General features: G+C 64.1%; 53 protein-coding genes and 1 riboswitch. Of the genes, 35 read left to right on the top strand and 18 right to left on the bottom strand.

The genetic code is table 11. The features are described from left to right. Window positions 1-254 precede the first annotated feature (254 nt). On the bottom strand, window positions 255-461 hold the full coding sequence (locus tag AAHK20_RS29440) for a hypothetical protein (protein ID WP_137336719.1): 207 nt from the start codon (window positions 459-461) through the stop codon (window positions 255-257). Between the two features lie 399 nt (window positions 462-860). Here AAHK20_RS29440 and AAHK20_RS29435 point away from each other — a divergent pair, with 399 nt between their 5' ends. From AAHK20_RS29435 to AAHK20_RS29405, 7 genes are all read left to right on the top strand, one after another. Continuing rightward, window positions 861-1412 (top strand): cupin domain-containing protein, encoded by a 552-nt coding sequence (locus AAHK20_RS29435; protein WP_449185086.1) that lies wholly within the window; start codon window positions 861-863, stop codon window positions 1410-1412. A gap of 133 nt (window positions 1413-1545) precedes the next feature. Then, on the top strand, window positions 1546-3039 hold the full coding sequence (locus AAHK20_RS29430) for an aldehyde dehydrogenase (RefSeq protein ID WP_449185023.1): 1494 nt from the start codon (window positions 1546-1548) through the stop codon (window positions 3037-3039). Between the two features lie 130 nt (window positions 3040-3169). Next, window positions 3170-4132 (top strand): agmatinase, encoded by a 963-nt coding sequence (gene speB, locus AAHK20_RS29425; protein ID WP_449185022.1) that lies wholly within the window; start codon window positions 3170-3172, stop codon window positions 4130-4132. A gap of 19 nt (window positions 4133-4151) precedes the next feature. Next, on the top strand, window positions 4152-5057 hold the full coding sequence (locus AAHK20_RS29420; protein WP_449185021.1) for a LysR family transcriptional regulator: 906 nt from the start codon (window positions 4152-4154) through the stop codon (window positions 5055-5057). 137 nt (window positions 5058-5194) lie between these two features. Next, window positions 5195-5872 carry an HAD-IA family hydrolase gene (locus tag AAHK20_RS29415; protein ID WP_449185020.1) on the top strand — a complete coding sequence of 226 codons (678 nt, stop codon included), beginning with the start codon at window positions 5195-5197 and terminating at the stop codon, window positions 5870-5872. Window positions 5873-5876: 4 nt separating this feature from the next. Beyond that, window positions 5877-7028: a DSD1 family PLP-dependent enzyme gene (locus AAHK20_RS29410; RefSeq protein ID WP_449185019.1), complete on the top strand. Its 1152-nt coding sequence runs from the start codon at window positions 5877-5879 to the stop codon at window positions 7026-7028. Further along, window positions 7018-7422 (top strand): RidA family protein, encoded by a 405-nt coding sequence (locus tag AAHK20_RS29405; protein WP_449185018.1) that lies wholly within the window; start codon window positions 7018-7020, stop codon window positions 7420-7422. The genes AAHK20_RS29410 and AAHK20_RS29405 overlap by 11 nt, the downstream gene beginning before the upstream one ends. 9 nt (window positions 7423-7431) lie before the next feature. On the opposite strand, the gene AAHK20_RS29400 is transcribed toward AAHK20_RS29405, so the two are convergent. The 4 genes from AAHK20_RS29400 to AAHK20_RS29385 form a co-directional block, all read right to left on the bottom strand. Further along, window positions 7432-8388: a sulfonate ABC transporter substrate-binding protein gene (locus AAHK20_RS29400; RefSeq protein WP_449185085.1), complete on the bottom strand. Its 957-nt coding sequence runs from the start codon at window positions 8386-8388 to the stop codon at window positions 7432-7434. Window positions 8389-8593: 205 nt separating this feature from the next. Beyond that, window positions 8594-9454, bottom strand: coding sequence for a MerR family transcriptional regulator (locus AAHK20_RS29395; RefSeq protein ID WP_449185017.1), 861 nt, complete (start codon window positions 9452-9454; stop codon window positions 8594-8596). Between the two features lie 75 nt (window positions 9455-9529). Next, window positions 9530-9793, bottom strand: coding sequence for a hypothetical protein (locus AAHK20_RS29390; protein WP_449185016.1), 264 nt, complete (start codon window positions 9791-9793; stop codon window positions 9530-9532). Window positions 9794-9844: 51 nt separating this feature from the next. Then, the gene (locus tag AAHK20_RS29385) at window positions 9845-11362 is read right to left on the bottom strand and encodes an MDR family MFS transporter (protein WP_449185015.1); all 1518 of its coding nucleotides are present in this window, start codon (window positions 11360-11362) and stop codon (window positions 9845-9847) included. A gap of 83 nt (window positions 11363-11445) precedes the next feature. Between AAHK20_RS29385 and AAHK20_RS29380 the strand changes: the two genes are divergently transcribed. The 6 genes from AAHK20_RS29380 (at window position 11446) to lra1 (ending at window position 17591) form a co-directional block, all read left to right on the top strand. Further along, window positions 11446-12189 (top strand): TetR/AcrR family transcriptional regulator, encoded by a 744-nt coding sequence (locus AAHK20_RS29380; protein WP_449185014.1) that lies wholly within the window; start codon window positions 11446-11448, stop codon window positions 12187-12189. A 431-nt stretch (window positions 12190-12620) separates the two neighbouring features. After that, window positions 12621-13031 carry a response regulator gene (locus AAHK20_RS29375; RefSeq protein WP_449185013.1) on the top strand — a complete coding sequence of 137 codons (411 nt, stop codon included), beginning with the start codon at window positions 12621-12623 and terminating at the stop codon, window positions 13029-13031. 372 nt (window positions 13032-13403) lie between these two features. Next, window positions 13404-14156, top strand: a complete 753-nt coding sequence (locus AAHK20_RS29370) for an SDR family NAD(P)-dependent oxidoreductase (RefSeq protein ID WP_449185012.1) — start codon at window positions 13404-13406, stop codon at window positions 14154-14156. A 66-nt stretch (window positions 14157-14222) separates the two neighbouring features. Continuing rightward, window positions 14223-15590 (top strand): MFS transporter, encoded by a 1368-nt coding sequence (locus tag AAHK20_RS29365; protein ID WP_449185011.1) that lies wholly within the window; start codon window positions 14223-14225, stop codon window positions 15588-15590. A 4-nt stretch (window positions 15591-15594) separates the two neighbouring features. Further along, on the top strand, window positions 15595-16773 hold the full coding sequence (gene rhmD, locus AAHK20_RS29360) for an L-rhamnonate dehydratase (protein ID WP_449185010.1): 1179 nt from the start codon (window positions 15595-15597) through the stop codon (window positions 16771-16773). Window positions 16774-16808: 35 nt separating this feature from the next. Next, window positions 16809-17591, top strand: coding sequence for an L-rhamnose 1-dehydrogenase Lra1 (gene lra1, locus AAHK20_RS29355; RefSeq protein ID WP_449185009.1), 783 nt, complete (start codon window positions 16809-16811; stop codon window positions 17589-17591). A 29-nt stretch (window positions 17592-17620) separates the two neighbouring features. Here the strand turns inward: lra1 and AAHK20_RS29350 are convergent, their stop codons facing one another. Next, window positions 17621-18574: a LysR family transcriptional regulator gene (locus tag AAHK20_RS29350; protein ID WP_449185008.1), complete on the bottom strand. Its 954-nt coding sequence runs from the start codon at window positions 18572-18574 to the stop codon at window positions 17621-17623. Between the two features lie 259 nt (window positions 18575-18833). Here AAHK20_RS29350 and rhaM point away from each other — a divergent pair, with 259 nt between their 5' ends. From rhaM to AAHK20_RS29315, 7 genes are all read left to right on the top strand, one after another. Continuing rightward, complete coding sequence (gene rhaM, locus AAHK20_RS29345; RefSeq protein WP_449185084.1) at window positions 18834-19148, top strand: L-rhamnose mutarotase; 315 nt, start codon at window positions 18834-18836, stop codon at window positions 19146-19148. A 54-nt stretch (window positions 19149-19202) separates the two neighbouring features. Next, on the top strand, window positions 19203-20096 hold the full coding sequence (locus AAHK20_RS29340; RefSeq protein ID WP_449185007.1) for an amidohydrolase family protein: 894 nt from the start codon (window positions 19203-19205) through the stop codon (window positions 20094-20096). A 23-nt stretch (window positions 20097-20119) separates the two neighbouring features. After that, the gene (locus AAHK20_RS29335) at window positions 20120-21649 is read left to right on the top strand and encodes a sugar ABC transporter ATP-binding protein (protein WP_449185006.1); all 1530 of its coding nucleotides are present in this window, start codon (window positions 20120-20122) and stop codon (window positions 21647-21649) included. Next, window positions 21646-22704: an ABC transporter permease gene (locus AAHK20_RS29330; RefSeq protein ID WP_449185005.1), complete on the top strand. Its 1059-nt coding sequence runs from the start codon at window positions 21646-21648 to the stop codon at window positions 22702-22704. Before AAHK20_RS29335 ends, AAHK20_RS29330 begins: the two co-directional genes overlap by 4 nt. Continuing rightward, window positions 22697-23713 carry an ABC transporter permease gene (locus AAHK20_RS29325; protein WP_449185004.1) on the top strand — a complete coding sequence of 339 codons (1017 nt, stop codon included), beginning with the start codon at window positions 22697-22699 and terminating at the stop codon, window positions 23711-23713. The genes AAHK20_RS29330 and AAHK20_RS29325 overlap by 8 nt, the downstream gene beginning before the upstream one ends. 98 nt (window positions 23714-23811) lie before the next feature. Then, entirely contained in the window at window positions 23812-24840 is a 1029-nt protein-coding gene (rhaS, locus tag AAHK20_RS29320; protein ID WP_449185003.1) for a rhamnose ABC transporter substrate-binding protein, read from the top strand. A gap of 166 nt (window positions 24841-25006) precedes the next feature. Further along, window positions 25007-25588, top strand: a complete 582-nt coding sequence (locus AAHK20_RS29315) for an H-NS histone family protein (RefSeq protein ID WP_449185002.1) — start codon at window positions 25007-25009, stop codon at window positions 25586-25588. Window positions 25589-25740: 152 nt separating this feature from the next. On the opposite strand, the gene AAHK20_RS29310 is transcribed toward AAHK20_RS29315, so the two are convergent. Then, complete coding sequence (locus AAHK20_RS29310) at window positions 25741-25896, bottom strand: hypothetical protein (RefSeq protein ID WP_449185001.1); 156 nt, start codon at window positions 25894-25896, stop codon at window positions 25741-25743. Window positions 25897-26173: 277 nt separating this feature from the next. Here AAHK20_RS29310 and AAHK20_RS29305 point away from each other — a divergent pair, with 277 nt between their 5' ends. After that, a complete protein-coding gene (locus AAHK20_RS29305; RefSeq protein WP_449185000.1) occupies window positions 26174-27799 on the top strand; it encodes a PAS domain-containing hybrid sensor histidine kinase/response regulator in 1626 nt (541 codons plus the stop codon). Between the two features lie 60 nt (window positions 27800-27859). On the opposite strand, the gene AAHK20_RS29300 is transcribed toward AAHK20_RS29305, so the two are convergent. Further along, window positions 27860-28486 (bottom strand): glutathione S-transferase family protein, encoded by a 627-nt coding sequence (locus tag AAHK20_RS29300; RefSeq protein ID WP_449184999.1) that lies wholly within the window; start codon window positions 28484-28486, stop codon window positions 27860-27862. 159 nt (window positions 28487-28645) lie between these two features. On the opposite strand from AAHK20_RS29300, the gene AAHK20_RS29295 reads away from it, so the two are divergent. Then, window positions 28646-30310 (top strand): ATP-binding domain-containing protein, encoded by a 1665-nt coding sequence (locus AAHK20_RS29295; protein ID WP_449184998.1) that lies wholly within the window; start codon window positions 28646-28648, stop codon window positions 30308-30310. A 47-nt stretch (window positions 30311-30357) separates the two neighbouring features. On the opposite strand, the gene AAHK20_RS29290 is transcribed toward AAHK20_RS29295, so the two are convergent. From AAHK20_RS29290 to AAHK20_RS29280, 3 genes are all read right to left on the bottom strand, one after another. Beyond that, a complete protein-coding gene (locus tag AAHK20_RS29290; protein ID WP_449184997.1) occupies window positions 30358-31905 on the bottom strand; it encodes a methyl-accepting chemotaxis protein in 1548 nt (515 codons plus the stop codon). Between the two features lie 187 nt (window positions 31906-32092). Then, window positions 32093-33040 carry a phosphoribosyltransferase gene (locus AAHK20_RS29285; protein ID WP_449184996.1) on the bottom strand — a complete coding sequence of 316 codons (948 nt, stop codon included), beginning with the start codon at window positions 33038-33040 and terminating at the stop codon, window positions 32093-32095. Between the two features lie 152 nt (window positions 33041-33192). Then, on the bottom strand, window positions 33193-33852 hold the full coding sequence (locus AAHK20_RS29280) for a pyridoxamine 5'-phosphate oxidase family protein (RefSeq protein WP_449184995.1): 660 nt from the start codon (window positions 33850-33852) through the stop codon (window positions 33193-33195). Between the two features lie 102 nt (window positions 33853-33954). Between AAHK20_RS29280 and pdxR the strand changes: the two genes are divergently transcribed. The 3 genes from pdxR (at window position 33955) to AAHK20_RS29265 (ending at window position 37561) form a co-directional block, all read left to right on the top strand. Continuing rightward, entirely contained in the window at window positions 33955-35424 is a 1470-nt protein-coding gene (pdxR, locus tag AAHK20_RS29275; protein ID WP_449184994.1) for a MocR-like pyridoxine biosynthesis transcription factor PdxR, read from the top strand. 520 nt (window positions 35425-35944) lie between these two features. Beyond that, a complete protein-coding gene (locus AAHK20_RS29270) occupies window positions 35945-36214 on the top strand; it encodes a YodC family protein (protein WP_449184993.1) in 270 nt (89 codons plus the stop codon). 132 nt (window positions 36215-36346) lie between these two features. Continuing rightward, window positions 36347-37561 (top strand): cytochrome P450, encoded by a 1215-nt coding sequence (locus tag AAHK20_RS29265; RefSeq protein ID WP_449184992.1) that lies wholly within the window; start codon window positions 36347-36349, stop codon window positions 37559-37561. 168 nt (window positions 37562-37729) lie between these two features. On the opposite strand, the gene AAHK20_RS29260 is transcribed toward AAHK20_RS29265, so the two are convergent. Next, complete coding sequence (locus AAHK20_RS29260) at window positions 37730-38362, bottom strand: LysE family translocator (protein ID WP_449184991.1); 633 nt, start codon at window positions 38360-38362, stop codon at window positions 37730-37732. Between the two features lie 33 nt (window positions 38363-38395). Beyond that, window positions 38396-38479: riboswitch (ZMP/ZTP riboswitch) on the bottom strand. A 123-nt stretch (window positions 38480-38602) separates the two neighbouring features. Beyond that, window positions 38603-38935, bottom strand: coding sequence for a superinfection immunity protein (locus tag AAHK20_RS29255; RefSeq protein ID WP_449184990.1), 333 nt, complete (start codon window positions 38933-38935; stop codon window positions 38603-38605). Window positions 38936-39109: 174 nt separating this feature from the next. On the opposite strand from AAHK20_RS29255, the gene AAHK20_RS29250 reads away from it, so the two are divergent. From AAHK20_RS29250 to AAHK20_RS29240, 3 genes are all read left to right on the top strand, one after another. After that, window positions 39110-40573, top strand: coding sequence for a M20 family metallopeptidase (locus tag AAHK20_RS29250; RefSeq protein ID WP_449184989.1), 1464 nt, complete (start codon window positions 39110-39112; stop codon window positions 40571-40573). Between the two features lie 92 nt (window positions 40574-40665). Continuing rightward, window positions 40666-41778, top strand: a complete 1113-nt coding sequence (locus AAHK20_RS29245) for a malate/lactate/ureidoglycolate dehydrogenase (RefSeq protein WP_449184988.1) — start codon at window positions 40666-40668, stop codon at window positions 41776-41778. Between the two features lie 134 nt (window positions 41779-41912). After that, window positions 41913-42782, top strand: a complete 870-nt coding sequence (locus AAHK20_RS29240; RefSeq protein WP_449184987.1) for a crotonase/enoyl-CoA hydratase family protein — start codon at window positions 41913-41915, stop codon at window positions 42780-42782. 44 nt (window positions 42783-42826) lie between these two features. On the opposite strand, the gene pdeR is transcribed toward AAHK20_RS29240, so the two are convergent. Then, the gene (gene pdeR / locus AAHK20_RS29235; protein ID WP_449184986.1) at window positions 42827-44848 is read right to left on the bottom strand and encodes a cyclic di-GMP phosphodiesterase; all 2022 of its coding nucleotides are present in this window, start codon (window positions 44846-44848) and stop codon (window positions 42827-42829) included. Between the two features lie 417 nt (window positions 44849-45265). On the opposite strand from pdeR, the gene AAHK20_RS29230 reads away from it, so the two are divergent. From AAHK20_RS29230 to AAHK20_RS29215, 4 genes are all read left to right on the top strand, one after another. Then, the gene (locus tag AAHK20_RS29230) at window positions 45266-45844 is read left to right on the top strand and encodes an NnrU family protein (RefSeq protein WP_449184985.1); all 579 of its coding nucleotides are present in this window, start codon (window positions 45266-45268) and stop codon (window positions 45842-45844) included. Window positions 45845-46081: 237 nt separating this feature from the next. Next, window positions 46082-48274, top strand: coding sequence for an NHL repeat-containing protein (locus AAHK20_RS29225; protein WP_449184984.1), 2193 nt, complete (start codon window positions 46082-46084; stop codon window positions 48272-48274). A 50-nt stretch (window positions 48275-48324) separates the two neighbouring features. After that, the gene (locus tag AAHK20_RS29220; protein ID WP_449184983.1) at window positions 48325-48768 is read left to right on the top strand and encodes a GNAT family N-acetyltransferase; all 444 of its coding nucleotides are present in this window, start codon (window positions 48325-48327) and stop codon (window positions 48766-48768) included. 25 nt (window positions 48769-48793) lie between these two features. Further along, complete coding sequence (locus AAHK20_RS29215; RefSeq protein ID WP_449184982.1) at window positions 48794-49015, top strand: DUF1653 domain-containing protein; 222 nt, start codon at window positions 48794-48796, stop codon at window positions 49013-49015. A 39-nt stretch (window positions 49016-49054) separates the two neighbouring features. On the opposite strand, the gene AAHK20_RS29210 is transcribed toward AAHK20_RS29215, so the two are convergent. Continuing rightward, the gene (locus tag AAHK20_RS29210; RefSeq protein WP_449184981.1) at window positions 49055-50269 is read right to left on the bottom strand and encodes a winged helix-turn-helix domain-containing protein; all 1215 of its coding nucleotides are present in this window, start codon (window positions 50267-50269) and stop codon (window positions 49055-49057) included. A gap of 96 nt (window positions 50270-50365) precedes the next feature. Here AAHK20_RS29210 and AAHK20_RS29205 point away from each other — a divergent pair, with 96 nt between their 5' ends. Next, window positions 50366-51013: an SOS response-associated peptidase gene (locus AAHK20_RS29205; RefSeq protein WP_449184980.1), complete on the top strand. Its 648-nt coding sequence runs from the start codon at window positions 50366-50368 to the stop codon at window positions 51011-51013. Between the two features lie 53 nt (window positions 51014-51066). Here the strand turns inward: AAHK20_RS29205 and AAHK20_RS29200 are convergent, their stop codons facing one another. Together AAHK20_RS29200 and AAHK20_RS29195 are read right to left on the bottom strand one after the other, a co-directional pair. Beyond that, window positions 51067-51546 carry an OsmC family protein gene (locus AAHK20_RS29200; RefSeq protein WP_449184979.1) on the bottom strand — a complete coding sequence of 160 codons (480 nt, stop codon included), beginning with the start codon at window positions 51544-51546 and terminating at the stop codon, window positions 51067-51069. A gap of 120 nt (window positions 51547-51666) precedes the next feature. Then, on the bottom strand, window positions 51667-52941 hold the full coding sequence (locus AAHK20_RS29195) for an MFS transporter (protein WP_449184978.1): 1275 nt from the start codon (window positions 52939-52941) through the stop codon (window positions 51667-51669). Between the two features lie 106 nt (window positions 52942-53047). Between AAHK20_RS29195 and AAHK20_RS29190 the strand changes: the two genes are divergently transcribed. Next, on the top strand, window positions 53048-53968 hold the full coding sequence (locus AAHK20_RS29190; RefSeq protein WP_449184977.1) for a LysR substrate-binding domain-containing protein: 921 nt from the start codon (window positions 53048-53050) through the stop codon (window positions 53966-53968). 63 nt (window positions 53969-54031) lie between these two features. Here the strand turns inward: AAHK20_RS29190 and AAHK20_RS29185 are convergent, their stop codons facing one another. After that, on the bottom strand, window positions 54032-54817 hold the full coding sequence (locus AAHK20_RS29185; RefSeq protein ID WP_449184976.1) for a hypothetical protein: 786 nt from the start codon (window positions 54815-54817) through the stop codon (window positions 54032-54034). A 417-nt stretch (window positions 54818-55234) separates the two neighbouring features. Here AAHK20_RS29185 and AAHK20_RS29180 point away from each other — a divergent pair. Then, window positions 55235-56390: hypothetical protein (locus AAHK20_RS29180; RefSeq protein ID WP_449184975.1), on the top strand; the 1156-nt coding region annotated here is incomplete at its 3' end.

Raw genomic sequence — 56390 nt, 5'->3', positions numbered from 1 at the left:
GCGTGCCGCGGCTTTCTGCGGACGAGCAGACGCCGCCTGACGTTGCGCGATGGCGCACGCCGGACCCAAGCGAAATGGATGGAGCGGTTCGATTTCCCGGATGCGAGGCGCAACGGGTCCCATCGTTCGATCGACGCAATGCCAAGACGAAAGCCAGGGCACAGCGACGGACGAGCGAAGGCGAGCGCAAACCGTGCGAATCAACGCACGTTCACGCAATCCGATAAATCGAACCGCGGAAAAGGAGAGAGGCGCTACGGGAGCAGGGAAGCGACCTCGTCGCAGTGCACCGCAATGAAGGCGCGTGCTGCGACTGAATTGTGACGTCGGACGGAGCGACGGGAGAGGATCGTGAAGACGGACAGGAAACGGCGAAACGCAAGGCTGCCGCTGCTGCCGTCGGCGATGGCGCCGTCAGCACGGGGGCAACCCCGCATCTGACTTCGATCCCACCTAACCAAAGGGCCTCGGACTCTCACGATTACACTCGACTGGCTGCGTTGAAAGTATTGAACGCCTCGTTTGAGAAAACGCCTGGGCGTTTAAAGAAACGGGGCATCGGTTTATCGTTTGCACCTTTATGAGCCATTTATGCTGCATTGCGTGACAAAGGTGTGACGACGACCTGGGAATCAGGATATACGAGCCAAAAACGGCGTCAATTCCTTTTATGAAATTTTTGCTCGGGGCTTTCCCTGAGCGGATGCCAAACATATGGACAAGCGAATGTTGGGGGACGTGGCCGCGATTTCTTCAATTTTTCAGGGTTTCCCCGAGCGGCGCGCGCGTTAAAGTGATTAGAATATTCAACACCTGTAGTCGCTATTCACTCCAAACCAACCCCGATTCGAGAGCGCATGGTGTCCATCGAAGTGGCTACCCGTCTTCAGTACATTCGTAAGAAGCATGGCTTGTCGCAGCGCGAATTGGCCAAGCGCGCTGGTGTGACGAATGGGACGATCTCGCTCATTGAGCAAAATCGCGTGAGCCCTTCGGTGGGTTCGCTCAAGAAATTGCTCGAATGCATACCGATGAGTCTCGCGGAGTTCTTCACCTTCGATATCGAGGAGAACCGCGCGGTCATAGCACGCCGCGCGGACATGCCGAATCTCGGCAACGAGTCGATCGAGTTCTACCTGGCCGGCGCCGGCGTGAAAGACCGCAACATGTGCATCTTGCGCGAGGTCTATCAACCGCTCTCGGATACGGGCCCCGAGATGCTGCAGCATGAAGGACACGAGGGCGGCGTCGTCGTCAGCGGTCAGATCGAGTTGACCGTCGACGGCACGACGTGGCTGCTCGACCCCGGCGACAGCTATTTCTTCGAAAGCCGCTTGCCGCATCGCTTTCGCAATCCGAGCGCGGAGCAAGTCTGCGAGATCGTGTCGGCGAATTCGCCGGCAACGTTCTAACGACTGCGCTCAAGCGCAAGCGAACCCAATCTCGACACAGTACCGGCGCACGACGCGCATCGCGTTCCAGCCGGTGCAGCCATCACGAGTCACGGCGCACCGCGCATCGAACGCATAACAGTGAGGCATCCTGATGGAAAAGAAGAACCTGAGTTATTGGAATGACTTGGCCGCCAAGCTCTCGATCGAAGGGCGGGCGTTTATCGACGGCGAATACTGTGCGGCCGCATCGGGCCGCACGTTCGATTGCGTGAGCCCGATCGACGGCAAGGTGCTTGCGAAAGTCGCGGACAGCGGCGCGGAGGATGTGGATCGCGCCGTCGCCGTTGCGCGGCGCGCTTTTGACGCGCGCGTATGGGCAGGGCTCAACCCGCGCGCGCGCAAGAAGATCCTGCTGCGCTGGGCCGCTCTGATGCGCGAGCAACTCGACGAGCTCTCGCTGCTCGAAACGCTCGACGCCGGCAAGCCGATCGGCGACACGACGAGTGTCGACGTGCCCGGCGCCGCGTATTGCGTCGAGTGGTTTGCCGAAGCGATCGATAAAGTCGGCGGCGAAGTGGTGCCGAGCGATCATCATCTGGTGGGCCTTGTCACGCGTGAGCCGATTGGCGTGGTCGCGGCCGTCGTGCCTTGGAATTTTCCGATCCTGATGGCCTCGTGGAAATTCGGTCCGGCGCTCGCGGCGGGCAACAGCGTGGTGCTCAAGCCGTCGGAGAAGTCGCCGTTGACCGCGATCCGCGTCGCGCAACTCGCGCACGAAGCCGGTATTCCGGCCGGTGTATTCAACGTGCTGCCGGGCGGCGGCGAACCGGGCAAGCTGCTCGCGTTGCATCAAGACGTGGATTGCCTCGCGTTCACGGGATCGACCAATGTCGGCAAGCTGATCATGCAGTACGCCGGGCAGTCGAACCTGAAGCGCGTGTGGCTCGAACTCGGCGGCAAGTCGCCGAACATCGTGCTGCCCGATTGCCCGGATTTCGATCGCGCGGCCAATGCCGCTGCGGGCGCGATCTTCTACAACATGGGCGAAATGTGTACGGCGGGTTCGCGACTGCTCGTGCATCGTGATATCAAGGATGCGTTCCTCGATAAAGTCATCGCTGCCGCGCGCAGCTATACTCCCGGCAACCCGCTCGATCCGCAGACCACGATGGGTGCGATCGTCGACAAGATCCAGCTCGAGCGCGTGCTCGGCTATATCGAAGCGGGACGCGCCGAAGCGAAGCTCATGCTGGGCGGCTCGCGTGTGAAGGCGGAAAGCGGCGGCTTCTATATCGAGCCGACGATTTTCGATGTGGCGACGCCGGATGCGAAGATCGCCCGCGAGGAGATCTTCGGGCCGGTGCTGTCGGTCATCACGTTCGACAGTATCGAAGAAGCGGTGAAGATCGCCAACGACAGCGAATACGGCCTCGGCGCCGCGGTCTGGACCGCGAACCTGACCCACGCGCACGAAATCGCGCGCAGCTTGCGGGCAGGCACGGTATGGGTCAACTGCTACGACGAAGGGGGAGACATGAACTTCCCGTTCGGCGGTTATAAACAATCGGGCAACGGCCGCGACAAGTCGTTGCACGCACTGGAGAAGTACACCGAGCTGAAGTCCACGCTCGTGCGGCTGCGCTAAAGGATTCGCAAGCCAGCGTGGCGGCGCCATTGCGCGCGCCGTCGCGTTCCCAATGAATCCGACGCCGGAATCGCGCGCTTAACCAGGAACCCTTGCGCGCGTTATTCGGCACGTTCCATCAGGTCGTCTCATGACTGAACTCCTCTATGGCGATGGCGCCATTCGCCGTCCGTCCCTCTACGGGTCTTCCATCGAAAACACTTACGCGGGCGTGCTGTCGTTCATGCGACGCAAATACACGCGCGAACTCGACGGCGTCGATGTCGTCGTGTCCGGTGTGCCGCTCGATCTCGCCACGACGTTTCGCTCGGGCGCGCGGCTCGGGCCATCCGCAGTGCGCGCGGCGAGCGTGCAGCTTGCGGAGCTGCATCCCTACCCGTGGGGCTTCAACCCGTTCGATGATCTCGCCGTGACCGACTACGGCGATTGCTGGTTCGACGCGCACAACCCGCTGTCGATCAAGCCCGCGATCATCGAGCACGCGCGCACGATCCTGCGCTCGACCGCGAAGATGCTGACCTTCGGCGGCGATCACTACATCACGTATCCGCTGCTTGTCGCGCATGCGGAGAAGTATGGCAAGCCGCTCTCGCTGATTCACTTCGACGCGCACTGCGATACGTGGGCCGACGACAGCCCCGATTCGCTCAATCACGGCACGATGTTCTACAAGGCCGTGAAGGAAGGGCTGATCGATCCGAAGACGTCGGTGCAAGTGGGCATTCGCACCTGGAACGAGGACTTTCTCGGCATCAATATCCTCGACGCCGCATGGGTGCACGAGCACGGCACACGTGCCGCGCTCGAGCGGATTACGTCGATCGTCGGGAGCCGGCCAACCTACTTGACCTTCGATATCGATTGCCTCGATCCGGCGTTTGCGCCGGGAACGGGCACGCCGGTGCCCGGCGGGTTGAGCTCCGCCCAGGCGCTCGCGATCGTGCGCGGCTTAGGAGGAGTGAACCTGATCGGCGCCGATGTCGTGGAGGTGTCGCCTGCGTATGACCAAAGCGAAGTGACGGCGCTCGCCGCCGCGCATATCGCTTGCGATCTGCTGTGCCTGTGGCGCCAGAAGAAGGTCGGGGCGCGCTGACGACGAGAAAGACAGCAACATGACCGACTCCACTGATATCCGTTTCCTGCTGGCCATACGCGATTCCGGCAGCCTCGTTGCGGCAGCGAGGAAGCTCGGACTATCGCCTTCCGCGGTCACCCAGCGTCTTCAACAGATTGAGAAGAAGCTCGACACGCGGCTAGTCGATCGCACGGCCCGCCGCCTGCGGTTCACGGAAGAGGGCATGTTGCTGTGCCGGCGCGGCGCGGAACTCGTCGAGCAGTTCGACATGCTGTTCGAGGATGTGCAGGCTCGCCGGTCGGGGCTCGTCGGCACCTTGAATATCGCCGCGCCGTTAGGTTTCGGGCGGCGCTACCTCGCTCCCGTCGTCGCCGACTTTCAACAGGACCATCCCGGCGTCGACATCGTGCTGACGCTGTCCGACCAGCCGCTGACCGAAGCGGCCGATCGCTACGACATCGTCGTGCATATCGGCGAGTTGCCCGCGTCGAATCTGGTCGGTTATGCGATTGCGCCGAACGCGCGCTTCGTTTGCGCGGCGCCGTCGTTGCTGAAGCGCTTCCCGAACCCGGAGACCCCCGACGATTTGGCCAAGCTCCCGTGCATCGTGCTGCGCGAAAACAATGAAGACGTGTCGCTCTGGCAGTTTCGCAAAGGCCGCGCGGCGCGCAGCGTCAGGGTTGCCTCGAAGCTGATCTGCAACGATGGCGAAGTGATTCGCCGCTGGGCCTGCGAAGGGCGCGGCGTGATTCTCCGTTCCGAATGGGACGTCGCTGACGATATCGCGAAGGGAAGTCTCGTGCGGCTGCTGCCCGCATGGAAGGCATCGGATGCCGATGTAATCGCGCTCACTCACCATCGTGTGAGCTTGCCGGAGCGCACCAGGCAATTCATGCGGTATTTGCAGGACCGGTTCAAGCCGAATCCGCCGTGGCGAGCCTGAGCGGCGGATTGTCGAAGCGGTTGGCGAACATTCAGTTTGTTCGAATGATTGAGTGAGCGGGACTGAATCGCCAACGCCGAATCGAAATCTATACTTGACGCCATGAACGAACGACAACCCCGGGAGTGTCCTGGCTCATGAGCGATTCCTCTGCAACGTCCGCTTACCCGAAAGCGGTGCTCTTCGATTTGCTGACTGCGCTGCTCGATTCATGGACGCTGTGGAATCGAGCGGCCGGCTCGGAGCAAGCGGGCAGGGCATGGCGTGCGGAGTATTTGCGTCTGACCTATGGCTGCGGTGCTTATGTCGAATACGAGCAGTTGGTGAGGCAAGCGGCGGCGCGGGTGGGCTTGCCCGAATCCGCACCGCTCGCGCTCGAGGCGAACTGGTTGCAATTGGCGCCGTGGAGCGGCGCGGTCGAGGCGTTGCAGCAGCTTCGCCCGCACTGCAAGCTAGCGGTCGTGACCAACTGCTCGATACGGCTTGGGCGCCAGGCAGCCGAAATCCTCCCCGTCGAATGGGACGTGGTGATCACAGCGGAAGAAGCGGGTGTCTACAAGCCGGACCCGCGTCCGTATCGCCTCGCGCTGGACAAGCTCGGTGTGAGCGCCACAGACGCTGCGTTCGTGGCCGGCTCCAGTTACGACATGTTCGGCACGGCTCAAGTCGGCTTGCGGACTTACTGGCACAACCGAGTCGGGCTTGAATTGAAGGAGGGTGCGCAAGCACCTGAAATCGAAGCGCCGACGCTCGGCGAATTGGTGTCCTGGTGCAGCCGTTTTGGCGCATCGTCCCGCAGCAACCAGACGGATTGAAATCATGAAACTCGACGAACTCGATACGCCAGCCGCACTGGTCGACATCTCGCGGATGGAACGAAACATTGCGCGCATGCAGGCGCGCATGGACGCGCTCGGCGTGAAATTCCGCCCTCATGTGAAAACCACCAAGTGCCTGGACGTGATCCGTGCGCAATTGGCGGCGGGCGTGCAAGGCATCACCGTTTCGACACTGAAAGAAGCTGAAGCGTTTTTTGCGGCCGGCGTGAAGGACATTCTTTACGCGGTCAGTATTGCGCCGTCGAAGCTGCCGAGGGCAATGGCGTTAAGACGGCAAGGCTGCGATCTCAAGCTGGTGGTCGACAACGTGCCTGCGGCAGCGGAGATTGCAAAGTTCGCGAGTGAACAGCGCGAACCTCTGGAAGTCTGGATCGAAGTCGATACGGATGGTCATCGCTCAGGCATTACGCCGGAGCAGGACGCGTTGCTTGAAGTCGGACGCGTTTTGCAAGAGGGCGGCATCAAAGTGGGCGGCGTGATGACACACGCCGGGTCGAGTTACGAGCTTCACACGCCGGAAGCCCTCCGTGAACTTGCCGAGCAGGAACGAGCGGGCTGCGTTCGCGCGGCGCAAAGGTTGCGTGACGCGGGGATTGCTTGCGAAGCGGTCAGCGTCGGTTCGACGCCGACGGCATTGTCGGCCGCGAAGCTCGACGGCGTGACCGAAGTGCGGGCGGGCGTCTATGTGTTCTTCGATCTCGTGATGCACAACGTCGGCGTTTGTTCGATCGACGACATCGCGTTGAGCGTGGTCGCCACGGTCATCGGCCATCAGCCGGAAAAGAACTGGGTCATTCTCGACGCGGGCTGGATGGCGATGAGCCGCGATCGCGGCACGTCGAAACAGGCGCATGATTTCGGCTATGGTCTGCCGTGTGCGCTAGATGGCACGCCGTTGAACGGCTGGGAGATGAGCGGCGCGAACCAGGAGCACGGCATTCTTTCGCCCGCGAAGCCGGAACTTGCCGGCGGCGGGTCGCAAGACGAGAGCTTGGCGACGCGTTTCCCTATCGGCGCCAAACTGCGCATCCTGCCCAATCACGCTTGCGCAACGGGCGCGCAGTTCCCGGAATATCACGCGCTATCGGACGATGGCGAAACTACCGTATGGAGTCGCTTTCATGGCTGGTAATGAACAGAGCACGCGCCTGCCGCGCACCGAAAACCCCGCGGGCCTCTCGAGGCCGGGAGGTCACTATAGTCACGTCGCAATCGCCAACGGGCTCGTGTTCGTGTCGGGGCAGCTGCCGATCGACGCGAACGGCCAGAAGCTGACGGACGCGTCCTTCGAAGCCCAGGCCGAGCAGGTGCTGGCGAACGTGCAAGCGGCGCTCGAAGGCGTGGGCAGCAGCATTGGGCAACTGGTGCAAGTCCGCGTCTATATCGCCGATATCGAGCACTGGCCGAGTTTCAATCAGGTCTACACGCGCTGGGCAGGCGATGCGCGGCCGGCGCGCGCGATCGTGCCGACCGGTCCGCTGCATTACGGCTTCAAGATCGAAATCGAAGCGACGGCGACGCTGTGATGTCGCGGCTCACTGTGTGCTGCCCAAGCTCGCGAGCGCAGCGCTGTTTTGCCAGACGTTGTCTCTGACGGTGAGCTTTTGCGGGATCAACCGTGCGCCGTAAAACGCATCGGCCACGTTTTGCTGAATCGCGATCACATTGTCGGTGACGGGCGTCGCGCCATACGGCACGCGGCGCACCCACGTTTCGACGATCGCTTGATCGAGCCCGACCTTCGGCGCGATCAGCGCCGCCGTTTCGCTCGGATGCGCGTTGACCCACTGGCCCGTCGCGCGCAACTGGCTCAGCACGGCGGCCACGATATCCGGGTGCTGCTGCGCGAAATCTCGTGTGGCCTCGTAGAAGTTATAGGTCGGAAAGCCGGCGAAATCGGCAAGCGTGCGGACTTTGAGCGTCGCTTGCGCCGCGGCGTAATACGGGTCCCAGACCACCCATGCGTCGACGTTGCCGCTTTCGAACGCTGCGCGTGCATCGGCGGGGGCGAGGTAGACCGGCTGCACGTCTTCGTATCGCAAGCCGGCTTTCTTGAGCGCTTCGAGCAGCAGGTAGTGCGAACTCGAACCCTTTTGGAGCGCGACGCGCTTGCCTTTCAAGTCGGCGGGCGTGCGCAACGGGGAGTCGGCTTTGACAAAGATGGCCTCGTTGTGCGCGGCGGCCGGTTCAGCGCCGACATAGACGAAGCGCACGCCGCCCGCTTGCGCGAAGACCGCTGGCGGTGCGCCCGTATAGCCGAAATCGATGCTGTCGGCGTTGAGCGCTTCGAGCAATTGCGGGCCTGCCGGGAATTCGAACCATTTGACGCTATAGCCGAGCGGTTTGAGCTTTTGCTCGAACACGCCTTGCGCTTTGAGTACCGCAAGCAGGCCGGCTTTTTGATAGCCGACTCGCAATACCTTGTCGGCGTCGCCTTGCGCGAAGGAAGGCAAAGTAGCGAATGCAAACAGCAAAGCAGCGACGATGCGCAATTGGGAGCGGACGGCCAGTTTGATCACGAGAGAATCTCCATGCGGACGGTCGATGACGAAGGCGGCGCCGCGATTGATGGCAGCGCGCGTGCTGTTCTAGTCAGCGAATCGTCGCATGCACGTACGGCGAACCAAACGAAGCAATTGCGATTTGAATATGACGCTGTGTAAGCGATTTGGCGCCGAGTTGCACGCGGCCAAAGCTTTAGCGTTTGGTGGCGCGCTTGCGGTGGGGGGCTGATGCCGCGCCGGTCTCGGGGTTTTTATCCCGTGTATGGCCAAGCCGCTTTTCCATGATCGTCGCGACCCGGTCACCCAGATAGTCTCCCGCCGCTTCCTCCAGCGCCCGGTTCATTTCGCTTTCGACGAGCACCATCGCGAGCGGACGCATCCGCCCGATCGCCTCGACGAGCGCGGGCACGTCGGCGGGCGGCGGCAGTGACGCTTCATCGTATCGGTCGAGCCGGCGCACGACGAGATCGACGAGCGTCTTCGCGACCGCTTCGAAATGCGGGCGAACGTCGCGCACCATGTCGAGCATCTCGGTCGCCGGTATCCCTTCGCGAGTCATCGCCGCACCGGCCGCGAGCGACGACGGGCTCTTCGCGACGAACTTCAATCCGTCGCGCTCGAGCAGACCCAGCTCGACGGCTTTGGCGAGCGCGGCCGGCGCTTTGCCGCCGAACATCGTTGCGAGCGCAACGAGCGAATAGGCTTGCGGCCGCTCTTGCGACCACCGTCCGCCGATGGCGTTTTCGAGTCCGAGGATCGAGCGCAGGTCGTGTCCTTCCTCGATGGCCTGGATCAAGTCCTGAATGTTCGCAAGCGAGTAACCGCGCGCGAGCAGGTGATTGATGAGCTTGAGGCGCGACACGTGCGTGTCGTTGTAGATGCCGACGCGTCCACGTTTCTCCGGCGGCGCAAGCAGCCCGCGATCCTGGTAGGCGCGGATGTTGCGCACGGTGCTGTCGGCGACGCGCGCGAGCTCGTCGACGGAGTATTCGTTGCCGGGCGAGTTCGCTGGGGGGCCGCTCGTGCGAGAGGCGGAAGAGGGCGTTTTGCGCATGCCGCGATTCTAGCGCAGCGGCGCTTCGCTTCCTTTGCCGCGCAGCGAAAGCCGCGCGGCAAAGTCGAACGCGCTTTAGCCGTGCGAATACAGGGGTGAATTCGACACGTGGCGCGGCGGTACGTGACGGCGCGGCGCATGATATTTCGGCTTGCGGTACTTCCGCTGTTTCGGCTTGACATAGCGCGGCGGGCGCGGGTGCGTGACGGCGTGCTGCGCTTGCGGTCCGGCTTGGCCTTCGCCGAAATGGTAGGTTTGGGAGGTTTGTGCGGCGGCGGTTGCCGTTGCGGCTGCGGCGGCGAGCGTGAGCGCCGCGGCCAGCCAGGTCGTGAACTTCATGTGTTCTCCAGGTGAGCGGCCGAGAGAATACAACAACTCGGCCGCACCCGTTCACTTCTTCCTGAGCGGCACGTCCTCGATCAGCCATGCGAGCGCGAACGCGAGCACGACGATGCACGCGGCGACGACGAACACCGTATGCATGGCGCCACCGAATGCCTGCAGATAGTCGTCGCGCAGCGCGGCCGGCAGCGCTTGCACGGCGGACGGCTTCAGCGCCTGGGGCAACTCGGCGCCGGCGGGCAACAGCGCGGCGAGCCGCGCGTGCAGCACGTTCGTGAAGACCGCGCCGAACGCCGCCACGCCGACCGAGCCGCCGATCGAGCGGAACAGCGTCGCGCCCGAGGTCGCGACGCCCATATGCTTGAACGCGACGGTGTTCTGCACGGCGAGGATCAGCACTTGCATGACCATGCCGAGCCCGCACCCGACGAGGCCCATATACAGATACATGCGCTCGATAGGCGTCGAAATGGAGAGCGTGGCGAGCAGCAGCATCCCGACGCATACGAGCAGCGTGCCGACGATCGGAAACAAGCGATATTTGCCGATCTTGCTGATGATCCGGCCGCTGGCGATCGACGTGACGAGCACGCCGCCCATCAGCGGCAGCAACTGCATGCCGGCTTGCGAAGGCGTCGAATGCTTGACGACTTGCAGATACAGCGGCAGGAACGTCACTGCGCCAAACAGCGACACGCCCACGATAAAACCGATCAGGCTCGCGAGCAGGAACGTGCGCTCCTTGAAGAGTTCGAGCGGCATGATGGGCTCGACCGCAAGCCGCTCTTCATAGACGAAGCCCGCGATCGCGATGCAACCGAGCGCAAGCGTGAACCACAAGTCAGGCGACGACCACGGCAGGACCGTGCCGCCCTGGCTCGTAAACAAGATGATGCAAGTGAGCGCGGCGGCGAGGTAAGCGGCGCCCATGTAGTCGATCTTGTGCTTCACGTGCGCGACGTGCGGCTTGAAGGCGGCCCCGATCACCGCGAGCGCGACGATGCCGAGCGGCACGTTGATGTAGAAGATCCAGCGCCACGACAGATGCTCGACGATGAAGCCGCCCGCGAGCGGCCCGATGACGGTCGCAAGACCGTAGACCCCGCCGAACAGCCCCTGATAGCGGCCGCGCTCGGCGGGCGGAATGATGTCGCCGATCGCCGCCATCGTGATGACGAGCAGACCGCCGCCGCCGAGACCCTGCAGCGCGCGCAGCAAAATGAGCTGCGGCATGTTCTGCGCGAGCCCGCACAGCACGGAGCCGAGCAGGAATAGCGCAATCGAAGCCTGCAGCACGATCTTGCGGCCGAACAGGTCGCCGAACTTGCCGTAGAGCGGCACGACGATGGTCGACGCGAGCAGGTAGGCCGTGACGACCCACGACAGATTTTCCAGTCCGCCGAGATCGCCGACGATGGTGGGCAGCGCGGTCGAGACGATGGTCTGGTCGAGCGCGGCCAGCAGCATGACGAGCAGCAGCGCCGAGAAGATCAGCCGGATCGGCGGACGTTCGCCGGCTTCGACGTGAGCGCTTTCAACTGCGGCGATGGAGGTATCGATATCCATGGGGACACCCGGTCTTGAAATTAATTAATGCGGCGATTAATATAGGCGACGTTCCTTGCTTAGTCAACCAACTTGATTCGAACATGGCGACAAGAAAGACCGCGCAGCAGATCGTGACAACCGCCAAGACCGCCAAAACCGGCACGCGTCCGGCGAAAACGCCGCCAAAGCCCGCAGCAGCGCCGCGCCGTCCCGGCCGTCCGACGGGCGGTTTGAGCGGGCCGGAGCAGCGCGAGAAACTCCTGGACACGGCGCTCGTGCTGTTCGCGCGGCAGGGCATCGTCGATACGACGCTCGCCGCAATCGCGCGCGAAGCCGGCGTCACGCCGGCGATGCTGCACTATTACTTCAAGACCCGCGAACAACTGCTCGATGTGCTGATCGACGAGCGCTTCGTGCCGGTGCGCAAGGCCATCAGCGGCGCGTTCGAAGACAACGCGGACGACCCCGTCGCGGCGCTCGCGGCGATCGCGCAGCGATTCGTCGATCTTGCGGTCGAGCGTCCGTGGTTTCCGTCGCTATGGATTCGCGAGGTCATCAGCGACGCGGGCTTGCTGCGGCAACGCATGCGTGACCGCTTCAAGGACGCGCATCGCAAGGACGAGATCCAATGGATCGTCCGCTGGCAAAAAGAAGGGCGCCTGAATCCGGACCTCGAGCCAGCGCTCGTCTTTCCGACGCTGCTCGGCATCACGTTGCTGCCGCTTGCGGCGTCGACCTCCTGGCGCGCCGATCCTGAGCGGCGACAGATCGGCACGGACGACATCGCTCGTCACGCGATCGCCATGCTCACCAACGGCTTCGGCGCGCGTAAAAACCAACGCTGACCCACACCGAACGAACGTGCCGTCAGGCGCGAGAATTGCGTCTGGAGGTGGCGCATGCAGCAGACGCGGCTTGCAAGACGGGTTGAAACTCCGCTTGAAAACCACCATCTATGGTGCGTCTTTCATAGACGTTTCTTCGTCGCGTGCTAGGGTGCTGCCCGACATGTAAACACATGCTGCGGAGGGCGTGGCAACGCAGCATGTATTTACGTGTCGAGCAGACGAATGGTGTGCCGAAAGAGGCGCGCCGATTGTTGTGCCGATCGCGTTGCAACTCGCGGCGCGTGTTCGGGTCGGAGTCTTCAGCACGCGGCCGGCAAGCCGTCGACGATTGCAAGCGGTAGGCATTGGGCGCGTGCCAAGGGCAGTTTGATTCGCGAAGCGCGGCGTGTTTCGCGGCGTTTCGCACCGTACTGGTAGCGAAAAAAAGTATGAACGGAGCATTGAGACTTGACCGTGCGACGATCGTCCTCGTGGAGGACGATCCGCAGAACCGGGATTCGCTCGTGACGTTGCTGGAGTCGGAAGGAGCGCAAGTCGTGGCAGTGGCGGATGCGGAGGAAGGCGTGGAAGCGGCGATGCGGGTGCTGCCCGATGCCGTCGTCTGCGATCTCGATCTGCCGACGATGGACGGTTTCTATTTGATTCAGCGGTTACGCGACTACGAGATTTGCAGCAATCACAGCCCGTGCGTGGCGGTTGCGATCACCGGGCACACTGACGAGGCTTACCGGCTTCGCAGCATCGGCGAGGGCTTTCAGCACTTCATGACGAAACCCGCGCCGCCGGACCTGCTGGTTTCGCTGTTGCACGAAGCGCTTGGCGCTCGCGCGGCAAGTTGATGCCGCTTGCACTATGCGGTGACGCGGTCATCTCTGACCGCCGCCGCAAGGCGCGTCTTGTCGTACAAGGCGCGGCGTAGAGGCTTGTTTCCAAATTACCGTTGCCGCGTTTGGCAACCGGCAATCTTTTTCCTTTAACGTCAGACGTTTAGACGTCATTCCCGCTAGTTGTCCACAAGCTTGCCAACAAAATCTGTGGACAAGTTGCCAATATTCCAACGACTACTCCACGCGCATCCACCGCCCGGACCGCAATCCGCTTTCGCTATCTCCCGATCAGATAGGCGAATTGTCTGGCTATCGGTGCTCTCGCTATAGTCGTACGCATGACATCAACGGCGCACGAACCAGGCGCCATGCGTGGAGGAAGACATGAATCGCATCGATTTGGACAACCGTGTCGTCGTCGTAACTGGCGGCGCACGCGGGATTGGCTACGCAGTCGCACAACGCGCGCTGCGTTCGGGGGCGTCGGTGGCGTTGTGGGATCTCGACGCCGAGCGCTTGTCGCGCAGTCGTGCGGAGTTGAGCGAGCTTGGCAAGGTGAGCGCGTTTTCGGTCGAGCTGACCGACGAAGCCGCCGTCGCGCGCGCCACGCAGGAAACGATCGCCGCACACGGCTCGATCGACGTGCTCATCAACTGCGCCGGCATCACGGGCGGCAACGGCGCCACATGGGAACTCGCGCCCGACGTATGGCGCCGCGTCATCGACGTCAATCTGATCGCGCCATACCTGACTTGCCGCGCGATCGTTCCGCAGATGCTCAAGCAGGGCTACGGGCGCATCGTCAATATCGCTTCGGTGGCCGGCAAGGAAGGCAATCCGAACGCATCGCACTACAGCGCCTCGAAGGCGGGTCTGATCGGCCTCACGAAGTCGCTCGGCAAGGAGCTGGCAACGAAGAACATCCTCGTCAACGCGGTCACGCCGGCGGCGGCGAAAACGGAGATCTTCGACTCGATGTCGCAACAGCACATCGATTACATGCTTTCGAAAATTCCGATGAATCGCTTTCTGCTGCCTGAGGAGGCGGCCTCGCTGATCCTGTGGCTGTCGTCGGAAGACTGCGCGTTCAGCACGGGCGCGGTGTTCGACTTGTCGGGCGGACGCGCGACGTATTGAGCGCGTTTTACCAGTACCGCGTAAAAAACACCTGCTGCGCATGGACAAGCGGGCACGGGAGGCAGCATGACGGAGACGACGCGTTTCGCCGCGCAAGCGAGCGCGACACGCAAGGCGATGCGGCACCTGCTGCCGTTTCTGCTGCTGATGTACGTATTGGCGTTTCTCGATCGCGCGAACATCGGCTTTGCGCAGCAGGCGCTGCAGCACGACACGGGTCTCTCCGACAGCGCCTTCGCCTTTGGTGCAGGCGTGTTCTTCATCGGCTACGCGCTGTTCGAGGTGCCCAGCAATCTCGCCTTGCATCGCTTCGGCGCGCGTGGCTGGATGTGCCGGATCATGGTGACGTGGGGCGTCGTCTCGGCCTGCATGGCGTTCGCGCACACGGCGCCGGTGTTCTACACGCTGCGCTTCCTGCTCGGCGTGGCTGAAGCGGGGTTCTTTCCCGGCATCGTCTATTACTTGTCGCAGTGGTTTCCGCAGGGGGCGCGCGCTCGTGCGCTCGGTCTGTTCTATTTCGGCGCGCCGCTCGCGTTCATTTTCGGCGGACCGCTCTCCGGCATGCTGCTTGATTTGCACGGCGCGTTCGGCATCGCCGGCTGGCAGTGGATGTTCATCATCGAGGGGCTGCTCGCCTCCGCGGTGGGCGTGTGGGCGTTCTGGTATCTCGACAACCGGCCCGCGAACGCGCGCTGGCTCGATGCCGGCGAACGCGAGGCGCTCGAAGCGGCCGTCGGCGACGATGCGCGCTTAGCCTCGGCGCACGGGCCGCACAGCGTGATCGGCGCGCTCACTGACCGGCGCGTGCTGATGCTCGCCGTCATCTATCTGCTGATTCAGGTCAGCGTGTACGGCGTGATCTTCTATTTGCCGCAGCAGGTCGCGGCGCTGCTCGGCACGAAAGTGGGCGCCGAAGTGGGTTTCGTGACCGCGCTGCCTTGGCTGTGCGCGGTCGTCGCGACCTGGCTCGTGCCGCGCCACGCCGATCGTCACCGTACGCATCGCGGCTGGGCAATCGGCTTGCTCGCGCTTTCAGGCGCGGGCGTGATCGTCTCGGGCGTGGCGCCGAACGCCGCGATCGGGCTCCTCGCACTCGCCTGCGCCGCGAGCGGCTTTATCGCCGCGCAGCCGCTGTTCTGGACCTTCCCGACGCGTTATCTGTCCGGCGCGCCCGCCGCGGGCGGCATCGCGCTGATCAATTCGATCGGCAGTCTCGGCGGCTTTCTGGCGCCGACGCTGCGCACGAGCGCCGAGCACGCGTTTGCCTCGACCGCGGCGGGACTTGCCCTGCTCGGGGCGGCGAGCTTCGCGGCGGCGCTTCTGATCGCCGTGGCCGTGCGCCGTCGCGAAGCGCGGCAGCCTGGCGACGGCACGACTCACTCAACTTTTCTCGCCGACGCGCAAGCCGCATCGGCGTCCACACGACGGAGCTAACCTCATGGCCATGCCTACCATCCGGCACGTCCGCGCGTTCACGGTGCGCGGCGGCGGCGCCGATTATCACGACCAGGGCGCCGATCACTGGATCGACGACCACATTTCGACGCCGATGGCGCGCTATCCGGAATACCGGCAAAGCCGCCAGTCGTTCGGGCTCAACGTGCTCGGCTCGCTGGTGGTCGAGATCGAAGCGAGCGACGGCACCGTCGGCTTCGCGGTGACGACGGGCGGCGAGATCGGCGCGTTCATCGTCGAGAAGCATCTCGCGCGTTTTCTCGAAGGGCAGCTCGTCACCGACATCGAGAAAATGTGGGATCAGATGTACTACGCGACGCTCTATTACGGCCGCAAGGGCGTCGTGCTGAACACGATTTCGGGCGTCGATCTTGCGTTGTGGGATTTGCTTGCGAAGGTGCGCAAGGAGCCGGTGTATCAATTGCTCGGCGGCCCGGTGCGCGACGAGCTGACGTTCTATGCGACCGGCGCGCGTCCCGATCTGGCGAAGCAGATGGGTTTCATTGGCGGCAAGATGCCGTTGCAGCACGGGCCGGCCGAGGGCGAGGACGGCCTGCGGCTCAATCTCGAGAAACTGGCAGGCATGCGCGAAAAAGTCGGCGACGATTTCTGGCTGATGTTCGATTGCTGGATGAGCCTCGACGTCAACTACGCGACGCGCCTGGCGAACGCCGCGCACGAATATGGCCTCAAGTGGGTGGAGGAATGCTTGTCGCCGGACGACTATTGGGGCTATGCGCAACTGCGCAAGAACGTGCCGCGCGGCATGCTCGTGACGACCGGCGAGCACGAAGCGACGCGCTGGGGTTTCCGGCTACTGCTCGAGATGGGCTGCTGCGACATCATCCAGCCGGACGTCGGCTGGTGCGGCGGGATGACGGAGCTGATCAAGATCTCGGCGCTCGCCGATGCGCACAATGCGCTCGTCGTGCCGCACGGGTCGTCCGTCTACAGCTACCACTTCGTCGTCACGCGGCATAATTCGCCGTTTGCGGAATTCCTGATGATGGCCCCGCAAGCCGACAAGGTCGTGCCGATGTTCAATCCGTTGCTGCTCGATGAACCGGTGCCGGTGAATGGCCGCATGAAGGTGCCTGAGACGCCGGGGTTCGGCGTGCGGCTCAATCCGGAGTGCAAACTGCATCGGCCGTACCAGCATTGAGGCCAAGCCTGATCGACGGGATGAGGGAGAACAGGATGTTGCTGAAAGACAAAATAGTGATCGTGACGGGCGCATCCCGCGGCATCGGGCGCGCCATCGCGGTGACGGCGGCCCGTGAAGGCGCCGACGTCGTGCTCAATTACTGGGGCGACAACGATGCGACCTACGACCGGCGCCCCGCGATTCGCGAAGTGCTCGATGACATCGCGTCACTGGGGCGGCGCGCGATTGCGGTCGAGGGCAACGTCGCGGAACGCGAGACAGGACCGGCGCTGGTGAAAGCGGCCGTCGACGCGTTCGGGCGCGTCGACGTGCTCGCGAGCAATGCGGGCATTTGTCCGTTCCACGCGTTCCTCGACATGCCGCCCGAAGTGTTCGAAACGACGATGGCGGTCAACCTGCACGGCGCGTTCTACGTGACGCAGGCCGCGGCGAACCAGATGAAGGCGCAGGGCACGGGCGGCTCGATCGTGGCGACGAGCTCGATCAGCGCGCTCGTCGGCGGCGGCATGCAGACGCACTACACGCCGACGAAGGCGGGCGTGCATTCGCTGATGCAATCGTGCGCGATTGCGCTGGGGCCGTACGGCATCCGCTGCAATTCAGTGATGCCGGGGACGATCGCCACCGATCTCAACGCGGAGGATTTGTCGGATGCGGGGAAGAAGGCGTACTTCGAGAAGCGCATTCCGCTAGGGCGGCTTGGGGCGCCTGAGGATGTCGCCGAATGCGTGGTGTTTCTCGCGTCGGACAGGGCGCGGTATGTGACGGGCGCGGCGTTGCTCGTCGACGGCGGCATGTTCGTGAACCTGCAGTAACGTTTTTGGCAGACGGGCGGCGCAGCGCCTTAGGCGCCGCCGCTCGAATACTTTCGCAACAATGTCACGAAGCGCTGGGCCGGTTCCGACAGCGGTTCCTGCTTGCGAACCAGAAGCCCGAACCCGGTGAGGCTCTCCCCGATCCCAATCGGCAGCGCAACCAACAGCTTCGCCTTCAAGTAATCCCGCACGACAGTTTCCGGCAGCATCGCCACCGCATTGCTGTTTTGCAGCAATTGCAGCGTCGCGAAGATCGACGCGCATTCCACCAGATTGGCCGGCGTCGGCAACTGCGCGCGCGCCAATTCATCCTCGAACAATTGCCGTGCCGGCGTCGTCAGCGGCTGCACGACCCACGGCCAACCCAGCAGATCAGCGAGCGTTGCAGCAGAGGGCGCCGCGCCCGTCGCGAGCGGATGCACCGAGCGCACGACGAGCATCAGCGTTTCGCGTGCGAGCGGCTCGAAATCGAAGTCGTTATGTTGCAGCGCGTTGGTGAAGCGTCCCAGCGCCACATCGACTTCGCGCCGATTCAGCAGTTGCAGCACCTGGTCGCTGGTCTCGCCCAGAATGCGGATGTTCAAAAGCGGCCGCTCGGCTTTCAAATCGGCGACTGCCATCGCGAGCAGGTCGGGCGCGGCGCCCATGATCGCGCCCACCGTGAGCTGCCCATGCCCACCTTTGCGTTTGACTTCGAGCCCCTCGGCAAAGCGCGTGAGTTCCGCGAGCGAATGGCGCGCGTAGGCGAGCGCCGCGCTGCCGAGCGGTGTCGGCTGCATGCCGCGCGAGTTGCGCTCGAACAGGAGAAAGCCGAACGCTTCTTCGATGTCGCCGAGCATCCGGCTTGCGCTCGGCTGCGCGACATTGATCGCTTCGGCTGCCTGGTGAAGATTGCGCATGTCGTCGAGCGCGACGAGCAGGGCGAGGTGCTTGAATTTGAGGCGGTTGACGAGTGCAACAAACGACGACGAAGAGGAGCTCATTGATTCGCTTTAGCGATCGCCCAATCCAAAGAACGGATTGTGATGTTATCGGTGGGCCGATTATAGTCAAATCAAATAGACGCCATGCAATTGCCTGATGTGCGGCTTAAGAAAATCTGGAGACAGCGGCACTGCGATGCGTGTCGTAACCGTGCTGCATTTTGCGCACCGCTTGCATCGCCGTCTCCCCTTGCTCAACCAACCTGCCGGACAAGCGCTCAACGCGCGCTTGGCCGGTTCGCACAAGAACGAGCCGCGCATGGAGACGATCGCTTTCAGAATGGTGTTGAACCCCGGCATGCGCGACGAATACGCGCGGCGCCATCGCGAACTGTGGCCCGAACTGGCACAGGCGTTGCGTGAGGCGGGCGTGCACGACTATTCGATCTTTCTCGACGAAGCGACGAACCATCTCTTTGCCGTGCTCAAGCGCGAGCCCAATCACACGATGGACCGCCTGCCGCATCTCGCGGTCATGCGCCGCTGGTGGGACTACATGGCCGACATCATGCAGACCGAATCGGACGGCACGCCCGTCACGACGCCCTTGGTCGAAGTCTTTCATTTGCCTTGAAATTCCATAACCGGTTCAATCGGCATTCCGTTTGAACGCTTAGCGAGAAGACCGATGCTAGTTGTCGATTCACATGTCCACTTTTGGGATTTGAGCGCGCACCACTATCCATGGCTGGCGAATCCGGGCAAATCGTTCGTCGGCGATGCGCGCGACCTGAAACACGATTACCTGCCGACCGATCTGATCGAGGATGCCGCCGACATCGAATTGCTGAAAGTGGTCCACGTCGAAGCCAATTACGATCCGGCGAATCCGGTCGGCGAGACGCGCTGGCTGCAGTCGCTCGCCGACACGCGCCGCGGCCGCGATTTCCCGAACGCGATCGTCGCCGCCGCCGATCTGTCGCAAGCCAACGCGCAGGCGGTGCTCGAAGGGCATATGGAGTACGCGAATACGCGCGGCATCCGGCAGATCCTGAATCGTCATCCCGATCCGCTCTACAACTACGTGCAGCGGGACTATCTGCAAGGCGACGTCTGGCGCCGCAATTTCGGTTTGCTCGCGCGCTATGGATTGTCGTTCGACTTGCAGCTCTACCCGTCGCAGATGGCCGATGCCGCAGCGCTCGCGCGCGAGCATCCGGACACGCTGTTGATCCTGAACCATGCCGGCATGTTCGTCGACCGCGACAGCGTCGAGGGCTATCGCGCGTGGCGCGATGGTCTGCGGCTGCTCGCGTCGTGCGAGAACGTGGTCGTGAAGATCAGCGGGCTCGCGATGTTCGACCATCGCTGGACGGTCGAAAGCCTGCGCCCGTACGTGCTCGAAACGATCGATGCGTTCGGCGTCGGGCGCGCGATGTTCGCATCGAATTTCCCCGTTGACCGATTGTTCGGCACTTACTCGGCGCTTTGGCGCGCCTATGCGGCGATCGTCTCCGGCGCGAGCGAGGAGGAGCGCGATGCGCTGTTCCGTACCAATGCGCAACGCTGCTACCGGATCTGAACATTGACTATGGCAAGGCAGGCATGACTTCATCGACCCACCCGGTCCCGCGCCTTACGCTCGCGCGTGCGACCAAGACCTTCGGGCGCGTGCGCGCGCTCGAGAACGGCAATCTCACGCTGTGGCCCGGCGAAGTGCACGCATTGCTCGGCGAGAACGGCGCGGGCAAATCGACGCTCGTGAAGATACTTGCGGGCGTGCATCGTCCCGATGGCGGCGTGCTGACGATCGACGGCGCCGCGCGCTCGTTTTCCGATCCCGCCGATGCGCGCAGCGCGGGCATCGCGGTGATCTACCAGGAGCCGACGCTGTTCTTCGATCTGTCGATCGCCGAGAACATCTACATGGGGCGGCAGCCGACCGACGCGCTCGGACGCATCCGCTACGACGAGATGCATCGCGAAGTCGACGCCTTGCTGGTTTCGTTGGGCGTGAATCTGCGTGCGCAGCGGCTCGTGCGCGGCTTGTCGATCGCGGATCAGCAGGTGGTCGAGATCGCGAAGGCACTGTCGCTGAACGCGAATGTGCTTGTGATGGATGAGCCGACCGCCGCGCTTTCGCTGCCCGAAGTCGAGCGTCTGTTTTCGATCGTCAGGAAGCTGCGCGAGAGCGGCGTCGCGATTCTCTTCATCACGCACCGGCTCGACGAGGTGTTCGCGCTGACCGAGCGCGTGACGATCATGCGCGACGGCGCGACCGTCGAGACCGCGATGACGAAAGACCTCACCACCGATCAGATCGTCGCGAAGATGGTCGGGCGCGACCTCGACACGTTCTATCCGAAGGCCGACGTGACGCCCGGCGAAGTGCGGCTGTCGGTGCGCGGGTTGACGCGCGTCGGCGTGTTCAAGGACGTCTCGTTCGAGGTGCGCGCGGGCGAGATCGTCGCGCTGGCGGGGCTCGTTGGCGCGGGGCGCAGCGAAGTCGCGCGCGCGATCTTCGGGATCGACATGCCCGATGCGGGCGAAGTCCACGTCGGTGGCAAGCGCGTTGCGCCGGGCAAGCCGGCTGTCGCGGTGCGCGCGGGCATCGCGCTCGTGCCGGAAGACCGGCGCGCGCAAGGTCTCGCGCTCGAACTGAGCATCGCGCGCAACGCCTCGCTGACCGTGCTCGGGCGCCTCGTTCGCCACGGTCTGATCTCGTCCGCCAGCGAAACGAAGCTCGCCGCGCATTGGGGCCAGCGGCTCAAGCTCAAGGCGCCGAGCCTCGACGCGCCGGCCGGCACGCTCTCGGGCGGCAACCAGCAAAAGGTCGTGCTCGGCAAATGGCTCGCCACCGAGCCGCGCGTGCTCATCATCGACGAGCCGACACGCGGCATCGACGTCGGCGCGAAGGCCGAGGTCTACCGTACGTTGTCCGATCTCGTGCGCGAAGGCATGGCCGTGCTGATGATTTCGAGCGAATTGCCGGAAGTGCTCGGCATGGCGGACCGGGTGCTCGTGATGCACGAAGGGCGCATCAGCGCCAGCCTTTCGCGTGCTCAGGCCACCGAACAAAGCATCATGGGCGCCGCGCTCGGCGGCACGCCCGTCACCATGGGACACGCGGCATGACTCGGCATTCCTCCACCGCGCCCGTCGGGGCGCATCACCACGCACCGGGCTTGCCCGTGTTCAAGCTAAGCCGCCTCGCGACGGCCGTCGCGCAAAGCCGCGAGACCACGCTGTTCGTCGTGCTGATCCTGCTGATCGGCGGGACCGCGCTCGCGCGGCCCGAGTTCCTGAATCTGCAGAACCTGCGCGACGTGCTGTTGAACGTGTCGATCATCAGCTTGCTGACGGCAGGGATGACGGTCGTCATGCTGATGCGGCACATCGATTTGTCGATCAGCTCGACGGTCGGCATCAGCGCGTACACGGTGGGCAGCTTGTTCGTCGCGTTTCCGAATCTGCCGATCGCCGGCGCGCTCGTGGCTGGCGTCGCGGTCGGTCTGGTCGCGGGCGCGATCAACGGCACGCTCGTGACGTTCGGGCGCGTGCCGTCGCTCGTTGCGACGCTGTCGACGCTCTATATTTTTCGCGGCGCCGATTACGCGTGGGTTCACGGCGGCCAGATCAACGCGTCGAGCCTGCCCGATGCATTTTCGCGGCTCGCTACCGGAACCTTGCTTGGCGTGCCGAACCTCGTCGTGATGGCGGCCGTCGTGCTGATCGCGCTCGCCATCTATTTGAAGCAGTTCCGCGCCGGCCGCGAGCACTACGCGATCGGCTCGAACCCGGAGGCGGCGGTGCTCGCCGGCATCAAGGTCGAGCGGCGCGTGTTCGCGGGCTTCTTGTTGTCGGGCGCCATCGCCGGGCTCGCGGGCGTGCTGTGGCTGGCGCGCTTCGGCACCGTCGATGCGGGAACGGGCAAGGGCATCGAATTGCAGGTCGTGGCGTCGGCGGTCGTGGGTAGTGTGGCGATCACGGGTGGCGTCGGCACGGTGCTCGGCGCGACGCTTGGCGCGCTCGTGCTCGGCGTGATCAACATCGCGCTGGTCGTGTTGCGCGTGTCGCCGTTCTGGCAACAAGCCATTCAAGGGGCGCTGATCGTCGCGGCCATCACGGTCGATACGCTGCTGGCCCGCTCCGTCGCTAAACGCATGATGAGGAAGCGCGATCATGGCTAGTCCCAATTCCGCCGCAGCAGGCAGCACACGCGGTTTTCGCGTGACCTGGGAGGCGGCGCTCGGCATCGTGCTCGTGCTGTCGCTCGTATTCGGCACGGTGTTGTCGCCGATGTTCATCAGCAGCGCCAACCTCGGCAACATGCTCGCCGACTTCACCGAAATCGCGCTGATGGCGCTGCCGATGACGCTCATCATCGTCGCCGCGGAAATCGATTTGTCGGTGGCGTCGGTGCTCGGCGCTTCGAGTGCGCTGATGGGCGTGCTGTGGCATATGGGCTTGCCGATGCCGGTCGTCATCGTGCTCGTGCTCATGTTCGGCGCGCTGGCCGGGTTCTTCAACGGCTTCGTCATCGTGCGCTTCAACCTGCCGTCGCTCGCGGTCACGATCGGGACGCTCGCGCTGTTTCGCGGGCTCGCTTATGTGCTGCTCGGCGATCAGGCCGTCGCCGATTTTCCGGCCGGCTATACCGCGTTCGGGATGGACAACGTCGGCAGCACGTTCCTGCCGCAGCCGTTCACACTCGTGATCGCCGGCGCAGTCATCTTCACGGTCGTGCTGCATCGCACGGCGTTCGGCCGCGGCCTCTATGCGATCGGCGCGAACCCGACCGCGGCGGCGTTCTCCGGACTCGATGTCGCGCGCGTCAAGCTCAAGCTGTTCGTCATCTCGGGCTTCATGAGCGCGTTGGCGGGCGTCGTCTATACGCTGCGCTTCACGAGCGCGCGCGGCGACAACGGCGAGGGCTTCGAGCTGCCGGTGATCGCGGCTGTGCTGTTCGGCGGCGTGAGTATTTTCGGCGGGCGTGGGTCGATGGCCGGCGTGCTGCTCTCGCTCGTCATCATCGGCGTGCTGCGCAACGCGCTGACGCTCAACGACGTATCGAGCGAAACGCTGACGATCGTGACTGGGGCGTTGCTGCTGTCGTCGGTGCTGGTGCCGAATCTGATCGCACGCTGGCGCAACATTCGCGAGCGTCGCTCATTGATGCGCGCGGCGGCTTCGCGCTAACCACCTTTAATCACCGTTAATCAGGAATACCCGACGAATACCAACAACCGCTTGCAACCCCGAATGGCGGGGCGCAAGCGTCTATTAGGAGACTTGCTATGTCTGTGCATCATCGTTTTCTACGCGGTTTCGGTAGACCGCTAGTCTGTGCGGCCCTGGTCGCGGTGGCATGCGCGGCAAGCGCGGCAGCAAGCGCGGCCGACCTCAAGCCCGGCTTGAAAATCGCCTTCGTGCCGAAGCAGATCAATAATCCGTACGAAGTGACCGCGGATAACGGCGGCATGGACGCGATCAAGGAGTTCGGCGGCGACGGCAAGGTGGTCGGGCCGTCGGATGCCGGTGCATCGTCGCAGGTTTCATACATCAATACGCTCATCACGCAGCGGCAAAACGCGATCGTCATCGCCGCCAACGACGCGAATGCGCTCGTTCCTTATCTGAAGCGCGCGATGTCGCAAGGCGTCAAGGTGGTGACCTTCGATTCCGATACGGCGCCGGCCGGGCGGCAGTTGTTCGTGAATCAGGCGAATGCCGAATCGATCGGTCGCGGGCAGATTCAATTGCTCTCCAAATTGATCGGCGGCGAGGGCGAATTCGCGATTCTTTCCGCGACGCCTAATGCGACGAATCAAAATACCTGGATTAAGTGGATGCAGGAGGAGTTGAAAAAGCCGGAATACGCGAAGATGAAGCTCGTTAAGATCGCTTACGGCAACGATGATGACCAGAAATCGTTCGTCGAAACGCAAGGGCTGCTTCAGGCTTATCCGAATTTGAAGGGCATCGTGGCGCCGACTTCGGTGGGCGTTGCAGCGGCAGCGCGCTATCTGTCGACTTCGCCCAAGAAAGGCCAAGTCATGCTGACGGGTCTTGGCACACCGAACCAGATGCGCGCGTTCATCAAGAACGGCACGGTCAAGGCGTTTCAATTGTGGGATCCGGGTCAATTGGGCTATCTGGCCGCGTATGCCGCGGCTAACCTGGCGTCGGGCACGATCAGCGGCAAGGAGGGCGAATCTTTCGAGGCCGGCAAGCTCGGCAAGCGGACGATCGGCAAGGATGGCGAAATCATTCTTGGACCGCCGACCACCTTTGATGCGAGCAACATCGATAATTTCAATTTCTAACACGTATTCCGGCTGCGCTGCAGCAAGCATCTCTAAGCGAAATGTGTTGTTTTTTAGCGCCCTTTGGGGCGCTTTTTTATTATCCTTTGCTAAGGCGGACCAGATAGCGTTAGTCAATCCAAGCATCCCGTGGCATAGTCACGCAATTCATTCTTAAGGAGAAAAGATGGCTACGCTCAAGCAAATCCAAAGCCGTATCGAGAAATTGCAGGCGCAAGCGGAAAGCTTGATCGCCAAACGGGCGAGTGCCGTGATTGGGGAAATCCGCGCGTTGATGGACCAGCACGGCTTGACCGTCGCCGACCTCGACGCGCATATGCCGAAGAAGCGCGGTCCCAAGCCGAAGGGCGCAGCCGGCCTCGCGGGTGCGGCAACCAAGGCCAAGGGCCTCAAGGCAGCGGGCAAGCTTCCGCCGAAGTACTTGAACCCCGAAACGGGCGCGACCTGGAGCGGCCACGCTCGTCCACCGGCATGGATCAAGGATGCAAAAGACCGCTCAGTCTTCCTGATCGACAAGTCGAAAGCGGGCGCGGCGGCCGCGAAACCGGTAGCCGCTAAAAAGACGGCTGCCGCCAAGAAGGCGGTTGGCGCCAAGCGGACGGTAGCGCGCAAGGGTCCGGCTAAGAAAGCCGTCGCGGCCAAAAAGACTGCGGCGAAGTCGGGCAAAGCGGTCAAGACGGTTCGCGCCGCGAAAACGGCCGGTCGCGCGAAACGCGGCGCCGCCGCCGCGAAGAGCGCTGCTGCGTAAGTCTTCCGGCGACCCTCGACCCGCGGCTCGCCAGGGCTGCGGCCGCTCCGCCGCGACGCATCGCGGTGGAGCGCTCGATCGGACCAATCCGAATACGTGTGCGCCGCACGCTATGTTTGGTCTGTCGAATACGATTATTTGCAATCGCGTTGTCAAATTTGCATGCCGGCAACGCGGTTTTGAAGCGCGGCACGTCGCGCATTGCGGCGTCGCAGGTGCTGTTCTTCGCCAAGCCGGTCACACGCGCGATCCCGAATCAGTTGCAACCCAACCGCATCGAAGCGCAATTGAATCGGCGTTTCGGCCATACCGCAGATCAATGGAGTGCACTTTCCGCTTATCAGCGCACATTGGCGCGTATTTGCGCGAGGCGGGCCAAAGACTTGCTTGGTTGGCAAGCTCAGTTGACCAGTGCCCTAGGCCGTCCCAGATAGCGAACATCGGCATAAGCTTTGCTTAAGGGAGCTACAGCGGCCGGTTGGGCCGCAGCCATCAGTCTGTTCGACGCTAGAGCAGGCTTGCTCTGGCCGCCGGAAGAAGGATTTGCGACAAGCGTGAACATACCCTAACGAACCGGCCACCCACATGCACCCGGACTCTCCCGCCCCAGAGCCGTCCCCCGGCACGCCGGCGCGCAATGTGCGCGAACGCGAATTCGTCGCGCCGCCCGAGGAGCGCTTCCGAATCCTTGTTGAAGCGGTCGAGGACTACGCGATCTTCATGCTCGATCGCGACGGCCGCGTGGCGAGCTGGAATACCGGCGCGCAGAAGATCAAGGGCTATTCGGCGCGGGACATCATGGGCCAGCACTTTTCGGTCTTCTATCCACCTGACGATGTCGCGGCGGGCAAGCCGGAAATGGAACTCGTCACGGCGACCCGGGTCGGGCGCGTCGAGGACGAAGGCTGGCGCGTGCGCAAGGACGGCTCGATGTTCTGGGCCAATGTGATCATTACCGCGGTGTACGAAACGCGCGGCGGCAAGCGCGAGTTGTGTGGTTTTGCAAAGGTGACGCGCGACATGACGGAACGGAAGCGCCTGCGCGAGCTCGAAGTGGCGAGCCGGCATATGAACGAATTTCTCGCCACGCTCGCGCACGAGTTGCGCAACCCGCTGGCGCCGGTACGCAATGCGTTGAGCGTGATGATGCTCGAGCCGTTCGTAAGCCCTACAGTCAAGCAGTGCCGCGACATGATCGACCGGCAGGTGTCCCACCTCACGCGTCTCGTTGACGATCTGCTCGACGTCGGCCGCGTGACTACCGGCAAGATCGTGCTGCGCCTCGAGCCGGTCGACCTGAACGACGTCGTGACGCGCAGCATCGAGATGATGCGTCCGCATCTCGACATGCGGCAGCAGGCCGTCGACGTCACCTATTCGAAGTCGCGCATCATGGTGAATGGCGATTTGGCGCGGCTCGTTCAGATCACCCAGAACTTGCTCTCCAACGCGTCGAAATTCTCGGAGCCGGGTTCGCGGATCAGTGTCTCGGTGCACGCGGAGGGGACGATGGCGGCGTTGCGCGTGGCTGACCGTGGCTGCGGGGTCGAGGCCGATGCGCTCGACTCGATCTTCGATTTGTTCGTGCAGGCCGACAATCGCCTGGAGAGAAAAGAGGGCGGCCTCGGCGTCGGCCTGACGCTTTGCCGGTGGCTCGCGGAAATGCATGGTGGCGCGGTGACGGTGGCGAGCGACGGCCCAGACCAAGGCGCCACGTTTACGTTGCGCCTGCCGCGGCTCGCCGCTTCGCCCCTGGCATCGGATGACAGCGCGACGCCGCTCCCGAACACGGCCGAGAGAGATGGCCGCAACGCCCTGCACGTGCTGATCGTGGACGACAACCGCGATTCGGCCGACAGCATGGCGATGCTGATGACGCTCAAGGGGCATCGCGTGCGGGTCGCCTACAACGGCTTGCAAGCGCTGGCGATTGCGAGCACCGAGCACATCGATGTCGCGCTGATCGACATCGCCATGCCGGGCGCGGACGGCTTTGCCGTCTTGCGCCAATTGAAGTTGATTCCGTCCACGAACGAAGTGCTTTACGCGGCGATGACGGGCTTTGGTCAGGCGAGCGACATGGAGCGTTCGCTGCAAGGCGGGTTCGATGCGCATTTGACGAAGCCCGTGCCGCTCGCGCTGATTGATTCGCTGCTGCAGCGTGCGCTGGATCGGCGCAGTGGGTTCGAGTCAGGCTCGGACGAGCGCTGAGTTAGTTGACGCGGCGCCGCAACCGCAACTGCGGCTTCGGCGCAAAGCGAAAGCGCCGCTTTAGGTCAGCGGCAGATCGATATGCTTCTTGAACGGCGCGCGCTGTTCGAGCCGTTCATACCAGCGCTCGAGATTCGGCATCGGCGGCCGTTCCACGCCATCAAGTCCAAACCAGCGTTTCGCGAAGGCGCCGAGCACGATATCGGCGATCGTGAATTTGTCGCTTTCCAGAAAGAAGCGCCCGCTCAAGTGAGCGTCGAGCAGCTTCCAGCGCTCGGCGACGGTCTTCAGGTCGGCTTCGAACTGCACGAGGTTGCGCTCGTCGGCGGGCGTGCGCACGACGCTCAAGAATACCGGGCGTTCGGCCGGTTGCAGCGTCGATAGTGACCAGTCGAGCCAGCGGTCGATGCTCGCGCGCAGCTTCGGGTCGTTCGGGTAGAGCTGGCTCGTCGGCCCGTACTGCATGGCGAGGTAGCGCACGATCGAATTCGATTCCCACAGCACGTAAGTGCCGTCGACGAGCGTCGGGATCTGGCCGTTCGGATTGAGATCGAGATAGTCGGGATCGCGAACGCGGCCGAACTGCAGCCCGGCATCGATGCGCTCGTACGGCAGGCTCAGTTCATCGCAGACCCAGAGCACCTTTTGCACGTTGACCGAATTGGCGCGTCCCCAGATTTTCAGCATTGATCCATTCCTCCAAATATCGTTGCCGCTACGATACACGATCAGCCTGACGGCTTGCCTACCGTGTCTGTGCCGCTCGCCGGCGCGGCGGCGGGCGTTTTGCCTTGGCGAGTACGTACAATACGGCGATCTTCGAAGGCCCAGCCAGGAGGCTCCTCAATGGCCCGCACTGTCCCTGATGATTGGAAGCACTTAGCCGCCGTCGGCGCCGCGGAGCGCGAGCGCGAGACGCTGGCGCTGCTGGAAAGCGCGCTGCCTGACGGCTACACCGTCTATCACGGCGTGCATTGGACGCGCCTTAATCAAAGCTTCTCGGTGTTCGGGGAAGCGGACTTCGTGATCGTGAGTCCGGCGGGGCGCGTGATGATCGTCGAGCAAAAGGCCGGGTTTCTGCGCGAGACGCCCAAGGGGCTCGTCAAGGTGTATCTGCAGACCGAGCGCAACGTGTCGATTCAATTGGCGCGTACGATCGAAGGGATGCACCGCCGCTTTACCGCCGCGTTCGGCGCGGGCACCTACTGCATCGAAGAGCTGCTGTATTGCCCCGATTACGCCGTGAAGAACGCGGCGATTGCGGGCGTGAACCCGGATCGTATCGTCGATGCCACGCGTCGTGACCGGCTGGTTTCGATCATTCTCCAGGCGCTTCCCGCTGACGAACCGCGTCTTGCATGCGCGTCCAAGATCCACCACTTCCTCGCCGACGAACTCGCGCTCACGCCCGATGCGAGCGCGCTCGTCGGTCAAGCGGGGACACTCGTCACGCGTTTGGCCGGGGGGCTTGCCACCTGGGCGCGCCGGCTCGAATTCGCGCCGTTCCGCCTGCGCGTGATCGGCACGGCGGGCTCCGGCAAGACGCAGCTCGCGGTGCAAGTCATGAAGGATGCGGTCGCGAACGGCAAGCGGCCGCTATACGTGTGCTTCAATCGGCCGCTCGCCGATCACATCGTGCGCGTGGCGCCACCCGAGGCAAAGGTCGCGAACTATCACCAACTGTGCGATTGGATCGCGCGCGACGCGGGCAGGGCGCCCGACTTCCAGGCGCCTGAAATTTTCAGCCGTCTCGAGGCAACGTTTGCTGATGCGCCGATCGATTCGCGCTGGCAATTCGACGTCCTCATCGTCGACGAAGGACAGGATTTCCAGCAGCCATGGGTCGATGCGCTGGCGCGGCTCGTCGCGCCGGAGGGCGCATGGTGGTGGCTCGAAGACCCGCTGCAGAACCTCTATATGCGCGAGCCGGTCGCGTTGCCGGGCTGGACGGTGATCAAGGAAACGACGAACTATCGCAGCCCGCGCGACATTCTCGACTATGTGCGCGACATCGTCGGCACGCCCGTGCCGCTCGCGGCGAGCCTGGTATCAGGCAGCCCGTTCGACGGCTCCGACATCGCCGTTTCGACCTACGACGCCGCCAGCGCGGATGGCGGCATCGAAGCGACCAAGCGCGCGATCACGCAGGCGCTCGCGCTCGGTTTCAGAAAGCAGGACATCGCCGTGCTCTCGTTTCGCGGACGCGAGGGCTCCGCGCTGACCGCGCTCGATCATCTCGGCCCGCACCGCCTGCGCAGCTTCACGGGCAAATACGATCTGTTCGGCAACCCCGAGTATCGCGAGGGCGACGTGCTGCTCGAATCGATCTATCGCTTCAAGGGACAATCGGCGCCATGCGTGATTCTGACCGAGGTCGATTTCGAGACCTTCGACGAACGCAGCGCGCGCAAGCTTTTCGTCGGCGCGACGCGGGCGACGATGAAACTGATCGTCGTCGCGTCGCAGCGCGCCGCGCGACATCTGCGCGGGGAAAATAGCGAAAGCGATTGATTAATCGATATCGCTGAGCGCCGTTGCCGCTAAGGCGCGGCGCTTCGTTACTGCGCGACCTGAAACGTCGAGACTGCGCGGCGCAAGCCGTCGGCCTGTTCTTCGAGCGACGCGGCCGCGGCCGCCGCTTGCTCGACGAGCGCCGCGTTCTGCTGCGAGACTTCATCCATCTGCGAAACGGCGCGGTTGACCTGCTCGATGCCGTCGCTCTGCTCGTTCGAGGCGGCGGCGATCTCGCTCATGATGTCCGTGACATTGCGCACCGCGCTTTGAATGTCCTGCATCGTCGCGCCGGCCGAGCTGACGAGCCGCGAGCCCGTCGCCACGCGTTGCGCCGATTCGCCGATCAGCTCCTTGATCTCTTTCGCGGCCACTGCGGAGCGTTGCGCCAGCGTGCGGACTTCGCCCGCGACGACCGCGAAGCCGCGGCCTTGCTCGCCGGCGCGCGCGGCTTCGACGGCGGCGTTGAGCGCAAGGATATTGGTCTGGAACGCGATGCCTTCGATCACGCCGATGATGTCGACGACCTTGTTCGAGCTGCGGTCGATGCCGTTCATCGTCTCGATCACTTCGCCGACCACCGCGCCGCCTTTCATCGCGATCTGCTGGGCGTTGTCGGCGAGCGACTGCGCTTCGCGCGCGTTGTCGGCGTTTTGCTTCACGGTCGCCGTGAGCTGCTCCATGCTGGCCGCGGTTTCTTGCAGCGCGGCCGCCTGTTCTTCCGTGCGCTGCGACAGGTCGGTGTTGCCCGCCGCGATCTGGCGCGTCGCCGTCGCGATCGATTCGGAACCGTGCGTGACTTTGCGCACCGTGTCGGTCAGGCTGCGCTGCATCGTCTGCAAGCCTTTCACTAGCTCGCCCATCTCGTCCTGCGAGCGCGTCTCGATGCGGCCGGTCAGGTCGCCCTCGGCGATGCGCTTGAAGTGCGTGAGGATCTGCGCGAGCGGACGCGCAATTGCGCGTTGCAGGCTGAACGCGCAGCCCACGCACGCGAGGAGCCCGAGCACGATCAGGGCGCCGCCGATCCACGACAGCGTCATGAAGCGGTCCTGCTCGGTCTCGAACGATGCCTTGCCCTGTGCGCGCTGATAGTCGTCGAGCGCATTGGACGCTTTCGTGAGCGCGACCGATAGCGGCGGGATGGTCGTCATCGTGAGCGTGTCGGCGCTCGTGCGGTCGCCTTTTTTCATGGCGTCGACGAGCGGCAGGATCGCCTGCTGCACGAAGGTCTGACGCGCCGAGGACACCGCGCCGTACAACGCCTCTTCGTCGGCGCTGCGCGGCAGCGACGCGTATTGCTGCCAGGCCTTGTCGGAGACCGCGAGATAGTTGAGCGCCTTGTCGATCAGCGCGGGCACCTCCGGCGATTCGGGATGCAGCGCCACGCGGTCGAGCGTCGTGCGCACGATGGTCAGGTTCAGGTTGGCCTTGCCGATCGCGATCTGCGAGGCGAGCTGATGCGAATACGCGTCTTTGAGCGCGCGGTTGCTCGCCTGCATGCCGATCTGGCCGAGCAGACCGGTGACGATGAGCAGGACCCCGAGCAGGCCGAGCGTGCTGTAGAGACGGGCTTTGATGGACAGGCGTGTGAACATGGCGGGACGCAGTGGGCGAGGGGGAAACGCGCTTCGCGCTTCGCGCGGGCGCGGAGCGACACCCATGAATTACGGCAGGCTTGCGGTGAAACTTGAGGGGGGAGCCGCGGAAATGCCGGCGTGGGCCGAGTGGCCGTGCGCCGGTGCGCTTACCTTGGCTTACACGCCGGCTTGAAAGCGGCGGGGCTCAGCGCCAATCCGCGGCCGTGACAAGCGTGCCCCGGTGCGCGTGCGCGTCCCACCAGATCACACGCAGCAGCGGCGCGAGCCGGGAGATCAGGATCGCTTGCGCCGGGTCGCTTTCGATGAAATGCGTGACGCCGAGCGCGCGCACGGCTGCCGCTTTGTGCGCGGCGGCGCCGTCCGGGCCTTCGCCGTGATAGGCGGGGTTGCGCATGATGAGTTCGGGGCCGCTAAAGCCGTGCCGACTGAGCCACGCCTGTGTGCGGTCGCGGTCCGTTTCGGGGCGCCCGGTGACGATCGCGCGGACCGCGCCGATCGCGATGCCGGGCAGCGTGTCGAAGGGCAGTAGCGCGTCGCGTTCGTTCAGCGCGGCGGCGAGGTCCTCGTCATAGCGTGCGAGCGGGATGTCCGGCAGCAGGATGCCGTCGAGGTCGATCGCGCAGGCGGCGTAGTGGTGGTCGTCCGCCATCTGCCCTTGGCCCGCGACGACGGCCTGCTCCCAATCCGACCGATAGCGCTCGGTATGCGCCTGGCGCTCCCACGGGAAGAGCGCGAAGTAGCCGACCGCATCGTTCCCATAGTCGGGGCGCACGCGGCTCAGCTCATCGAATGCGGCGGTCAGCGTCTTCACGACGAGGCCATGCTGCTCGAGAAACGCGATGCAGTCGGCCATCGTGAAGCCGCGGCCCGAGATGTCCTCGCACAGCAAGACCTTCGCGCCGCGCGGTGGAATCGGTAGCGAGCTATCCCATGCGACCGTGCGCGTGGCGCGGTCATAGCGCAGGAACGCGACCGGCGTGCCCACCGCGTGCGACACCATCAGCGCGAGCGGCGCGCCGCCGCGCAAGATGCCGACGGCCAATACGAAGCCTTCGGCGAGAAGCGCCGGCTGCAGCGCTTCGATCCAATGGTCGAGATGTTCGTACGTCAGGGGGAGGATCGGTCTGGGCATGGTGCGGCTGCCGGCGCGGGACGGTTGCTGCGCGCAATTGCTGAAACAAGGAAGCGCAACATTATGCCTCTCGAATGCGCCGGCAGCGCGTTTGCCCTCATCGGGCGAGGGGTTGGGCCGCGCGCCGGTTCGCTTCGGCCCGTCTCGGCTCGTCAGCGTGTCGCCCAGTTCGCGACGTAGTCGGGCAGGTGGTTCATGGGCCCGTCCGGAATCGGCGTTTGCGCGACGACCGCCATCGGCAGGACGCCTGCCCAGACCTCGCGCAACATGTCGCCTTCGTCGTCGTGCGGGCCGCCCGTGCGGATCTTGCACGCCGCTTCGTCGAGCGAAATGCGCAGCACCGTCGTGGCGGCCATCTCGTTCTTGTCGCCAGGACGCGCTTCGATCGAGCGGCCCGGCGCGAGCTTCTCCATGAACGCATCGAGACGGGCCGCCTTGTGCTCGTCGGGCACGCGCTCGAACACGCCGTAGATCACCGCCGACCGGTAATTCATCGAATGATTGAACGCCGAGCGCGCGAGCACGAGACCGTCGATATGCGTGATCGTCACGCAGACCTGCGTGCCCGCCGTCGCCACCTTCAGCATGCGGCTGCCGTTCGAGCCGTGGATGTAGAGATGGTCGTCCTCGCGCCAGCACGCGGTCGGAATGCAGTGCGTGCCGGTCTCGTCGTTGAAGGCGATGTGGCAGACGTAGGCGGCGTCGACGATCGAGTGAAGCGTGGCGGTGTCGTAGTGTCCGCGATCGGCGGCGCGGCGAACGCGGGTGCGGTCCGTGGCGGGGGCAACAGCGGGAGCGGCGGCCTGGGTCATCGAAGTGGGTTCTCCAAAAAAGGGTTGATCGAGCGCCAAGAATAACGATCTCGTGGCACCATGATTAGACCCACGGATTTGACAGACTTTGGAGCCACGAGAATGGACTACGCGCTGCTCGTTTCGACCTACGCACGCGAGAACAAAGAGCGCGGGCTCACGCAGCAGCGGCTGCTCTACGAGTGTCTGCGCCACGCGATCCTCGATGGGCGGCTCGCGCAGGGCAACCGGCTCGCTGCTACGCGCGCGCTCTCCGAAGAGCTGAAAATGGCCCGCAATTCGGTGCTGTACGCCTACGAGCGGCTCGCCGACGAGGGCTTCGTCGTTGCGACGCGGCAGGGGTCGGAAGTGGCGCGCGTCGGGCTGCCGCGGCGCGATCCCGCGCCGGTGGCCGCGGGCCCGGACGTCACGCTCGCGCGGCGCGTCGACGGGCTCAATCGCGAGCGCGTCGCGCACGACGAGCAAAAACCGTTTCGCCTCGGCATTCCGGCGCTCGACGAGTTTCCGCTCGGCGCATGGCGTGCCTCGCTCGATCGCGCGTGGCGCACGGTCGGCCCACAGCATCTCGGCTATGGCAACGTCGAAGGGCATCCGGCGCTCAGGCACGCGATCGCGGAGCATTTGAAGGTGTCGCGCGGTGTGCGCTGCGAAATCGACCAAGTCTTCATCACCGACGGCACGCAAAGCAGCCTCGACCTGTGCGCGCGCCTCTTCGCCGACGCGGGCGCGACCGTATGGCTCGAGAATCCTGGATACAACGGCGCGCGTGCTGCATTCAGGTCGGCCGGCTTGAATATCGTGCCGATGCCCGTCGATGCGGACGGCATCGCGCCGAGCGCCGACGATTGGCGGCGCGTGCCGCCGAAGCTGATCTACGTGACGCCGTCGCACCAGTATCCGCTCGGCAGCGTGCTGAGCCTGGAGCGCCGCCTGTGGCTGATCGAACACGCGCGCCAGACCGGCACGTGGATCATCGAGGACGACTACGACAGCGAGTTCCGCCACGACGGTCCGCCCTTGCCCGCGGTGCAGGGGCTAGCCGCCGACGCGCCGGTCATTTATCTCGGCACGTTCAGCAAGACGATGTTCCCGGCGCTGCGGCTCGGCTTCATGGTCGTGCCGGCCTCGCTGACGGCCGCGATCCGCGGGCCGCTTGGGGCGCTGGCGCGGCGCGGACGCCCCGCCGACCAGATCGCGCTGGCCGATTTCATCGATAGCGGGCTGTACACGCGACACCTGCGGCGCATGCGGCGCCTTTACGCCGAGCGCCGCAATGCGCTCGCCGACGCGCTTCGCGCGCAGTTGGGCGGGATGCTCACGGTATCGGCCGGCGCGGGCGGCATGCATCTAAGCGCGCAACTGACGGCGCCGATCGCCGATGTCGACGTTTGCGCGGCCGCGCGCGGCGCGGGCCTGATCGTGCCGCCGCTTTCGTACTACTGCATGCCGTGCGTCGATATCGCGCGCTACAACGGTTTAGCACTGGGTTATGCCGGTGTGCCGGCCGAGAAAATCGATGGACTCGTCAAGCAACTCGCCCAGATTCTCGAGGGTTTCAAAACAAATCGTTAAAGTCGAAAACGTTTCCAGAAAAAACGCATAAAGACTTAATGCGATTTTCAAGTGAATTAAATAATGCATTCTGTCCGGTCAAATTTTCCATGCGAAATAGTTTGACTTTATGCGCTCGGTATAAATGTCTCGCGACGGGCGATGAAAGGGTGCTGGCATACACCACGCGAAGCGCATATTCAGGCTGCGGCGCATCGTCTGTTGGTGACCTAGAAGGCTTGCAGGAGCGGCATTTCTGGCCCGGGCGTTTCTCGCGCCGCAAATCATTATTGCGGTTTTACGCGGGCAATCGCCTCATGTCTGAGGAAATAATCTGCTACTCTTGGGAAGTGCTCCGGATAAACCCGAGCGGGGCAGGGTTTTTGATAAAATTACTTGTAGAAGAAATATTCTATTGTTAGCCTGCTTCTACGTTGGGGGCTTTTCCTTTTAGCGGCCGGAAGTGAGGTTCATATTTGATTCTTGTGTTTGCCGGCGCACAGACCTCAATGGGTAAATCTAGATCTATATCGGGGCGCATATGCTTACAGCTACCTGCACACAGATGGCACAGTTTTTCGTAGGCGACGTGGTGACGCTCAAAGTGGGCGGACCGCGAATGACCATCACTGATATTGGACCCGTGCAATTCGCCGATGGCGATTGGCTGCGCTGCCAGTGGTTCGACGACCACGGCGAGCTGCGCCAGGACCTGTTCTCACGGGACGACGTCAAGCGCGAACCGCGCTCCATTTCTCCGGGCTCCGTGCATCTGCGCAGCTACGCGAGTCCTATCCGCAACGCATTCTAAGGTTGTTTCTTCGGCGGTCTTCGAGCGCCGTCGAAGCCGTCCCGGCATGCGCGTGGCTGGGCCCGCAGCATGCGCGCACACTTCGCTTCAGACTGAAACGTTGAGCATGGTCCGGCTGGCATACTGCCCGGCATGAACTCAATCGATCCTATCAGCGCGGTCGTTCACGCCAATCCCTATCCTTACTACACCGAGCTTGCGGCTCGTTCGCCCTTTGTGTTCGAGCCGCGGTTGCGGTTATGGGTGGCGTCCAGTGCCGCTGCCGTCACCGAGGTGCTCGAGCATTCCGAGTTGCAGGTGAGGCCCGCGACCGAGCCTGTGCCGAAAGCGATTGCAGGCGCGCCGTCCGGCGACGTGTTTGCACGGCTCGCTCGGATGAACGACGGCCCGGCTCATCGGGCGCCTAAGCTCGCGTTGCGGCGTGCGCTCGGCAGTCTCGATCTGCAAACTGTGATGCTGCGCGCGCGCCACATCGCCGAACGTTCCGAGCGTGATTTGCGATGGCCCGGCGATTTATCGGCGTGGTTGTTTGAAATGCCGGTGCAGGTCGTCGCGTCGCTGCTTGGATTTGCCGATGACGCGTTGCCTGAGGTCGCCGCATGGATGGCCGATTTCGTCGCCTGTCTTTCGCCGTTGAGCACGCCCGAACAGCTTGCTCGCGCGAACGCCGCCGCGCTTAGGCTCGTGCAGCGCGTCAAGACGCTGGTGGCGGATGCCGCAGCCAGCGACGAACCTCACCGCAGCCGTTTGCCGAGCAGTGCCGCATCGACGGAAGGCTCATCACTCGTTGCCCTGGTGCGGCGGGAAGCGCAAGCCACCGATTGGAACGACGCCGACGCGCTGATCGCGAACCTCGTTGGCTTGCTGTCGCAAACCTACGACGCGACCGCCGGCTTGATCGGCAACACCGTCGTCGCGCTGATGACGCAGGCGGGAGTGGAGGACGAAGTGCGGCATACGCCGAGCAAGATTGACGATTTGATTCGCGAGACGAGCCGTTTCGATGCCTCGGTGCAAAACACGCGGCGTTTTGCGGCGACCGAAACCACAGTGTGCGGCCAGCGGATCGAAGCCGGCGCGGCAATCCTCGTGCTGCTCGCGGCGGCGAACCGCGACCCGGCAGCGAATGCGCGGCCGCACGAATTCCTGCTCGATCGGGATGATCGACGCGTGTTCGGTTTCGGCCACGGCGTCCATGCGTGTCCAGGCGATCAGCTGGCCTACGCCATTGCATCGGCCGCCATCGACGTGCTGCTCGATCGGACCACGCTTGCGCACCGTGACCGTCTCGCCTGGACTTATCGTGCGTCGGCCAATCTGAGGCTGCCCGTTTTTGCCGAGGCGTGAGAAGCACGGTCAGCGGCCGGCGGCGACTAGACACTATCTATATGTATACGGTGCACAGAGCGCTGCATCTTGTATACCAACGAAAGTATGCAACGCGCCGCTGCAGCGCTCGACGATGCGCGTGCCCAGCGGCGTCGACATCCTCAGGCGCCGCATCCGGCCACGGCATCAACGCCGTGCTTCGGTCGCCATCCGCAGCGCAAGCCCCGCGAGCACCGTACCCATCAGCCACCGCTGGACCTTGATCCAGGCCGGCCGGTCGCCGAGAAACGCCGCGATCGAGCCCGCCATGATCGCGATCGTCGCATTGACGCAGACGCTGATGACGATTTGCGTCGTCCCCAGTGCGAGCGACTGCCTGAGCACGCTGCCGTGCGTGGGATCGATGAACTGCGGCAGCAGCGACAAGTACAGCACCGCCGCCTTCGGATTCAGCAGATTGGTGGCGAGCCCCATCGCGAACAGTTTGCGCGGGCTGTCCTTGGGCAAATCGCGCACTTCGAACGGCGAGCGTCCACCGGGTTTGATGGCTTGCCAAGCGAGATACAGCAGATAGAGCGCGCCGCCGAAGCGCAACGCGTCATACGCATACGGCACGGCGAGCACGAGCACCGTAATACCGAATGCGGCACACAGCATGTAAAAGACAAAACCAAGCGCGACCCCGGAAAGCGAGATCAGGCCGGCGACGCGGCCCTGGCAGATCGAGCGGGAAATCAGGTAGATCATGTTCGGGCCGGGCGTAAGCACCATGCCGAGGGCAATCAGGCCGAACGCGGCGAGACGGGGAAAGTCGGGCATCGCGAGCACTCCAGTGAGACGAGTCAATGGGTCAGGACGTGCCCAGGCGCGCGGCGGCAATACGCTTCGCGTTTCCTGATGGTGATCCATCTTTAAGCGCCAGTTACGCGAGCCCGGCGATTATTGCATGCTTTTTGGGATGGTGTTGAAGCGGGCGGACGGGCGGCAGGTCAATTACCGGGTGGCTCGGCGGCGGTAGGCCGGCCCGCGGGAGGCCGCCCCCCCGGAAGGCCGTCCGGCTCAATTACGCGCCCGGTCGCGCTTCGCCGCGCGTGCCTGCACGCGTTCGGCGAGCCCCTTCGAGAACGTGCCGAGGCTGATGAGGCGGCGCTTCGTGTTGACCTCGTCGGCGACGCCGGCAGGGGGATTGGGCTGGAGGGCCCAGAAGAGCGCGATGATCCAGCCGACGACGGTCCACCCGAGGCAGGCGTTGAAGAGCGCGAGGACGAGGAGGTCGTGACGTTTGCGCCGGTCGGCGATGACCGCCGGCAGGAAGTAGACGCCAAGCGCAATGACCAGCTCGACGATTTGAGCGACGATTCCGCCTTGAGCGACGAATCCTCCGCCGTGCATGTCAGGTTCTCCAAAGGGTGCTGTATACCGATTGTCGCGCGATTGATAGTTTCGTGCAGCGAAACTAAGAGGGACATGCTGCGCTGCTCCATCGACATTGCTTGAGCAGGCGGCAAGCGTGGCCCCGTTCCGGTCTATCATGTTCATTTTGACCGACCGATCGGACAATCGAACATGACCTCCGCCGACACGACGCACCAATCCATCCAACTCGATCAAGACGCGCTCGTCGCGTTCGTCGATCGCAAATGGAACGACGAAATCGTTCCCGCGCTGACCGACTACATCGCCGTCCCCGCGAAAAGTCCCGCGTTCGATGCGGACTGGTCGCGCAACGGCTTCATCGAGCGCGTCGTGACGGATGCGGCGCAATGGGCCGAGTCGCAGCCAGTGCGCGGACTGAAGCTCGAAGTCGTGCGGATCCCGGGCCGCACGCCGGTGATCTTCTTCGAGTCGCCGGCCACGCGCTCGGGCAGCACCGAAACGATCGTGCTGTACGGCCACCTCGACAAGCAGCCGGAATTCGACGGCTGGCGCAACGACCTCGGCCCGTGGACGCCGAAATTCGAAGACGGCAAGCTGTACGGCCGCGGCGGCGCCGACGACGGCTACGCGATCTACGCGAGCATCAGCGCATTGGCCGCGCTCGATGCGCAGGGCGTCGAGCGGCCGCGCTGCGTCGGGCTGATCGAAACGTGCGAGGAGTCGGGCAGCTACGACCTGCTGCCGTACGTCGATGCGCTGCGCGACCGGCTCGGCACGGTCGGCCTCGTCGTCTGCCTCGACTCGGGCGCGGGCAACTACGATCAGCTGTGGCTGACGACGTCGCTGCGCGGGCTCGTCTCCGGCGACCTCGAAGTCGAAGTGCTCGACGAAGGGATTCACTCGGGCGGCTATGGCGGCATCGCGCCGTCGAGCTTCCGCATCATGCGGCAACTGTTTGCGCGTCTCGAGGATGCCGGGACCGGCAATCTGCTGCCGAGCGCGTTTCACTGTGCGGTTCCGGCGAATCGTCTGCGCGAAGCCGAGGTGACGGCGGGCATTCTCGGCGACAGCGTCTGGAAGACCGTGCCGTTCGCCTGCGGACAGGACGGCAAGCCGGTGCTGCCCACGACGACCGACGCCTGCGAGGCGCTGTTGAACTCGACGTGGCGGCCGTCGCTGTCGGTGACCGGCGCGCAAGGCCTGCCGCCGCTCTCGAATGCGGGCAACGTGTTGCGTCCGCGCACCGCATTCAAGCTGTCGCTGCGCGTGCCGCCGCTCGTCGATGCCGCCAAGGCCGTCGCCGACTTGAAGGCACTGCTGGAACTCGACCCGCCGTACAACGCGAAGGTGACATTCAAGTCGGACCCGGGCGCCGCGAACGGCTGGAGCGCGCCGGATTTGGCGCCGTGGCTGCAAACGGCGCTCGACGCCGCGTCGCAAGCCCATTACGGCGCCAATTGCGCCTACATGGGCCAGGGCGGCACGATTCCGCTGATGAACGTGCTGCAAGCCGGCTTCCCGAAGTCGCAATTCATGGTGTGCGGGGTGCTCGGGCCGAAGTCGAACGCGCACGGGCCGAACGAATTCCTGCACGTGCCGTACGCGAAGAAGCTGACGGCCGCCGTCGCGCAAGTGATTGCCGCCGCGCCTTGAATTAAGCGCCAGGCGCGCTCGCCCTACAGCCGGACGCGGACCTCTAACCCGGGCCTCTAACCTTTACCCACGCCACGATTGCTGATTTACCGATGACCGCTATCCCCACGACCGACCAAGCCGAGCTGCGCCTCTCCGCCGACGAACTGCACGCCTACGTTTGCGCCATCTTTGAGCAGGCGGGCAGCGCCGTCCGCGAGGCGCGTCTCGTCGCCGATCATCTCGTGGCAGCCAATCTGGCCGGGCACGATTCGCACGGCGTCGGGATGATTCCGCGCTATGTCGATGCGCTGCGCGAAGGAGAACTGAAGCTCAACAGCCACGCCGAAGTGATCCGAGACGGCGGCGCGGTGCTGACCGTGGAAGGCGGCAGGGGCTTCGGGCAGGTGATTGCGTTCGAGGCGATGGAGCTCGGCATCGAGCGCGCGAAGCGCAACGGCATTTGCGCGGTCGGTCTGCGCGGCGCGCATCACCTAGGGCGCATCGGACATTGGGGCGAGCAGTGCGCCAAGGCAGGGCTGGCGTCGTTTCATTTCGTGAACGTGGCAGGCGATCCGCTCGTCGCGCCGTTCGGCGGCGCGGACCGCCGCTTCGGCACGAATCCGTTTTGCGCCGCGTTCCCGCGTGCGGGCGAGCCGCCCTTCGTGCTCGACTTCGCGACCAGCGCCATCGCCTACGGCAAGACGCGGGTGGCGTACAACAAAGACAAGACGGTGCCGGCGGGCTGCCTGATCGATCACGAAGGGGAAGAGACGATCGAGCCCAAGGTGATGCACGAATCGCCGTTCGGCTCGTTGCTGCCGTTCGGCTCGCACAAGGGCTACGGGCTCGCGGTGCTGTGCGAGCTGTTCGGCGGCGCGCTGACGGGCGGCCTCACGACGCACGAACAGACCCTCGAGAAGACCAGCGCGATCATCAACGGGATGTTGTCGGTCATCATCGATCCGCAGGCGTTCGATGCCGACGGCGGGCCGGCCCAGGCCGATGCGTTCGTCGCCTGGGCGAAGGCGTCGCCGCTCGCGGCCGGCACCGAGCAAATCTACATGCCCGGCGAGCCGGAGCTCGCGATGAAGGCCGCACGCCGCGCGCAAGGCATCCCCATCGACCCGACGACCTGGGGGCAGATCCGTGACGCCGCGCTGGCGGTCGGCATGACTGCCGCGGACATCGGGCGCTTCGAGGGCACGGCCCGTCATTCTGCTTGACGCATGTCTCGTTCGCCTCGGCTCAGGCCGGGGCGAGCGATTCGCTTGCGCGCGTCGCTATTTTTCTCAATTAGGTCTCCTTTAGGCTAGGGCTGCTTCACCCACCCTCAACAACGTCTAAAAAGGAGATTTCCATGCATCTCGAAAATCATCATTCGTGCCGGCCGTTCGTCGAGGCGGACAGGCTGCAGCAGCTCGCGCCTTACTACGAGGAAGGGCGCAACGTGATGTGGATGATGTTGCGCGCGCAGCCTGAGCCGTATTTCAATCTCGCGCTCGCCAAGGACATCCTCGAACTCGCGCGCGCGGTGCGCGTTGCGGCGGTGCCGGTCGACTTCTGGGTGACCGGGTCGCTGACGCCGGCGACGTTCAGCGCCGGCGGCGACCTCGGCCTGGTGGTCGATTCGATTCGCTCGGGCCGACGCGAGCAGCTTGCCGCTTACGTGGACGCCTGCGTCGAATGTGTGCACGCCGTGTCGAGCGGCTTCGATATCGGCGCCGTCACGATCGCCATGGTCGAAGGCGCCGCGCTCGGCGGCGGATTTGCGGCGGCGCTTGCCCATCACTTCGTGCTTGCACAGAGCGATGCGCGTCTCGGCTTTCCCGAAATCGCCTGCAATTTGTTCCCGAGCATGGGCGGTTATTCGCTCGCCGTGCGCAAGGGCGGCATGCGGCACGCGGATGAGCTGGTCAGCGGCGGGGAGGCGCACGCCGCCGAGTGGCACGCGAGCCGGGGTCTGGTCGACCAGGTGTTCGGCCCCGGGGACGGCTTCATCGCGACGCGGACGTTCATCGACGCGATGCGTCCGAAGCTCAATGCCATCCGTGCGATGGTCCGCGCGCGGCGGCGCATGTCGCAACTCACGCGCGCGGAACTGCTCGAGTTGGCCGAGGACTGGATCGACACCGCGTTCGCGGTCGGCGACGAGGATCTCGCGACCATGGAGCGGCTCGCGTTGCTGCAAAGCCGCCGCGAGTCCCCCATGAGTCCGGCGGCGCACTAAGCCCCGCTAAGCAGCACTAAGCGCCGCATCGCGCAGGCTTCGGCTCACGCAATGAGCCGGAGCCTGCGCCGGTTTGCTAGCCACGCTTCGAATTCACCGGCGGGCATCGGCTTGCCGTACAGGTAGCCCTGCACGCAATCGACGCTCGCCGCCTTGAGGAACGCTTCTTCCGCGTGCGTCTCGATGCCCTCGGCCAGCACGTCGATGCGCAGCTCCTGCGCCACGGCGACCATCGAGCGCACGAGCGCCTGCGATTTCGGGTTGACGTCGATCGCGGTGACGAAGCTGCGGTCGAGCTTGATCGCGTCGAACGGAATGCGCGCGAGCTGCGACAGCGACGAATAGCCGGAACCGAAATCGTCGAGATGGACTTCGGCGCCTAGCTGGCGGAACTCCTTGATGAGACTGATCGCGGCCGCTTCGTTCTCCATCAGGCAGCTTTCGGTCAACTCGATGTCGAGCGGACAGGCATCGAGCCGCGCGTTTTGCAGCGCCTCTTTGAAGTGCTGCACGACGGTCATGTCGACCAACTGCCGCGGCGAGACGTTGATCGCGATGCGCAAATCGAGTCCGCGTGACTGCCAGCATGCCGCTTGCGCGGCGGCAGCGTTCATCACCCAGCGCCCGAGCGGTGCGATCAGCCCGGATTCCTCGGCGTAAGGGATGAATTCGGCCGGCGCGATCTGCCCGCGTTCCGGCGAATTCCAGCGTACGAGCGCTTCGGCGCCGAGCACCGCGCCGCTCTTCGTGCACAGGCGCGGCTGATAGTGGAGCGCCAGTTGCTCTTCTTCGAGTCCTTTGCGCAGGTTCGTATTGAGCCACACGTATTCGGCGACGCGCTTGTCCATGTCGGGCGAGAACACGCGATGCGCGCGCTTGCCGGAATCCTTGGCGACGTACATCGCGGTATCGGCGCTGCGGATCACGCTCTCTACTGTGTCGCCATGCTGCGGCGCGAGCGCAATGCCGATCGAGCTGCCGGTATAGACCTCGACGTGCCCGATGCGGAACGGCACGCACAGGCGTTCTTGAATGCGCAGCGCGGTGGCTTCGAGCTCGGGAAGCGTGGCCGTGGGTGAAAGCACGATGAACTCGTCGCCGCCGAGGCGCGCGAGCGTGTCGCCCGGCGCGAGGCAGGTGTTGACGGCGCTCGACACGTCGCGCAGCAACTGGTCGCCGAATGCGTGGCCGTAGTGATCATTGACCTTCTTGAAGTTGTCGAGATCGAGAAACAGGATGCCCACCTGAGTCCCCGCGTGAGTACCCACTTGCGCGTCGCCGGCGTTGTCGATCGCGAGGCGGATCTTCTCGTGGATGGCATGGCGGTTCGGCAGGCCGGTGAGGGCGTCGGTGGTCGCGAGTTCGGTGAGACGCGCGTGCGTGGTGCGCTCGTCGGTGATGTCGGTGCCCGAGCAGATCAGAAACACTTCGTCGCGGCCGCTGCCGCTCTTCACGAACGTGTTGCGAAAGCGATAAAGGCGTGGCCCTTTGAGCGTCTTGACGTAGCGCTCGACCTCCGACGACTTGCCGTTCCCAAAGAAACCATCGAGTTGTGCGATCGAGCCTGCGCCGTCCGCACCCGACAGGAACAAGGTGCGCGCATGCTTGCCGACGACGTCCTCTTCCTTTATGCCCGTCGTGTCTTCGGCGAGGCGGTTGAAGCGCTGAATGATGCCGTGCCGATCGAGCACGACGACGACGGAGTTCACCTCGGACACCACCTGCTCGGCGAACGACACCTCGTGCGCGAGATCGCGCGCGGCGCTGCCGGTGCGGTCATAAGGCGCCGCGGTGCCGGCCCACTCGGCCGCGCCGTGCTTCTTGCCGCTGAGGTCGAGCCGCAGCGGCTGGCCGTGGACGCGCACGTCGACGGCGAGATGCGAGGTGACGCCGGAGAGCCGGCGGATTCGCAGGGCCTGCTCGCGCGTGAGCGCAACGGCCACTGCGGCCGGCGTCTCGACGGCGGTGAGTTCGAGCGTGTTGCTATCGCTCGTGAGACGCCAGTTGGGGCGAGTCGAGCCGAACAGCGTATAGAGCGCCAAGCAGTCGTCGTGCGCTTCGATCATTGAATGTCTCCAGATGAAAAAGGCCATCCGGCGCACGGGGATAACTCTTTCATGTCATGCATTAACGCGTTTGCCTTGAAAATAATCTTGAGTTTTTAGCTTAATCGCGGGGGATTTTTTAATAATTAAAACGGTGTACTGAATATTGAGATCCGTGAATGTCATATCGAGCGGCGCGTGCCGATGGAGAGCAGGCGGTGGGCGGATGAGGCCCTGCCTCACGCGCAAAGGATACACACGATAAGCGATTGATTAACCTATTCACCCGCCTAGTATCGGCGCCAATGACGCGCAATGCGCTCGCATAGATTTGCCTTCGCTATCTTTGTTTTCAGATTTTTCTGGTAAATACCGAATTGGCACGGCGCGTGTCGTGCGTACAATCGCGAAGCACAATGACCACGCAAGGAGTTCGAGATGGGGATTCTGGTGATCGGTTTGTTGCTTTTTCTTGGCGTGCATTCGATTCGAATCGTCGCCGACCCGTGGCGGACCGCGATGCGCGCGCGCATTGGAGAACAGCCGTGGAAGGGCCTGTATTCGCTGACGTCGATCGTCGGCTTCGCGCTGATCATTTGGGGCTACGGCATCGCGCGGCGCGAGCCCACTTTGATTTGGACGCCGCCCATGGGCATTCGCCATCTGACGATCCTGCTCGTCGCGATTGCCTTCATCTTGATCGCCGCGGCCTATGTGCCCGGCAACCGCATCAAGCGCGTGGTCGGGCACCCGATGGCGGCCGGCACCGCGATCTGGGCATTCGGCCATCTGCTTGCGAACGGCACGGCCAATGCCGTGCTGTTGTTCGCGGCGTTCCTGGTGTGGGCGGTCGCGAGCTTTCTCTCGGGACGCTATCGCGATCAGGCCGCCGGCACGACGTATCCGGCGGGGACACTCGGACGCGATGTGGTGACCGTCGTCGTCGGACTCGTCGTGTGGGCCGTGTTCGGCTTCTTGCTGCATGGTCCGCTGATCGGCGTGAGTCCGATGGGGTGAGTGGGCAGACGGTAAAAAAATCCGCTGCGCTTTGACTTCGTCAGCGCCCGCAAGGAAAAACGACCGAAAACGCGCTTACTGATCGAGCGAATGTTGGAGGCGTGCGAAAAGCCGGTCTGATTTGCGATTCATCGACGGCGGCCGAATTATTTATGAATTGTTTATGGTCAGACTAATGCCTTATTCGTCTGATAAAACAAACGGCCCCCGTTGACCCGCTTCGTGAGGATCGCGCTTATGAATTGGCTGCATCGAGTTTGCTTGTCCGCGGCGGTGTTGTCCGTCGCTCATCCGTTTGACGCTTCGGCACAAGCCCAACTGACTTACGAGACCTCGTGGATCGGCAATAGCTTCGGCTTCGGCGACGGCAAGTGGGTGCAGCTCGATGTCGAGGCGATCAGCGTGGGTGCCGACGGCACCGTCTATACCAACGCGCCGTGGGACGAGAGCGGCAGCGAAGTCGGCGCGTACAAGGGCGGCGACAAGGTCGCGGTGGCCGGCAACACGCACGGCTGGGGCAACGCAGGCGGCGATGCGGTCGCGTCGAACGCGACGTATCTGTACGCGGGCATCTCGATCGGCAACGAGGACGGCGCGCTCGTCGGCAGCGACTATCCGCCCAACGGAACGACGTACTACGGCATCACGCGCCGCTTGATCAGCAACATCGCGACCGGTGCACCTTTTGCAAGCGGCACTGGCAACAGCGCCAACGCCACCAAAAACAGCTTCCTGCGCGTGAACGCGGTGCCCACGGGCACGGACGCGAGCATCCGCGGACTCGCCGCCACCGCGACGCAGTTGTTCGTCGCGAACACCTACGCGAACCGGATCGAAGTCGACGACGCGAACACGATGCGCCGCATCACCTCGTGGACGGCGCCCTCGCCGGGGCGCATCGCGATCGACACCGACGGCACGCTGTGGATCATTCAAGGGCTGCAGGACCCAGCGGGCCGCAGCATCGCCCACTATTCGCCGACGGGCGCGCTGATCGGCAGCGCCGTGCCGCTGCCCGCGAATACGGTGCCCGTCGACTTGACGATCGCGCCGTCGGGCCAGTTGCTGGTCGCGGACGGCGGACCGTCGCAGCAGATCCTCGTCTACAACAAGACGGCGTCCGGAAAGACCTCGCTGGCGGGCCAGCTCGGCACGCATGGCGGCATCTTCCATCCGACAGAAGGCGTGCCGGGCAAGTGGCGCTTAAACGGCATCACGGGCATCGGCTTCGACGCGGCCGGCAACTTCTATGTCGCGCAGAACGGCTTCGGTCCGCGCGCATTCGGCTCGACCTTCGACGGCGAGGGCACGGTGCTCGAAAGCTACCGGTGGACCTCGCACGATTTGAACTGGCGGCTCTACGGACTGACTTTCGTCGATGGAGGTTCGTTCGATCCGCTCCAGCCCTCGAGCGTCTTCAGCGGCTCGAAACACTTCTCGCTCGACTACCGGCAAACGACACCGGGCTCCGAGTGGAGCTATGCAGGCTTCACGCTCGACCGCTTCCAATATCCCGACGATCCAGCGTTCCACCTGCCCAAAGGCGTGCGCGGCGAGCCGATGGTGCGTCGCGTGAACGGCAAGCTGCTGTTCTATACGGTCGATATGTACTCGCATTACTTGAGCGTCTATCGCTTCAATTCGGCGAATGACGGACAAGTCGCGATTCCGTCGGGCTTCTTTGCGGAGAATCCGATTCCTGGCACGTGGCCCGCGGGGCAGCCGACGTACGGCGAATGGATGTGGCGCGACGCCAATGGCGACGGCCATGTCGACGCGAGCGAGATCACGGCGAATCCGTCCTCGGGCAATTCGGTGGAAGACGGCTCCTGGTGGGTCGACAGCCTCGGCAATATCTGGATCGGCGAGTTGGGCAGCGGCATTCGCGAGCTGCCGCTGCAAGGCTTCGATTCGGTCGGCAATCCGATCTACACGTATGCGAGCGCGAAGACTTATCCGATGCCGCAGCCGTTCTCGCGCGTGGCGCGCATCGTCTACGACGCGTCGAGCGATGCGATGTACGTGTCCGGCTATACGAGCGCGTATCCCTATGACGCCACGCATTGGAAAGAAGCGGGGCGCCTGCTCGTGCGCTACGACAACTGGAGTTCGGGCACGCCGCAAGCGCGCTACACGATCATGCTGCCCTGGGACGTGACGGCCGATCCGCAGCAGACGCCGGTCGGCGTCGCCGTGGCGGGGAACTACATTTTCGTGGCCGAGCTGTATACGGACCGCGTCGATGTCTACGACACGCGCAATGGGCAGCAGGTCGGATACATGACGCCGGGCGCGTCGGTGGGCGGCACGTCGGGCTGGGTCGACGTGACCCTCGGCATCAGCGCGATCGAGCGCAGCAACGGCGAGTACGTCGTGCTCGTCGAAGACGATGCGCGCGCGAAGATCCTGATGTATCGCTGGACGCCTTGAGCGATACTGGCGCTCTTTTATCTCGCGAATCTCGCGATAGGACGAGCGCCATGGCATCGCCGCAGTTGCAGTTCTCGACCGACAAGACCCGGCTCGACGTGCCGATGATCCACGCGTTCCTGCGCGACGAGGCGCCGTGGGCGAAGGGGATACCGTTCGACGTCGTGCAAAAGGCGATCGAAGGATCGCTGTGCTTCGGCGCGTATCTCGATGGCGTGCAAGTGGGCTTCGCACGCCTCGTGACCGACTACGCGACGTTTGCCTATCTATGCGACGTGTTCACGCTGCGCGACTATCGCGGGCGCGGCTATGCGAAGGCGCTGATCGACCACGTGTTCGCCGACGCTACGCTGGCGCGGCTGCGCCGCATCGTGCTCGTGACGTCGAATGCACACGAGCTGTACCGGCCTGTCGGGTTCACGGTGGTGGAGTATCCGGACCGGTATATGGAATTGCATCGGCCGGAGATCTATTCGGCCGATTCGGCCCGCTAAAATAGGCGCTTTTTTGGATTCCAGCATGACCGAAAACGAAGCGCTGCAACTGGCGACTCATCGCCACTACAAGGGCGGGCTCTATCGCGAGATCGGCGTCGCGAAGCATTCGGAGACGGAGGAGCTGCTCGTCGTCTACGAACATCTGTGGCCGCATGAGCGTGGGCTGTGGGTGCGTCCCGCGGAGATGTTCAATGGCGTGCTGGCGGATGGCTCGCCGCGGTTCAAGCGGTTGAAGACGGAGTAACCTGCTTCATTCGCAAAGGTTATGGCTATGGCGGCGAGCTTATTCGACCGCCAGCAAGCCCTCCGCCAATCCCTTCGGCGCCGAGCCGACTGCGACTTGCGGCGTGCCGTGCCAATCCGCGCAACGCTGCACCGCGCGTCGCAAATCCGCGATGAGCCCCGTGCCGATCCGCACGCCGGGTTCCAGATGCACCGCCTTCAATTCGAACACGCCGCTGGCGCGGTGCGCCTTCGCATCGACGCGTCCAACGAGTTTCCCCCGGCTCAGCACCGGCAGGCAGAAGTAGCCGAACTTGCGTTTGGCGGCCGGCGTGTAGCACTCGATCGCGTAGTCGAAGTCGAACAGCGCGTTAGCGCGCTTGCGGTCCCAGACGACCGGATCGAACGGAGAGAGCAGCGTCGTGACGGTCGAGCGCAGGCGCGAATTCGCGGCGTCGTCGATCAGCGGTTCCAGCTCGCGCGAGACGTACACGTCTTCCTTCCAGCCTTCGACGCGCACCGGAATCACCTCGCCCGCATCCGCAAGCGCGTGAAGATCCGCTGCATACGGACGCTTCGCGAGCCGGTAGTAATCGGCGATCCAATCGGCGCGGACCACACCGAGCGCGCGGCAGGTCCTGGCGACGAGCGTTTGCTGCGCGGCGTCGGCCGGCGGCAGATCGCGCGCGTCATCCCAATCGGGCAGCACGCGTTCGGCGAGATCGTAGACGCGCTGAAAATTGCGCCGCTCCGCGACCATCAGCTCGCCGAGCGTGAACAGCACTTCAAGATGGCGCTTCTCCGGTTTCCAATCCCACCAGCCGCTGCCGGCGCTTTCGCCCGCGCGCACGAAATCGGCTGAGCGCACCGGGCCGTCGTCGCGGATGCGGGTGAGCAGGGCGTCGATGTCCTCTTTGTGGCGCGTGTGCCAGTCGACCGAATATTTCCAGCCCATGCCGCTCGGATCGAGCATGCGATGACGCAACAGGCCGTAGTCCTCGATCGGCACGAAGCACGCCTCATGAGACCAGTATTCGAAGAGACGCCCTTCGGCGAGATGCTCGTCGAGCCATTGCGGCGCGAACGGCCCGATGCGGCTGAACAGCACCAGATACGGGCTGCGCGCGACGACGTGAATCGTGTCGATCTGCAATTGCGCCATGCGGCGGATCGCGTCGAGCACGTCGGCTTTGGCGGCCTTGCGGCGCGGCGGCGCGAGCAGTCCCTGGGCGGCGAGGTGCAGCGTGCGGGCGGCGGCGAGCGGGAGGGTCTTCACGGATTTGGTCGGTGAGCGGGAAGCGGATAGTGTATGTGGAGTCGAAGGTCCATTCACGAAGGTCCACAAAGGTCCACGAAGAGCGAGGGTATCGGCATGTGCACGAACTACGCCGCCGCGCGCCGGCGCATCTTCGAGAAGTACTACGGTGCGTTGCCGCCCGCCGACGATTGGCGCGACGAGATCTACCAGGACTATCCGGCGCCGCTGTTGCGCCGCGCGAGCGGCGGCAGCCGCGAGGCGCGGCTCGCGACCTTCGGCATGGTGCCGAAGGCGAAAGTGTCTCAAGATGCGAGGCGCTATACGACGATGAATGCGCGCGCCGAGACGCTGGGCGACCGGCCGACCTATCGCTCGGCCTGGGCGAAGCAACAGCTCTGTCTGATTCCGTGCGAAGCGTTCTACGAACCGAATTACGAAAGCGGCAAGCATGTGCGCTTTCGGATTGGGCTGGCGTCGGGCGAGCCGTTTGCGGTTGCCGGCTTATGGCGCGCGTGGCCGAAGCCGGACGGCGAGGACGTCTCGTTCACGATGCTGACCGTGAACGCCGACGAGCATCCGCTCATGCGGCGTTTTCACAAGCCTGGCGAAGAAAAGCGTTCGGTCGTGATCGTGCGGCCGGAAGACTACGAAGACTGGCTCGCATGCAAAAGCACCGATGAGGCGCGCTCGTTTCTGCAGTTGTTTCCGAGCGAGCTGATGGCGGCTGAGGAAGCGCCGAAGGTGGCTGCGCCGGGGCAGTGAGGTCTGAGGTCACCGTTGCTATATCGGTAGCTCCCTGCGGCGCTCAATGACGTTCAACCTTCGCGATAAGTCCACTTCCCCGCGACGCTAATTTCGCTCTTCACCGACCTCGCCAGAAAGCACTCCTCGTGCGCGCGATGATGCAGGTGCTCGACAGCCGCTTCGTCGGGCTGCTTCGCCCCGGAGAAGTCCACCACGGGCCGCAGCTCGACGGTCGCGATCCATGGCTTGCCGTCGGCGCCGCGCGTCATGTGTCCGGCCGCATCGTCGACGTACCGGTCGACCACATAGCCCGCCGTGCGAGCGATGTCGAGGAACCACAGCATGTGGCAGCTCGACAGCGACGCGACATACGCCTCTTCCGGATCGACATTGGCCGGATTCGACAGCGGCACCTTGACCACATCGGGCGAACTCGACGCGGGCACGACAGCGCCGCCGTCGAATGACCATTGATGCGCTCGGCTGTATTTGTTGTCGGTGAACACCGCGCCTGAGCGGTCCCATTCGATCTTCGCCCTATGACTGGACATGGCTTCTCCGTCTCCGTTTCGAGACGGCATTTTATCCGCATCGATCGGGCTTGCCGCGCGCTGATTTCGAGTGACGGGCCGGTACAGGTGTCGATGGGGCGCGCAGCAAGCGACCTGTCCTTATCGCGCGATCGCACGCACCGCTTTCGGAAATAGCGGATACGTCAGCAGCGCGGACAGTCCCGCCGCGATCCACACGCCGGTCCAGGAGCTGGCCGCGAGCAGATGCGGAATCGCGATCGGCGCGACGAAGAGCCCGCCGTAGACGACCGTGTTCGTCATGCCGAGGGCCGTGCCCGCGCGCTGCGGACCCGCGAGCGTCGCGAGCTCGGTGTACGCCACGCCGTGCCACGCGGACACACAGATGCCCGCCACCACGATCAGCACCACGAGCACGGCGGCGAACGCGTTGTGTAAAACGGCGACGGCCAGCGCCAGCACCGCGAACGAGCCCGCCGCGACGAGCGTCGAGCCGCGCAGATACGAGCGGCGGTTGCCGCGCTTGTCGGTGTACCGGCCGCTCCAGACGCGCATCGCCATCGCGCCGCCCTGGATCACGGCCATCGTGGCGCTGATGCCGGCGGCGTGGAGGCGGGCGAAGTCGTGCAGGAACACGGTCGCGAACGTGAGCACGGCGAACTGCGGCACGCACAGAATCCCGATGCCGAGCACGACACGCCAGATCTGGATGTCGGTGAGCGGTCCGCGCGGCGCGGCGCCGTCGGCGGGCTTGGCGGCGTGGGCAGCATGAGCGGCGACAACGGGCGGTTCATGCAACCAGCGCCACGCGAAGCCAGCGGACAAGGCGACCATCACCGCAAGCGCGCCAAAGACGCCGCCGAATCCGCGCGATTGAGCGAGCCACGGCAACAGCAGCGCGCCGATGCCGCCGCCGAGCGGCACGGCGGTCTGGCGGATGCTCATCGCGAGACCGCGCTCGCCGTCCTTGAACCAGCTCATCACCGCGCGGCCGCTCGAGCCGTTCACGCTGCCGCCGAGCAGGCCGACCACGCACATCAGCGCCACCAGCAGCTGAAGCGGCGGAATCGAGCCCGCCGACGGCACGGCGAACAGCGCCGTCACCAGCAGCATGAGCGCGGTCGAGACGAGGCCGGTCATCAGCACGGGCCGGTCGCCGAAGCGGTCGGTGGCGAACCCCCACGGCAGCTCCGACAGCGCGAGCCCCAGCCCCATCGAACCCATCACGAGGCCGAGTTCGGCGTTGCCGAGGTGATAGTCGTGGCGCATCCAGATGGCGGTCGTCGGAATGCCGGTCGCCGTGGCCGAAAAGCTCGCGTTCGCCACCACGCCGACGCCGAGCACCTTCCATTTATGTGAGGCGCCGAGGGCGCGGTTCGCTTGCCCGACGGGAGTGATCAGAGATGAGGATTCCATGAACGTCCCTTGGTAAGAGGATTTGACGGACGCAGTTTGGCACCCTATATTCATCCTGAATATCGGAAAGTTTTTGACGAATCGTTCGATGAAACAGGATGGTCAAATGAGCCAGGTGAACTTCGATTTGGCGAGCTTGCGCAGCTTCGTGACGGGCATGGACATGGGCAGTTTCGCCAAGGCGGCGGACAAGATCGGGCGCTCGACCTCCGCGATCAGCGCGCAGATCAAGAAGCTGGAGGAGCAGGCCGGCACGCCGCTCTTTCGCAAGGCGGGCCGCGGGCTGGCGCTGACCGATGCGGGCGAGATGATGCTGCGCTACGCGCGGCGCTTGATCGAACTGAACGACGAAGCGACGGCAGCGGTGCGTGGCACCGATCTCGAAGGCTGGGTGCGGCTCGGCTTGCAGGAGGATTTCGGCGAGACGCTGCTGCCGGAGGTGCTCGGGTTGTTTGCGCGGGCCCATCCGAAGGTGCGCATCGAAGCGCGCGTCGCGCGCAATGCCGACTTGGTGACGCGGCTCGAAGCGAACGAGCTCGATCTTGCGCTGATCTGGGACAGCGGACCGACCTCGACGTACGCGCAGCGCGTGGACGGCCGCGTCGATCTGGTCGCGAGGCCCGCGATGCGCTGGATCGGCGCGAAGTCGCTGAGCTGGCGCGTGGCGTCGGGCGAACCGCTGCCGCTCATCGCGATCGACGGGCCCTGCCTGTTGTACGACGCGGCCCGCGCTGCGCTCGATCGCGCGGGGATACCGTGGCGCGTCGTGTTCACGAGCCCGAGTCTGGCGGGATTGTGGGCGGCGGCGTCGGCGGGGCTCGGGTTGACCGTGCGTACGGTCTACGGCGTGCCGCCGTCGCTGATCGCCTTCGACGCGAAAGCGCACGGCCTGCCGCCGCTGCCGCAGCTTTCGCTGATGCTGCTGCGCGGATCGTCGACGGTGACGCCCCCAGTCGAACGGCTTGCGGAGCTCATGATGAATTCGGTGCGCGGATTTACGAATCCGCTCGATAGCGAAGCGGCGTAGTAAGGGGAGTGCGATCCCAGCTTGCCGATTTCACGATTCGACACGCTAATCCGCGCTGCTGCATTACCGTGGCCGCGGCGGTTCTCGCCTTTGCTGCTGCACGGCGGCGAGCCGTTTGGTGCTCGATTGGACGGCCATTGCGATGACGGCTGCTTCGGCAAACGCTGCGGCGGGCGTTTGACGCGTTAGCGCAAACGACAGCCAGAGACAGAACGCGGCGAACGAAAACCGTCCGAGCACCATGCCGCGCAAGAGCGAGATGACGAAGTCAGGCCCGTGGGCGCGATGCGACGATACCAACAACACGATGCCGAGCAATGGGAACACCGCCAGGAGGCCGCTCCATTTCGCGCCGAGCAGCCCCGAGAGCGAAGTGACGAGCACGGTAAGTACCGCGCCGGCCAGCATGCGTCCGATCAGATCGGCGCGAGCAAGCGGGGCGCCTGCCGAGGCGCGGTTGCTGCGAGGCAGAAACGATTGACCGAAGCAGACCGCGGCCAGGGCCATCGCCGCGGCCCAGAGCGGCGACACCGGCAACAGCGATAGCGCGCAAGCCGATACGAACCACGCCGCCAGACCCGCCCCCAGTGCGATTGGCCATGAGCGCGCCCGGCACATCCACGCGTAGGCGAAGTTGAACGCTTCCGAAGCGAGAATCGCCGACAGCGAAAGTATCGCGGCGTGGGCCCCAAACAGCGGACCGTGCTGAAGAACGAGCAGATAAAGAATCGGGCCGGCAACGACCGGGAGGCCGGCGAGCCATCCGGCTACAGATGGCCCCCACCACTTGCCGGACGTCGAGACGAATAAGAGAAATGCCGGGACAAGCGTGAGCTTGAGAGCGAGCATGGTGGAAGCTGAGGGTGTTAAAGCGGGATATTAACAGCGCCGATGATGCCGCCTGCCGGCCTTTCCATACCCTCCGACTGCGATTGAGCGGATCGTCCCTCCGATCCCGTCGTCGCTGGTCCGTCAACGTTAACCCGCGCCACGTCAATCGCTTGTGATGGGCCGTCGCGGGACAACGTCGCAATGAGCACGTTGGCGTTCGCCGCAGCCAATGTTCGCTAGCGATCATCCATCGCGTTTATCTCCGTGCTCCCGAATCGAATCAGACGAATGCGTGGGACAGCGAACGGTTCACGTGTTGGGAACCCCCTAACTTAACCTCACGCAATCGGGCTGCAACCGTGGGGGACACGGTTGCAGCCTATCAAGACGGATATGGGCCCTCGAAGGTCCAGATATATTAATTAGGATCGCAAAATGAAACGGAATAATCGGGGACACGGGGAGTGGGCGCCATTGAAAGTGCTGGCGATGTTGACGGTCAGCATGCATGTGGCAGGGGCATATGCGCAGCAAAGCGGCGACACGCCGGCCAACGCTGCGCCGGTACATGCCGTCGTGGCGGCGAGCCAGGCAAGTCAGTCAGATCGGCTCGAAGTCGCGCAGGGGGCGGCGACCGAGTGTCCGGCACCGGGGGCAGCGGACTGCCCGCGCAGGGATGCCGATTTGTCGATGACGGACGCGCCTGCAAGCGGATACGGAGATGACGCGACTACCGGCGGCGATTCTGGCAGCTCCGGCGCCATCGGGATAACGGGTGGCGGTGGAGGCGGCGGCACGGGTACGGGAAGTCCCGGCACGGCGGCGACGACGGGTGGCAACCCGGGGCACGGTGGCAACGGCGGCGCGGGATCAGGGACCGCGGGCCCGGTTGCGTCGGGCAACGGGACCGGGGGCTCCGGCAACCCAGGCGCGGGAAACACGGGAACTGGCAACTCGGGTAATGGTGGAACCGTTGCGGGCGGTCAGGGCACGGGTGGCCAAGGCACGGGCGGTCAGGGTGCGGGCGGTCAGGGCACGGGTGGTCAGGGCACGGGTGGTCAGGGTGCCGGTGGTCAGGGCACGGGTGGCCAAGGCACGGGTGGTCAGGGCGCAGGTGGTCAGGGCACGGGTGGTCAGGGCACGGGTGGTCAGGGCACGGGTGGTCAGGGCACGGGTGGTCAGGGCACGGGTGGCCAGGGCGCGGGTGGTCAGGGCGCGGGTGGTCAGGGCACAGGTGGTCAAGGTAACGGCGGCCAAGGTGCCGGTGGTCAAGGCAACGGCGGTCAAGGTAACGGCGGTCAAGGTAACGGCGGTCAAGGTAACGGCGGTCAAGGTAACGGTGGTCAAGGTAACGGTGGTCAGGGGCACGGCGGCCAGGGCAACGGAGGCCAAGGTAACGGCGGCCAAGGTAACGGCGGTCAAGGCAACGGAGGCCAAGGTAACGGCGGCCAAGGTAACGGCGGTCAAGGCAACGGCGGTCAAGGTAACGGCGGCCAAGGGAACGGCGGCCAAGGCAACGGCGGCCAAGGTAACGGCGGTCAGGGGCACGGCGGCCAGGGCAACGGAGGCCAGGGTAACGGAGGCCAGGGTA

The organism is Trinickia camelliae (genome assembly GCF_053525655.1).
The sequence above is the reverse complement of the archived record's forward strand: the minus strand, read 5'-3'. Positions and strand labels throughout refer to the sequence as shown.

Bases quoted from the DNA above. Each gene is read 5' to 3' on its own strand.
- AAHK20_RS29430 (WP_449185023.1), top strand. From the start codon at position 1,546: ATGGAAAAGAAGAACCTGAGTTATTGGAATGACTTGGCCGCCAAGCTC.
- speB (WP_449185022.1), top strand. From the start codon at position 3,170: ATGACTGAACTCCTCTATGGCGATGGCGCCATTCGCCGTCCGTCCCTC.
- AAHK20_RS29420 (WP_449185021.1), top strand. From the start codon at position 4,152: ATGACCGACTCCACTGATATCCGTTTCCTGCTGGCCATACGCGATTCC.
- AAHK20_RS29415 (WP_449185020.1), top strand. From the start codon at position 5,195: ATGAGCGATTCCTCTGCAACGTCCGCTTACCCGAAAGCGGTGCTCTTC.
- AAHK20_RS29410 (WP_449185019.1), top strand. From the start codon at position 5,877: ATGAAACTCGACGAACTCGATACGCCAGCCGCACTGGTCGACATCTCG.
- AAHK20_RS29405 (WP_449185018.1), top strand. From the start codon at position 7,018: ATGGCTGGTAATGAACAGAGCACGCGCCTGCCGCGCACCGAAAACCCC.
- AAHK20_RS29395 (WP_449185017.1), bottom strand. From the start codon at position 9,454: ATGCGCAAAACGCCCTCTTCCGCCTCTCGCACGAGCGGCCCCCCAGCG.
- AAHK20_RS29390 (WP_449185016.1), bottom strand. From the start codon at position 9,793: ATGAAGTTCACGACCTGGCTGGCCGCGGCGCTCACGCTCGCCGCCGCA.
- AAHK20_RS29385 (WP_449185015.1), bottom strand. From the start codon at position 11,362: ATGGATATCGATACCTCCATCGCCGCAGTTGAAAGCGCTCACGTCGAA.
- AAHK20_RS29380 (WP_449185014.1), top strand. From the start codon at position 11,446: ATGGCGACAAGAAAGACCGCGCAGCAGATCGTGACAACCGCCAAGACC.
- AAHK20_RS29375 (WP_449185013.1), top strand. From the start codon at position 12,621: ATGAACGGAGCATTGAGACTTGACCGTGCGACGATCGTCCTCGTGGAG.
- AAHK20_RS29370 (WP_449185012.1), top strand. From the start codon at position 13,404: ATGAATCGCATCGATTTGGACAACCGTGTCGTCGTCGTAACTGGCGGC.
- AAHK20_RS29365 (WP_449185011.1), top strand. From the start codon at position 14,223: ATGACGGAGACGACGCGTTTCGCCGCGCAAGCGAGCGCGACACGCAAG.
- rhmD (WP_449185010.1), top strand. From the start codon at position 15,595: ATGGCCATGCCTACCATCCGGCACGTCCGCGCGTTCACGGTGCGCGGC.
- lra1 (WP_449185009.1), top strand. From the start codon at position 16,809: ATGTTGCTGAAAGACAAAATAGTGATCGTGACGGGCGCATCCCGCGGC.
- AAHK20_RS29350 (WP_449185008.1), bottom strand. From the start codon at position 18,574: ATGAGCTCCTCTTCGTCGTCGTTTGTTGCACTCGTCAACCGCCTCAAA.
- rhaM (WP_449185084.1), top strand. From the start codon at position 18,834: ATGGAGACGATCGCTTTCAGAATGGTGTTGAACCCCGGCATGCGCGAC.
- AAHK20_RS29340 (WP_449185007.1), top strand. From the start codon at position 19,203: ATGCTAGTTGTCGATTCACATGTCCACTTTTGGGATTTGAGCGCGCAC.
- AAHK20_RS29335 (WP_449185006.1), top strand. From the start codon at position 20,120: ATGACTTCATCGACCCACCCGGTCCCGCGCCTTACGCTCGCGCGTGCG.
- AAHK20_RS29330 (WP_449185005.1), top strand. From the start codon at position 21,646: ATGACTCGGCATTCCTCCACCGCGCCCGTCGGGGCGCATCACCACGCA.
- AAHK20_RS29325 (WP_449185004.1), top strand. From the start codon at position 22,697: ATGGCTAGTCCCAATTCCGCCGCAGCAGGCAGCACACGCGGTTTTCGC.
- rhaS (WP_449185003.1), top strand. From the start codon at position 23,812: ATGTCTGTGCATCATCGTTTTCTACGCGGTTTCGGTAGACCGCTAGTC.
- AAHK20_RS29315 (WP_449185002.1), top strand. From the start codon at position 25,007: ATGGCTACGCTCAAGCAAATCCAAAGCCGTATCGAGAAATTGCAGGCG.
- AAHK20_RS29310 (WP_449185001.1), bottom strand. From the start codon at position 25,896: ATGGCCGAAACGCCGATTCAATTGCGCTTCGATGCGGTTGGGTTGCAA.
- AAHK20_RS29305 (WP_449185000.1), top strand. From the start codon at position 26,174: ATGCACCCGGACTCTCCCGCCCCAGAGCCGTCCCCCGGCACGCCGGCG.
- AAHK20_RS29300 (WP_449184999.1), bottom strand. From the start codon at position 28,486: ATGCTGAAAATCTGGGGACGCGCCAATTCGGTCAACGTGCAAAAGGTG.
- AAHK20_RS29295 (WP_449184998.1), top strand. From the start codon at position 28,646: ATGGCCCGCACTGTCCCTGATGATTGGAAGCACTTAGCCGCCGTCGGC.
- AAHK20_RS29290 (WP_449184997.1), bottom strand. From the start codon at position 31,905: ATGTTCACACGCCTGTCCATCAAAGCCCGTCTCTACAGCACGCTCGGC.
- AAHK20_RS29285 (WP_449184996.1), bottom strand. From the start codon at position 33,040: ATGCCCAGACCGATCCTCCCCCTGACGTACGAACATCTCGACCATTGG.
- AAHK20_RS29280 (WP_449184995.1), bottom strand. From the start codon at position 33,852: ATGACCCAGGCCGCCGCTCCCGCTGTTGCCCCCGCCACGGACCGCACC.
- pdxR (WP_449184994.1), top strand. From the start codon at position 33,955: ATGGACTACGCGCTGCTCGTTTCGACCTACGCACGCGAGAACAAAGAG.
- AAHK20_RS29270 (WP_449184993.1), top strand. From the start codon at position 35,945: ATGCTTACAGCTACCTGCACACAGATGGCACAGTTTTTCGTAGGCGAC.
- AAHK20_RS29265 (WP_449184992.1), top strand. From the start codon at position 36,347: ATGAACTCAATCGATCCTATCAGCGCGGTCGTTCACGCCAATCCCTAT.
- AAHK20_RS29260 (WP_449184991.1), bottom strand. From the start codon at position 38,362: ATGCCCGACTTTCCCCGTCTCGCCGCGTTCGGCCTGATTGCCCTCGGC.
- AAHK20_RS29255 (WP_449184990.1), bottom strand. From the start codon at position 38,935: ATGCACGGCGGAGGATTCGTCGCTCAAGGCGGAATCGTCGCTCAAATC.
- AAHK20_RS29250 (WP_449184989.1), top strand. From the start codon at position 39,110: ATGACCTCCGCCGACACGACGCACCAATCCATCCAACTCGATCAAGAC.
- AAHK20_RS29245 (WP_449184988.1), top strand. From the start codon at position 40,666: ATGACCGCTATCCCCACGACCGACCAAGCCGAGCTGCGCCTCTCCGCC.
- AAHK20_RS29240 (WP_449184987.1), top strand. From the start codon at position 41,913: ATGCATCTCGAAAATCATCATTCGTGCCGGCCGTTCGTCGAGGCGGAC.
- pdeR (WP_449184986.1), bottom strand. From the start codon at position 44,848: ATGATCGAAGCGCACGACGACTGCTTGGCGCTCTATACGCTGTTCGGC.
- AAHK20_RS29230 (WP_449184985.1), top strand. From the start codon at position 45,266: ATGGGGATTCTGGTGATCGGTTTGTTGCTTTTTCTTGGCGTGCATTCG.
- AAHK20_RS29225 (WP_449184984.1), top strand. From the start codon at position 46,082: ATGAATTGGCTGCATCGAGTTTGCTTGTCCGCGGCGGTGTTGTCCGTC.
- AAHK20_RS29220 (WP_449184983.1), top strand. From the start codon at position 48,325: ATGGCATCGCCGCAGTTGCAGTTCTCGACCGACAAGACCCGGCTCGAC.
- AAHK20_RS29215 (WP_449184982.1), top strand. From the start codon at position 48,794: ATGACCGAAAACGAAGCGCTGCAACTGGCGACTCATCGCCACTACAAG.
- AAHK20_RS29205 (WP_449184980.1), top strand. From the start codon at position 50,366: ATGTGCACGAACTACGCCGCCGCGCGCCGGCGCATCTTCGAGAAGTAC.
- AAHK20_RS29200 (WP_449184979.1), bottom strand. From the start codon at position 51,546: ATGTCCAGTCATAGGGCGAAGATCGAATGGGACCGCTCAGGCGCGGTG.
- AAHK20_RS29195 (WP_449184978.1), bottom strand. From the start codon at position 52,941: ATGGAATCCTCATCTCTGATCACTCCCGTCGGGCAAGCGAACCGCGCC.
- AAHK20_RS29190 (WP_449184977.1), top strand. From the start codon at position 53,048: ATGAGCCAGGTGAACTTCGATTTGGCGAGCTTGCGCAGCTTCGTGACG.
- AAHK20_RS29185 (WP_449184976.1), bottom strand. From the start codon at position 54,817: ATGCTCGCTCTCAAGCTCACGCTTGTCCCGGCATTTCTCTTATTCGTC.